The 56,939-nt window shown below is 59.6% G+C and carries 50 protein-coding genes (1 of these 50 cut by a window edge); 31 read left to right on the top strand and 19 right to left on the bottom strand.

Annotation, left to right across the window (positions count from 1 at the left end; all coding sequences use genetic code 11):
• Positions 1–352 precede the first annotated feature (352 nt).
• Positions 353–715, top strand: coding sequence for a DUF6124 family protein (locus tag ACYZT6_RS14050; RefSeq protein ID WP_462027412.1), 363 nt, complete (start codon positions 353–355; stop codon positions 713–715).
• 132 nt (positions 716–847) lie between these two features.
• Here the strand turns inward: ACYZT6_RS14050 and ACYZT6_RS14045 are convergent, their stop codons facing one another.
• A complete protein-coding gene (locus ACYZT6_RS14045; protein WP_462027411.1) occupies positions 848–1,744 on the bottom strand; it encodes a DMT family transporter in 897 nt (298 codons plus the stop codon).
• A 90-nt stretch (positions 1,745–1,834) separates the two neighbouring features.
• Here ACYZT6_RS14045 and ACYZT6_RS14040 point away from each other — a divergent pair, with 90 nt between their 5' ends.
• From ACYZT6_RS14040 to ACYZT6_RS14015, 6 genes are all read left to right on the top strand, one after another.
• The gene (locus ACYZT6_RS14040) at positions 1,835–3,166 is read left to right on the top strand and encodes an aminotransferase-like domain-containing protein (RefSeq protein WP_462027410.1); all 1,332 of its coding nucleotides are present in this window, start codon (positions 1,835–1,837) and stop codon (positions 3,164–3,166) included.
• A gap of 204 nt (positions 3,167–3,370) precedes the next feature.
• Positions 3,371–4,441 carry a sterol desaturase family protein gene (locus tag ACYZT6_RS14035; RefSeq protein ID WP_462027409.1) on the top strand — a complete coding sequence of 357 codons (1,071 nt, stop codon included), beginning with the start codon at positions 3,371–3,373 and terminating at the stop codon, positions 4,439–4,441.
• 124 nt (positions 4,442–4,565) lie between these two features.
• A complete protein-coding gene (locus ACYZT6_RS14030) occupies positions 4,566–5,534 on the top strand; it encodes a Bug family tripartite tricarboxylate transporter substrate binding protein (RefSeq protein ID WP_462027408.1) in 969 nt (322 codons plus the stop codon).
• Positions 5,531–6,025 (top strand): tripartite tricarboxylate transporter TctB family protein, encoded by a 495-nt coding sequence (locus ACYZT6_RS14025; RefSeq protein WP_462027407.1) that lies wholly within the window; start codon positions 5,531–5,533, stop codon positions 6,023–6,025. The genes ACYZT6_RS14030 and ACYZT6_RS14025 overlap by 4 nt, the downstream gene beginning before the upstream one ends.
• 24 nt (positions 6,026–6,049) lie before the next feature.
• Positions 6,050–7,558 carry a tripartite tricarboxylate transporter permease gene (locus ACYZT6_RS14020; RefSeq protein WP_462027406.1) on the top strand — a complete coding sequence of 503 codons (1,509 nt, stop codon included), beginning with the start codon at positions 6,050–6,052 and terminating at the stop codon, positions 7,556–7,558.
• A 250-nt stretch (positions 7,559–7,808) separates the two neighbouring features.
• Complete coding sequence (locus ACYZT6_RS14015; RefSeq protein WP_462027405.1) at positions 7,809–8,396, top strand: LysE family translocator; 588 nt, start codon at positions 7,809–7,811, stop codon at positions 8,394–8,396.
• Between the two features lie 20 nt (positions 8,397–8,416).
• Here the strand turns inward: ACYZT6_RS14015 and ACYZT6_RS14010 are convergent, their stop codons facing one another.
• The 3 genes from ACYZT6_RS14010 to ACYZT6_RS14000 form a co-directional block, all read right to left on the bottom strand.
• Positions 8,417–12,064 carry a hypothetical protein gene (locus tag ACYZT6_RS14010; RefSeq protein WP_462027404.1) on the bottom strand — a complete coding sequence of 1,216 codons (3,648 nt, stop codon included), beginning with the start codon at positions 12,062–12,064 and terminating at the stop codon, positions 8,417–8,419.
• A gap of 166 nt (positions 12,065–12,230) precedes the next feature.
• Positions 12,231–13,064, bottom strand: a complete 834-nt coding sequence (locus tag ACYZT6_RS14005; protein WP_462027403.1) for an AraC family transcriptional regulator — start codon at positions 13,062–13,064, stop codon at positions 12,231–12,233.
• Between the two features lie 35 nt (positions 13,065–13,099).
• Complete coding sequence (locus ACYZT6_RS14000; protein ID WP_462027402.1) at positions 13,100–13,597, bottom strand: VOC family protein; 498 nt, start codon at positions 13,595–13,597, stop codon at positions 13,100–13,102.
• A gap of 264 nt (positions 13,598–13,861) precedes the next feature.
• Here ACYZT6_RS14000 and ACYZT6_RS13995 point away from each other — a divergent pair, with 264 nt between their 5' ends.
• Together ACYZT6_RS13995 and ACYZT6_RS13990 are read left to right on the top strand one after the other, a co-directional pair.
• On the top strand, positions 13,862–14,110 hold the full coding sequence (locus ACYZT6_RS13995) for a transmembrane sensor/regulator PpyR (RefSeq protein WP_462027401.1): 249 nt from the start codon (positions 13,862–13,864) through the stop codon (positions 14,108–14,110).
• Positions 14,110–15,264 carry an NnrS family protein gene (locus tag ACYZT6_RS13990; protein ID WP_462027400.1) on the top strand — a complete coding sequence of 385 codons (1,155 nt, stop codon included), beginning with the start codon at positions 14,110–14,112 and terminating at the stop codon, positions 15,262–15,264. The genes ACYZT6_RS13995 and ACYZT6_RS13990 overlap by 1 nt, the downstream gene beginning before the upstream one ends.
• Here ACYZT6_RS13990 and ACYZT6_RS13985 read toward each other — a convergent pair.
• Positions 15,261–16,178: a LysR family transcriptional regulator gene (locus ACYZT6_RS13985; RefSeq protein ID WP_462027399.1), complete on the bottom strand. Its 918-nt coding sequence runs from the start codon at positions 16,176–16,178 to the stop codon at positions 15,261–15,263. The two genes, ACYZT6_RS13990 and ACYZT6_RS13985, sit on opposite strands and share 4 nt — an antisense overlap.
• 112 nt (positions 16,179–16,290) lie before the next feature.
• On the opposite strand from ACYZT6_RS13985, the gene ACYZT6_RS13980 reads away from it, so the two are divergent.
• From ACYZT6_RS13980 to ACYZT6_RS13960, 5 genes are all read left to right on the top strand, one after another.
• On the top strand, positions 16,291–17,136 hold the full coding sequence (locus ACYZT6_RS13980) for an oxidoreductase (RefSeq protein ID WP_462027398.1): 846 nt from the start codon (positions 16,291–16,293) through the stop codon (positions 17,134–17,136).
• A 570-nt stretch (positions 17,137–17,706) separates the two neighbouring features.
• The gene (locus ACYZT6_RS13975; protein WP_462027397.1) at positions 17,707–18,162 is read left to right on the top strand and encodes a (2Fe-2S)-binding protein; all 456 of its coding nucleotides are present in this window, start codon (positions 17,707–17,709) and stop codon (positions 18,160–18,162) included.
• Between the two features lie 25 nt (positions 18,163–18,187).
• Positions 18,188–20,356: a xanthine dehydrogenase family protein molybdopterin-binding subunit gene (locus ACYZT6_RS13970; protein ID WP_462027396.1), complete on the top strand. Its 2,169-nt coding sequence runs from the start codon at positions 18,188–18,190 to the stop codon at positions 20,354–20,356.
• A gap of 1 nt (position 20,357) precedes the next feature.
• Positions 20,358–20,936, top strand: a complete 579-nt coding sequence (locus ACYZT6_RS13965) for a hypothetical protein (protein WP_462027395.1) — start codon at positions 20,358–20,360, stop codon at positions 20,934–20,936.
• A 74-nt stretch (positions 20,937–21,010) separates the two neighbouring features.
• Positions 21,011–21,604, top strand: a complete 594-nt coding sequence (locus ACYZT6_RS13960; protein ID WP_462027394.1) for a GGDEF domain-containing protein — start codon at positions 21,011–21,013, stop codon at positions 21,602–21,604.
• Here the strand turns inward: ACYZT6_RS13960 and ACYZT6_RS13955 are convergent.
• Positions 21,595–22,872 carry an amidase gene (locus ACYZT6_RS13955; RefSeq protein ID WP_462027393.1) on the bottom strand — a complete coding sequence of 426 codons (1,278 nt, stop codon included), beginning with the start codon at positions 22,870–22,872 and terminating at the stop codon, positions 21,595–21,597. The two genes, ACYZT6_RS13960 and ACYZT6_RS13955, sit on opposite strands and share 10 nt — an antisense overlap.
• On the bottom strand, positions 22,869–23,294 hold the full coding sequence (locus ACYZT6_RS13950; protein WP_462027392.1) for a VOC family protein: 426 nt from the start codon (positions 23,292–23,294) through the stop codon (positions 22,869–22,871). The genes ACYZT6_RS13955 and ACYZT6_RS13950 overlap by 4 nt, the downstream gene beginning before the upstream one ends.
• 116 nt (positions 23,295–23,410) lie before the next feature.
• Here ACYZT6_RS13950 and ACYZT6_RS13945 point away from each other — a divergent pair, with 116 nt between their 5' ends.
• Positions 23,411–24,277: a LysR family transcriptional regulator gene (locus ACYZT6_RS13945; protein WP_462027391.1), complete on the top strand. Its 867-nt coding sequence runs from the start codon at positions 23,411–23,413 to the stop codon at positions 24,275–24,277.
• A 178-nt stretch (positions 24,278–24,455) separates the two neighbouring features.
• Here ACYZT6_RS13945 and fabI read toward each other — a convergent pair whose 3' ends face one another.
• From fabI to gloB, 8 genes are all read right to left on the bottom strand, one after another.
• The gene (gene fabI / locus ACYZT6_RS13940) at positions 24,456–25,250 is read right to left on the bottom strand and encodes an enoyl-ACP reductase FabI (protein WP_008152082.1); all 795 of its coding nucleotides are present in this window, start codon (positions 25,248–25,250) and stop codon (positions 24,456–24,458) included.
• 21 nt (positions 25,251–25,271) lie between these two features.
• Positions 25,272–26,882, bottom strand: coding sequence for an ABC transporter ATP-binding protein (locus ACYZT6_RS13935; protein WP_462027390.1), 1,611 nt, complete (start codon positions 26,880–26,882; stop codon positions 25,272–25,274).
• A gap of 1 nt (position 26,883) precedes the next feature.
• On the bottom strand, positions 26,884–27,903 hold the full coding sequence (locus tag ACYZT6_RS13930) for an ABC transporter permease (RefSeq protein ID WP_010459784.1): 1,020 nt from the start codon (positions 27,901–27,903) through the stop codon (positions 26,884–26,886).
• 1 nt (position 27,904) lies between these two features.
• Positions 27,905–28,978 carry a microcin C ABC transporter permease YejB gene (locus ACYZT6_RS13925; RefSeq protein WP_462027389.1) on the bottom strand — a complete coding sequence of 358 codons (1,074 nt, stop codon included), beginning with the start codon at positions 28,976–28,978 and terminating at the stop codon, positions 27,905–27,907.
• A gap of 4 nt (positions 28,979–28,982) precedes the next feature.
• A complete protein-coding gene (locus ACYZT6_RS13920; RefSeq protein ID WP_462027388.1) occupies positions 28,983–30,824 on the bottom strand; it encodes an extracellular solute-binding protein in 1,842 nt (613 codons plus the stop codon).
• Positions 30,821–32,653 (bottom strand): extracellular solute-binding protein, encoded by a 1,833-nt coding sequence (locus tag ACYZT6_RS13915; RefSeq protein WP_462027387.1) that lies wholly within the window; start codon positions 32,651–32,653, stop codon positions 30,821–30,823. Before ACYZT6_RS13915 ends, ACYZT6_RS13920 begins: the two co-directional genes overlap by 4 nt.
• Before the next feature lie 298 nt (positions 32,654–32,951).
• Complete coding sequence (locus ACYZT6_RS13910; RefSeq protein WP_462027386.1) at positions 32,952–34,409, bottom strand: transglycosylase SLT domain-containing protein; 1,458 nt, start codon at positions 34,407–34,409, stop codon at positions 32,952–32,954.
• 99 nt (positions 34,410–34,508) lie between these two features.
• A complete protein-coding gene (gloB, locus tag ACYZT6_RS13905) occupies positions 34,509–35,276 on the bottom strand; it encodes a hydroxyacylglutathione hydrolase (protein WP_462027385.1) in 768 nt (255 codons plus the stop codon).
• 65 nt (positions 35,277–35,341) lie between these two features.
• Here gloB and ACYZT6_RS13900 point away from each other — a divergent pair, with 65 nt between their 5' ends.
• Positions 35,342–36,100: a class I SAM-dependent methyltransferase gene (locus ACYZT6_RS13900; protein WP_131062911.1), complete on the top strand. Its 759-nt coding sequence runs from the start codon at positions 35,342–35,344 to the stop codon at positions 36,098–36,100.
• 90 nt (positions 36,101–36,190) lie between these two features.
• Entirely contained in the window at positions 36,191–36,643 is a 453-nt protein-coding gene (rnhA, locus tag ACYZT6_RS13895) for a ribonuclease HI (RefSeq protein ID WP_008028618.1), read from the top strand.
• A gap of 111 nt (positions 36,644–36,754) precedes the next feature.
• On the opposite strand, the gene ACYZT6_RS13890 is transcribed toward rnhA, so the two are convergent.
• Complete coding sequence (locus tag ACYZT6_RS13890; RefSeq protein WP_462027384.1) at positions 36,755–37,057, bottom strand: DUF2388 domain-containing protein; 303 nt, start codon at positions 37,055–37,057, stop codon at positions 36,755–36,757.
• A gap of 187 nt (positions 37,058–37,244) precedes the next feature.
• On the opposite strand from ACYZT6_RS13890, the gene dnaQ reads away from it, so the two are divergent.
• From dnaQ to ACYZT6_RS13875, 3 genes are all read left to right on the top strand, one after another.
• Positions 37,245–38,003: a DNA polymerase III subunit epsilon gene (gene dnaQ, locus ACYZT6_RS13885; protein WP_010459800.1), complete on the top strand. Its 759-nt coding sequence runs from the start codon at positions 37,245–37,247 to the stop codon at positions 38,001–38,003.
• 341 nt (positions 38,004–38,344) lie between these two features.
• Positions 38,345–40,600, top strand: a complete 2,256-nt coding sequence (locus ACYZT6_RS13880) for an Orn/Lys/Arg family decarboxylase (RefSeq protein ID WP_462027383.1) — start codon at positions 38,345–38,347, stop codon at positions 40,598–40,600.
• A gap of 14 nt (positions 40,601–40,614) precedes the next feature.
• The gene (locus ACYZT6_RS13875; RefSeq protein ID WP_462027382.1) at positions 40,615–41,229 is read left to right on the top strand and encodes a GNAT family N-acetyltransferase; all 615 of its coding nucleotides are present in this window, start codon (positions 40,615–40,617) and stop codon (positions 41,227–41,229) included.
• Here the strand turns inward: ACYZT6_RS13875 and ACYZT6_RS13870 are convergent.
• Positions 41,195–42,088 (bottom strand): LysR substrate-binding domain-containing protein, encoded by an 894-nt coding sequence (locus tag ACYZT6_RS13870; RefSeq protein ID WP_462027381.1) that lies wholly within the window; start codon positions 42,086–42,088, stop codon positions 41,195–41,197. The genes ACYZT6_RS13875 and ACYZT6_RS13870 overlap by 35 nt on opposite strands.
• Before the next feature lie 88 nt (positions 42,089–42,176).
• Positions 42,177–42,437: a hypothetical protein gene (locus tag ACYZT6_RS13865; protein ID WP_094467661.1), complete on the bottom strand. Its 261-nt coding sequence runs from the start codon at positions 42,435–42,437 to the stop codon at positions 42,177–42,179.
• A 174-nt stretch (positions 42,438–42,611) separates the two neighbouring features.
• Here ACYZT6_RS13865 and ACYZT6_RS13860 point away from each other — a divergent pair, with 174 nt between their 5' ends.
• From ACYZT6_RS13860 to ACYZT6_RS13850, 3 genes are all read left to right on the top strand, one after another.
• Positions 42,612–43,172 carry an NADPH-dependent FMN reductase gene (locus tag ACYZT6_RS13860; protein WP_462027380.1) on the top strand — a complete coding sequence of 187 codons (561 nt, stop codon included), beginning with the start codon at positions 42,612–42,614 and terminating at the stop codon, positions 43,170–43,172.
• A gap of 246 nt (positions 43,173–43,418) precedes the next feature.
• The gene (locus ACYZT6_RS13855; protein WP_462027379.1) at positions 43,419–43,766 is read left to right on the top strand and encodes a metalloregulator ArsR/SmtB family transcription factor; all 348 of its coding nucleotides are present in this window, start codon (positions 43,419–43,421) and stop codon (positions 43,764–43,766) included.
• Positions 43,767–43,797: 31 nt separating this feature from the next.
• Positions 43,798–45,081, top strand: a complete 1,284-nt coding sequence (locus ACYZT6_RS13850; RefSeq protein ID WP_462027378.1) for an arsenic transporter — start codon at positions 43,798–43,800, stop codon at positions 45,079–45,081.
• A 105-nt stretch (positions 45,082–45,186) separates the two neighbouring features.
• On the opposite strand, the gene ACYZT6_RS13845 is transcribed toward ACYZT6_RS13850, so the two are convergent.
• Positions 45,187–46,137: a DUF1853 family protein gene (locus ACYZT6_RS13845; protein ID WP_462027377.1), complete on the bottom strand. Its 951-nt coding sequence runs from the start codon at positions 46,135–46,137 to the stop codon at positions 45,187–45,189.
• 112 nt (positions 46,138–46,249) lie between these two features.
• Between ACYZT6_RS13845 and ACYZT6_RS13840 the strand changes: the two genes are divergently transcribed.
• The 8 genes from ACYZT6_RS13840 to ACYZT6_RS13805 form a co-directional block, all read left to right on the top strand.
• The gene (locus ACYZT6_RS13840) at positions 46,250–47,140 is read left to right on the top strand and encodes an NAD(+) kinase (protein ID WP_010459816.1); all 891 of its coding nucleotides are present in this window, start codon (positions 46,250–46,252) and stop codon (positions 47,138–47,140) included.
• The gene (locus ACYZT6_RS13835; RefSeq protein WP_462029950.1) at positions 47,137–48,111 is read left to right on the top strand and encodes a metallophosphoesterase; all 975 of its coding nucleotides are present in this window, start codon (positions 47,137–47,139) and stop codon (positions 48,109–48,111) included. Before ACYZT6_RS13840 ends, ACYZT6_RS13835 begins: the two co-directional genes overlap by 4 nt.
• Positions 48,108–48,977 (top strand): rhomboid family intramembrane serine protease, encoded by an 870-nt coding sequence (locus ACYZT6_RS13830; RefSeq protein ID WP_462027376.1) that lies wholly within the window; start codon positions 48,108–48,110, stop codon positions 48,975–48,977. The genes ACYZT6_RS13835 and ACYZT6_RS13830 overlap by 4 nt, the downstream gene beginning before the upstream one ends.
• Before the next feature lie 31 nt (positions 48,978–49,008).
• Entirely contained in the window at positions 49,009–49,269 is a 261-nt protein-coding gene (locus ACYZT6_RS13825) for a YeaC family protein (RefSeq protein WP_090183249.1), read from the top strand.
• Positions 49,266–50,096 carry a DUF2797 domain-containing protein gene (locus ACYZT6_RS13820; RefSeq protein WP_462027375.1) on the top strand — a complete coding sequence of 277 codons (831 nt, stop codon included), beginning with the start codon at positions 49,266–49,268 and terminating at the stop codon, positions 50,094–50,096. Before ACYZT6_RS13825 ends, ACYZT6_RS13820 begins: the two co-directional genes overlap by 4 nt.
• A gap of 10 nt (positions 50,097–50,106) precedes the next feature.
• Positions 50,107–52,764, top strand: a complete 2,658-nt coding sequence (gene pepN / locus ACYZT6_RS13815; RefSeq protein WP_462027374.1) for an aminopeptidase N — start codon at positions 50,107–50,109, stop codon at positions 52,762–52,764.
• Positions 52,765–53,985: 1,221 nt separating this feature from the next.
• Positions 53,986–55,059, top strand: coding sequence for a WD40/YVTN/BNR-like repeat-containing protein (locus ACYZT6_RS13810; protein ID WP_462027373.1), 1,074 nt, complete (start codon positions 53,986–53,988; stop codon positions 55,057–55,059).
• A gap of 28 nt (positions 55,060–55,087) precedes the next feature.
• A protein-coding gene (locus ACYZT6_RS13805; RefSeq protein WP_131062059.1) for an efflux RND transporter permease subunit crosses the window boundary here: on the top strand, positions 55,088–56,939 show its 5' portion. 533 nt of this gene lie beyond the right edge of the window; 1,852 of the gene's 2,385 nt are visible here — the first part of the coding sequence; it begins with the start codon at positions 55,088–55,090; its stop codon lies off the right edge, out of view.

Genomic DNA, 56,939 nt, shown 5'->3' with positions numbered 1-56,939 from the left:
TCAACATGATTTGAGGGGCGTGTTTAATCGCCGTCAAGTTTACGTCCTGAAAGCTACAAATCCTTGCGCCGTTGCCTACGGCTGCGCCAGAATCCGCCGGCTTGTACGCCTTGGGCCTGGGCTCTATCGTTTCCGGGTCGCTGCCAATTCAGCGTCCGGATTTGACCGTCCGGCTCAATCAAGGCGTACCAGTGCCCAAGAAAAGCTTCCGGCTTTTTTGCGGTGGCTGTGCGTGGGACATCTTCGGGTGTGCCGGATTCCTTGATTTCCGGTCGGTCAACCCGCGTACAGCTGCCACCTCTATTCGTTTGACCGCGAACGGTGGCGGCTCCACTAATCAAGGAGCATCACCATGTTCAAAGCCATGCCCAATCCCCCGGAAACGGTCGACGTTTCCCCCTACGAATCCACCGACTCCAAAAAACTCAACGAGGCCGCCGAGCGGGCGCTCGACTTCCACTTCCCCTCGAATGCCGACATCAAGTCCACCCCGGGAACACGCAGCACCCTGTTTTCCGTCGACCCTGATGCCACGGCTGAAACCCTGGCGGTTTATCTGGTCGAGACACTGGCCTCGGTCGATGTGATGGTGCATCAGTTGGTGGACCATCTGGAAGGTGAATCGCGTTATGCGCTGCTGGGCATTTCCAACAGCATCATGGTGGCGGAGATCACCGCGAACCGGGTGTTGGATAAAATTGATTTACCCAAATAGGTGCGGTCTGGCGTGGTGAGCGGGTAGCGACTCGCAGCGTTGCAAGCGCAAAGAAAACCCCCAGTGGTCTACCGATCACTGGGGGTTTTTGTTTGGCCTCTAGACCGACTGGCCTCGCCGAGGACCGACGCGTTATCTCGCAAATCTCCTCGCACCCACCACACACAGAATCACCGCAACAGTAACCCCAAACATGCCAATGCTGACCTGCTCATGAAGCAACGTAGCCGCCAGCGCCAACCCAAAGAAAGGCTGAAGCAGCTGAAGCTGTCCAACGGCCGCAATCCCTCCCTGAGCCAGCCCGCGATACCAGAATACAAAGCCGATCAGCATGCTGAAGAGCGACACGTACGCCAGGCTCAACCAGGCCGGCGCACTGATCCCGGAGAACGAAGAGGGCGTCAACCACCAGGTCAGTGGTGCCACGATCGGCAGCGACAGCACCAACGCCCAGGAAATCACCTGCCAGCCGCCCAGGGTTTTGGACAGCTTCGCGCCTTCGGCGTATCCGAGACCGCAGGCAAGGATGGCCAGCAGCATCAGGATGTCGCCTGTCGGCGAGGCGGTCAGCCCTTGGGAGATGGCGAACCCGACCACCAGCAGGCTGCCCAGGACCGAGAAGCACCAGAACGCCGGACGAGGACGCTCGCCACCGCGCAACACACCGAACGCGGCGGTCGCGAGCGGCAACATACCGACGAAGACAATGGAATGCGCGGAGGTCACGTACTGAAGCGCCAGCGCGGTCAGCAGCGGAAACCCGATCACAACGCCTATCGCGACGATGACCAAGGGCAGGAACTGGTTTCGCGCAGGACGCTTTTCCTTGAACAGCCACAGGATGCACAGCGCCAGTACACCGGCGATGGTGGCTCGGGCCACGGTCAGAAAGACCGGCTCGAATTCCAGGACCGCCACCCGTGTCGCGGGCAGCGAACCGCTGAAGATCACTACGCCGATCAGCCCATTGATCAACCCGCTGGTGTTCTTTTCCAACGTCTGGTTTTGCAGCTTCGATGTCCGTTCCATTTAGCGTCCACTCAGGTGTCGGGTTGCATTCAGCGCATCGTATGACTGACTATCGATACAATCAAAAAATTGTCATGGATACATTTCCCTATGCCTCGCTCCCGGTACAAGTCGCTGGTGGACGCCTTTGCAGCCGATATCCGTTCCGGGCGTTTGCCGCCAGGTACGCGCTTGCCGACCCATCGATTGCTTGCCGCTACCCACGGATTGGCCTTGGTTACTGCAAGCAGGGTCTATGGGGAGCTGGAGGCGATGGGCCTGGTCAGTGGCGAAACGGGACGCGGCACTTTCGTGCGGGAGACTTCGCTGCCACCCAGCCTGGGCATTCACCAGCCCAGCGTTGTGGCGGGGATGATCGACCTCAACTTCAACTATCCCTCCGTGCCGGGGCAGGCCGATCTGCTGCGCACTGCCTTGCGCCAACTCGCGTTGTCCGGCGACCTGGAATCCCATCTGCGCTACCAGCCGCATGCGGGGCGTCCGCATGAGCGGGCATCGGTCGCGCGCCATCTGGAGGCGCGCGGGCTGACGGTCCAGGCCGAGCAAGTGTTGCTGGTCAGTGGCGCGCAGCATGGATTGACGGTGGTGCTGATGACGCTGCTGCAACCCGGTGATGTGATCGCCGCAGATGCGTTGACCTACCCGGGGTTCAAGGTGCTTGCCGAAACGCTGCATCTTGAAGTCGTGCCCATTCCTGGCACGGACACCGGGCCGGATCTCGATGCACTGGAAAAACTCTGCCGGAGCCGATCGGTACGTGCCCTCTACACCATGCCGACGCTGCACAATCCGCTGGGATGGGTGATGGCTGCGGATCAACGCGATCGTCTCGTGGCGATTGCACGCAAGCACGACCTGCACATCATCGAGGACGCGGCTTACGCTTTTCTGGCGGAAGACTCGCTGCCACCGATTGCGCAACTGGCACCTGAAAGAACGGTGTACGTTTCAGGATTTTCCAAGAGTGTCGCCACGGGGTTACGTGTCGGATTCGTCGCAGCGCCCGTGCAAACGGTGGCCGCACTGGAGCGCACGATCAGGGCGACCACCTGGAACACGCCCGGGGTGCTGACGGCGATTGCTTGCGCGTGGATTGATGACGGAACTGTCAGCCTGCTGGAAGCGCAAAAGCGCGCCGATGCACAAGCCCGGCAGGCCCTGGCCGACAAGCACCTGGCCGGCCTGCATTTCGTGCGTCATCCATCCTCCTATTTTATCTGGCTGCCCTTGTCGGAGGACGCAAGAGCCGACCAGATTGCAATGGCGTTGATGCGCGAGCAGGTGGCGGTATCGACCGCCGAACCGTTTGCGACTTCTGTCCATGTGCCGCACGCGATCCGCCTGGCGCTGGGGTCGGTGGACATGGACGCACTCGCCGTGGCGCTGGAGAAGGTGAAGCGGGTGGTGGGGGCTTATACGTAGCGGAGCCATGGCTGGCCAAAACCGAATGACTGGCAGGTATACCGCGTTATCGTTCATCGCGAGCAAGCTCGCTCCCACAGGGGAACGCATTTCAAATATGGGCGCGAGCCGGCTGCGGGCGGCGTTCCAACGAAGGGGGCGGGGCATTCACCGCTCTGGCGATCTGATTTACACTTTCTTCTCGTTGACGGAGGCTGGCCGCTCGTGGATGTTCTTGCGCTTTTCTATGACTACCTGTCTCTGTGGGTGATTACACCGGTCACCGACCAGTTTCTTGGTATCTTCGATTTGAACGGCCGTCTTGGCCTGGTGTTTCTGTTGTCCTCCTACAGCGTTGCCTACGGCCTGTTCCGCTTCAGGAAATCCCGCGGGCTGACCGACGCGCGTTCTTTCGGGCAATTCATCGGCGGCACCTGGGTACATTTGCATCGCTCGGCGTTGCTGGATTACCGCTATTACTTCGTTCGCGCCATCCTGAAAGTCGCGCTGGTAGTGCCCATCGTCGGTCTCGTCGATCCGTACATTTTGCGCTCCGGGGACTACGTCCTTTTCATGACCAACCTTTGGGGCGTACGGGCACAAGTGGGGGACCACCTCTTACTCTCGCTGCTGTTTGGATTGGGGGTGTTTCTGGTCAGGGATTTTGCCAACTATTGGGTGCACCGAGCGTTTCATTCCCGATGGCTGTGGGATTTCCACAAGGTCCATCATTCGGCACCCGTTCTGGTCCCCGCCACTGCAAGCCGGGTTCACTTCGTGGAAAAAATTGTTGAAAAGCTGACGAATACCGTCTGCATCGCTGCCTTTGCCGGCATCTTCTGGTACGCCTGCGGTGGCGAGATCAGCCGTTACACTTTGTTTGGCGTGACCTGGCTGGTACTGATCTTCAACGGTTTTGCCGCAAACCTGCGTCACACCCATGTCTGGCTGTCGTTCGGGCCAGTGTTCGAGCATGTGTTGAACAGTCCGGCCCAGCACCAGATTCACCACAGTGACGCGGCCCGACACTTCAACAAGAACTTCGGAGTCAACCTGTCACTCTGGGACTGGATGTTCGGCACGCTCTACGTCACCACCTCGAAGCCGGAAACCCTCCGCTTCGGCACCGGTGAGCAGGACCACGAGCGTTACCTGACGGTCTACAGCCTGATCGTCACGCCTTTTGTGGACATCGCCCGCAAGACCCGTCGGGCGAAACGCCCGCAGGCACCTGCGCCCGCCGCGTTACACCCACCGACATTGCCCGCCGAAGGATCTCGTAAAGCATTCAGCTGAGCGAAGGACGTCACCAAACAAAACCATGACCTACGCTTGTTCACAAACGCATGTTCAGTGAGCAGGGTTTGCTCCTGAGCGAGATTCAATCGGCACCCACAAAAATAATATCGGGAGACTCCACATGCTCGCCTTGTTCCGTCGATTCAGCCGCTCCATTGCAGTTGCCATTACCGCTGCCGCGCTCACTACGCCGGCGTTTGCGCTGGACACCGTCAAGTTCATGGCCCCCGGTTCGGTCGGCGGTGGCTACGACCAGACCGCACGGGACCTGGGCAAAGCTCTGGTCGAAGCCAAAGCCGCAAAATCAGTCACCTTCGAGAACAAGGGCGGGGCAGGCGGCACGTTAGGGCTGGCGCAATTTGCCAACAGCACCAAGGGCGATCCGAATGCGCTGCTGGTGGTCGGCGCGATCATGGTCGCGGGTATCGAGCAGAACAAGCCGCAAATCACCCTGAAGGACGTGACACCGATCGCCCGGCTGTTTACCGAATACAACGTGATTGCCGTGCGCAAGGAGTCCGAGTTCAAAACCCTGGACGACTTGCTCAAAGCGTTCAAGGAAAAACCCTCCAGCATCACCTGGGGCGGTGGCTCCAAGGGCTCGATCGATCACATCGGTATCGCCGATCTGGCCAGCAAAATGGGGATCCCGGTCAATAAGGTCAACTACGTCGCCTTCGCCGGCGGGGGTGAAGTCGTGGCTCAGGTACTGGGCGGCCAGATCAAGGTGATCACGGGTGGTTATGCCGAACTGGGCCAATACATCAGGAACGGCCAGTTCCGGGTGCTTGCCATCGGCGCGCCAGAGCGTGTTGCCGGGATCGATGCGCCGACGCTCAAAGAGAGTGGCTACGACGTGATTATCGGCAACTGGCGCGGAGTTTACGGTGCGGCGGGCCTCACGCCCGAGCAGCGCAAGGAGGTGACCGACGCCGTCCTGGCTGCCGCCGAAAGCCAAGGCTGGAAAGCCAATGTCGAGACCAATAAATGGGCCCCCAACGTCCTGGCCGGCGATGAGTTCGGCAAATTCGTCGACGCAGAGCACGTGCGGCTGCATGGGATGCTGGTCGAGGTCGGGCTGATCAAATGAACCCGTCTCGTGGAATCGTGCCGGTACAACTGGCGATCGGCTTGGGAGTGGTCGCCATCAGTGCCGTGCTGGCCCTCGGCGCCTACCGTTTTCCCGAGGAGATGGGCTTCGTCATCCTCGGCGCTCACGTCTATCCCTACGCATTAGCGGTGTTCCTCGGTGTTGTCGGCCTGTTGCTGTGTTATCAGGCCGTCACCGGTGGTTTCCGCGAATTGGCCGACCACGATGACGAGTCTGCCAAAGCGCTGCCCGGCGGCAAACTCGGGGCCGCCTGGGTCACCGCAGGACTGGTGGCCGTGGCCGTGCTGATTAACCTCATCGGGTTCGTCCTGGCGGCCGGGTTGCTGTTTGCCTGTTCGGCCCGGGGGTTTGGCAGTCGCCGTCCGGTGCGGGACCTGGCCATCGGCATTGCCCTGACGCTGCCGATTTACTGGCTGTTCAACGCCGGGCTCGGGGTTTCCCTGCCGCCCCTGATCAACGCCTGGCTCTGACCCCGGCCCAAGGAGATCAACACGGTGGAAATTCTCTCAAGCCTGGCTGTCGGTTTTGCCGCCGCCCTGACGCCGATCAATTTGATGTGGGGATTTATCGGCTGTTTGCTCGGCACCGCGATCGGTGTCTTGCCGGGGATTGGACCAGCACTGACGGTTGCGCTGCTGTTGCCGATCACCGCCAAGGTCGATCCCACCGGGGCGCTGATCATGTTCGCCGGCATCTACTACGGCGCGCAATTTGGCGGCTCAACCACCTCCATTCTGCTTAATACGCCCGGGGAATCGTCGTCCATGGTCACGGCCCTGGAAGGCAACCTCATGGCCCGGAACGGACGGGCAGGGCCGGCCCTGGCGACGGCGGCTATCGGTTCGTTTGTCGCTGGCACCATCGCGACGGTTCTGCTCACCCTGTTTGCCCCCATCGTTGCCACGCTGGCGCTCAATTTTGGCCCTGCGGAGTATTTTGCGATTCTGGTGCTGTCCTTCACCACCGTGTCGGCAGTGCTCGGCGCCTCGATGCTGCGAGGTTTTGCGTCGCTCGGGATTGGCCTGACCATCGGCTTGATCGGCCTCGACTCGACCTCTGGCATTGCCCGCTACACCCTGGGCGTGCCGGAGTTGGTGGATGGCATCGAAGTCGTGCTCGTGGCGGTCGGCTTGTTTGCCGTGGGCGAGGCGTTGTACAGCCTGCTGTATCAAAAAGAAGAAGCGTCGGGTCGGCACCGGCTGACGTCTTTGTGGATGACGCGCGCCGACTGGAAACGCTCCATTCCTGCCTGGTTGCGGGGCACGCTGATCGGTTTCCCTTTCGGCTCGATTCCGGCCGGTGGCGCTGAGATTCCGACCTTTTTGTCTTATTCCGCCGAACGCAAACTGAGCAAGTTTCCTAAAGAGTTCGCGGGGAACAAAGGTGAGGGTGCCATCGAGGGGGTTGCCGGGCCCGAGGCCGCCAACAATGCCAGCGCGACCGGGTCTCTGGTGCCGCTGCTGACGCTGGGTATTCCGACGTCCGCCACGGCGGCGATTCTGTTGGCGGCGTTCCAGAACTACAACCTGCAGCCGGGGCCGATGCTGTTCCAGACGTCGGGCGATCTGGTCTGGACCCTTGTCGCCTCGCTCTACATCGGTAACGTCATCCTGCTGGTGTTGAACCTGCCGCTGGTGGGGTTGTGGGTCAAGCTGCTGCAGATTCCCCGACCGTACCTGAACGCCGGCATTCTGGTGTTCGCCACCATCGGCGTGTACGGCATGCGCCACTCTTCGTTCGACCTGCTGCTGATGCTCGCGATCGGTTGGGGCGGGGTGCTGATGCGGCGCTTCGATTTCCCTGTCGCGCCGGTGATCGTGGGCATGCTGCTGGGGCCGATGGCTGAAAAGCAGCTGCGCAACGCGCTGTCCATCAGCGAAGGCGACTGGATGATCTTTCTGACGCAACCCATCGCCGCGTCGTTCCTGGCGCTGACGCTGCTGGTGTTGATCGTGCCTCATCTGCTGCACGCTCGGGGTATCAAGTTGCACGAAGATGATTGATCACCTAAAGCACACCGCGCCCCGTGTAGCAGCTGGCGAAGCCTGCGTTCGGCGGCGAAGCCGTCGTAAAACCTGAATACGCGGTCTTCCAGAAATACCGCGCCGTCTGATCTCACGACTGCTGCGCAGCCGAACGCAGGCTTCGCCAGCTGCTACAGGGACCTTAGGCATTGGGCAGTTTTCTTCAATACGCAGGGCAGGGCGCTCAGTACCTTGAGCGCTGATTTCCCTGAATTGAAGAAGGTGTGCGATGAGTCTGATTATTTCCATGGCGACATTTGCCCTGGTGGCGTCGATAACGCCGGGGCCGGTGAACATTGTTGCGTTGAGTTCGGGGGCGCAGTTCGGTTTTCGCGCCAGTCAGCGGCATGTGGCCGGGGCCACGCTGGGGTTCGTTTTGTTGCTGGTGTTGATGGGTTTGGGCTTGCATGAGGTGTTGCGCCTTTGGCCGGCGCTGACGCGGGTGGTGCAACTGGCGGGCGTGGCGTTTCTGTTGTTCATGGCCTGGAAACTGGCGGTGGACGATGGTCGCATCGATGCAAAGGAGTCGCGCCGGGCACCGTCGATGCTGTACGGCGCGGTGATGCAATGGCTCAACCCGAAAGCCTGGCTGGCGTGTGTGGCGGGGATGGGCGCCTTCGTCGCGGACGGCGAGGCGCGGTTGGTATGGCAGTTTGCAGCGGTGTACCTGGTGATTTGCTACGTATCCGTCGGTTGCTGGGCGTATGCCGGCACCTTTTTGCGCGGCTACCTGGGCAATCCGGCCGGGATGCGTTTGTTCAATCGGATCATGGCGTCAATGCTGGGGGCGAGTGCGGCGTATCTGCTGTTTACCTAAGCTCCCCCCAGACAATCACCTCAATCGAGGCCGTGCAGCAGACTGAACTCTTTTTTTGTCAGCGGCGTGAACCGGTTGTTTCGAAGTTGGCCGATAGCATACAGCGCACGACCGGTGCGACCGTTACCGTCGCCCAAGCCGTGGAAACCGACGACGGTCGCCAGCAGATGTTTGTCGAAATGCTCATGCACGGTGTCCAGTGTTTTCAGATGCTGCTCCATCGCCGCGAAACCGCTGATGTTGCTGGCGTATTTTTTGTCATTGACGCCGATGCGCACGATGTCCGAGGTGGCAGGTGCAATCCGTGCATGCACCTCTTTGATGACGGCCGGATCGGTCAGCGATTTTTTGTTGCCCGCATACTCGCGCAGCACCTGAACGATGCTGTCCACGTCATTACCTGGAGAAGTTGAACCGTTTACTATCCAGGCGCCGGCCCGCTGCGAATTATCGGTCAAGCCGTTGGGGTTGAACGTTGATTCCGGCATGACCTGGTTGAATGGCGCCTTACCCAGATCCTGCTTCAGTACATTTTGCTGGTAGCCCTTCATGTAATTGACGTTCTTTGCTTCTACCTGGGCAAAGGTTACCAGCGTATCGGCATAACCTTCGGCGCCCGATGCGGAACGTGCGGTGGAGTAGCCATAGTGCGATTTGTCCAGGACTGCCTTGAACAGATCATCGACAGCCGTTCGGCCAATCAATGCTTCCAGGTCTTGCGCTTGATTTAATCGGGTTGCCGCTTCGACGACCGCATTATTAAACAGATGCTCCAGTTCGATGTGGGTTGCACCATCGGGTATCCGAATGTTTTTGTCCCCCAGACGGGTCACAATCTGTTCGACGGTCTGAATGCTGTCGTCCTTGAACAGCGCACGGCCATGGGCAACCGTGTCCAGCGACATGCGGATCCGGGGAGCCGCGCCGGTATGGTCGATAGCCTTGATCAGGTTGTAGCCGTTTGCACCGGTGAGGAAACGCAGTTGCTGCCTGGCAGCGTGTGAAGCGGAGAGGGCGCTGCCGCTCAATTTCATTACGCTCCGGCCAAGCAGCTTCGCGCCACCCTTGAGCAATTGCGGTAGACCGCTGATGGGGTTGATAAGACTGACGGCTGTACTGGCAACAACTTTGGATGCAGACAGCAGTTTCGAAACCAGGGTCGTGGCTTTTGCGCTGATCGAAACCACTTTTACACCGATGATTGCGAAGGACATGACCAGAGCCGCGGCGTCGATGACGCAACCTAGAATGGCGCTCCTTTGTCTGGACGGAACACCCGAAGACAGATCCTCGATGCACCCTTTGAACGGAATGATCAGGTTCAAAATTACATTGAAAACAGCATCGGTACTTGCAATTGCTTTTTCGCGTTCCGTCTCGTCAAGGCTCAATGTTTTCAGTGCGCCTTTGTTGAAATACGGGTTTTCTTTGGCAATAAAATCACTGATTTCTTCTTTCCGTTGGGAGCGGAAGTAGCGGTTCGGCGAAGTGGTGTCCGTATGGGCGGAGGGTAAATTGAACTCGCCAAGTTTGTAGAAGATCACCTGAGAACGTTGATCGCTGCGGGGTGCCTGGTTTTTATAATAAGCACTGTCGTCTATGGGTGCCTCGCTGAACACTCTTTTTTCTGGATAATTTTGTTCGAAGCTACTGTCGATGCCTTTTAACCAATAGTCTTCGGTCAGTTGCTTGTTTTCTACGCACTCCATTCGCAGTGGAAAAACTTCATAACAGCGTATTTGGGAGTCCTTTCGCGCATAGATAATAGTTCCGTAAGGACCTTTTTCGCCTAGCGGGACTATGCCATCAAGCCCCCCAGGGCCCCAGGAATAAATTTGGTAGATCGCCAGATGACCCTCTTCGATAAACTGCCTGTCCAGCGGTCGAAGTTGCGAAAAAGCAATTTTGATCGAGGCGGATAACGCGCTGGTCATCGCCTCTATATAGGTGTCAAAGACAGGATCGAATAATTCAGTGACTGCCTGCATGCGGACTAAGTGAGGAAAAGACTTATAAATGCTTTCTCCTGTAATACGGTCCCATTCCTCGGAATGAAGTTCATCGCCCATGTAAAGATCTATTACCGATACCTTTCTTCCCGCTCCACCACCGGTACCGCGATGTTTGACCAATAGCTCCTCAGGGTCGCAGTCAGACTCCCAGGACTTCAGCTCCTTCAAGGCAAGCGCCTTGCGATGAGGCAATGGTTTGCCCAGTTGATTGACGGCGTTGTTTATCATATCGACGTGCTGCTGATATTCATCCAGGGCCAGGGTCACCGCTTCCTTGCTCAGGTTCCCATCGGCGTCCCGGGAGACAAGCCTGTTCATCAATGCCCAAGTGATTACCGGATCGGCCGATACTGTCTCCGACAGGTTTTTGATTGATGGGCCCAATTCCGATATTCGGCCAAACCCGAGTAAGTGCTGATACGTCATGCTTCGGGAAACGCCGGGAACAATCGATTCGGCAAAATGGACCGCTTGGGTGAACACGACCCAGCCTGGCGTACCAAGTCGCAATTCGGACGGCACATCACGGACAAGGTATTCCGGAGCCATGCCACCCAGAACCAGTTCTGCCACCAGTGGCGCAAAGAGTTCATGGAGTTTGCATGCAGAAACCAGGTGCCGTTCAAGTTGCGTGCGAACTTCTGTCGGACTGACAAGCAAGTAACGTTTCGCATAGAGGTCGAAGCCGGCAAACGTGGTACTGGTTCGATCAGCATCGGGGTCCAGGTCAAGCAGCATCGCAGCAATGATCAGTTGCTCGATAAACTGTTCAGTTGGTTTTGCTCCAGCCTCATCGGCGTACCATCCCAGGGCGTCGAGGTACTCTTGCCCGTTGGCGGAGGCCCACACGGCGATTTCAATCAGCCTTGTGATTCGGTAGCCCTGGCTGGTGGGCAATCCATCGCCGGAGCCGCTTTCGAGTCGGAGCGAGTCACCCAGCAAGGACACCAGAGGGACTTCCCCTGCCGTTTGAACCTCGGACACACGACGAATGATTGCGCGATTTTCTTCCGTGAGATTGAACGGCGAGTCGTCAGGGGAATCCAGCAGTTGCCAGTAATCTTCATACCGCGGGCTGTCTGGGAGTGTCGAGTTATTGATCAAGTCGATCAACTCGTTGGCGCTTTCTATCGTAGTCGGAAGTGGCAAGCCGTAAACGCGCAACCACTGACTGATCGCCATTTTGCCAGTGGACGTTACCCATCCACCGGTTAACTTAGCCATGCTTGCCAACAATTGAAGATCTTCTTCGATAGGTTCCAGGCCAGCGAGTAAATGAGTGATATCTGTGCGGGCAGAGAAGTAGCGAACAGTGACATCCTCGGAATCGACGGTACGGCTACTAACGTTCTCATGAGTGTAAAAGAGATGGCCCCGCTCATTAACTTGAAAAGAACTTGTCGGGGGGATGCTGTGTTCGGACCGGATCTTTAAAAAGTCAGGATGACGAATTAGCCTCGACAGGCACATGGCGGCTGGACGATGCAGGTTGTCAAAGTGGGAATCGGTAATACGAGTGACCGATAAGCGGTCCCAGGACCACCCGATGGCTTCCATGACATATTCATCACCAAGGAAGTTGGTAATGGCGTCAATAACGGATTGCTTCTCGCGTTGCTCGTTGGAATGAAACAGGATGTTGTCTGGATAGTTCAAGTTAGAAGCTCCGTCTTCTGGTGTTGAGTTGGGTTGTAAAGTGGGAAGGAGCTTAGATAAGAGGGTGGTGTGTTGTCATTTTAGTTGTATGTCTTGGTATGACTTCCAGTGGCAGTTTGTTTGTTGTAATACGAATAACCAGGTTCTTAATGTGTTTGAAATTAACTTAGCCGCGATACTGCCCCGGCGTCGCTGCCAAGTGTTGTTTGAATACCCGCTGGAAGTGCGCCTGATCGGCAAATCCTGCTTCCAGCGCTACATCAGCAATCAACTTTCCGCTACGCAATTGATCACGGGCGAACTGGATACGCCGGTTGACCAGAAAGGCGTGGGGCGTCATGCCGTAACGGTGTTTGAAGGCGCGAATCAGATAGGACGGCGACAGTTGAGCCGCCTCGCAAATGTCCTCCAGCTTGAGCTGGCGTGTGCAGTGGTCGCGGATGTAGTCGGCGGCCCGTTCCAGCTTGAAATTGGGCTCGCGCAGCGGTTGATCGATCGGGTTGAGCCGCTGTTGCACCTCGGTAAAAAACTCCACCGCCGCACTGTGTTTGCACAACACGTCCTGCACGGGATCCACCAGGATTTCGTACAGACCGTTGAGGCCGGCGAACAGGTTGCCATCGCGGGTGTGGGCGATGGAAAACCGCCGGAACGCCGAGTCCTGGCTGAAGCCGAGCTGATGTTGCAAATCGGTCAGCCAAGGCGTCTCGACATACAGCATCAGGTACGACCAAGGCTGATCGTCGATCGGATTACAGGCATGCACATCATCAGGGTTCATCAACACCACGGTGCCGGCGCTGACCTGGAACTGTGCTTGCTCATGAAGGTAAGTGCTGCGCCCGGCGGTGATCGCACCGATGGAAAAGTGCTCGTGGGCATGCCGGGTGTAGCAGACCTCGCGGCCGTCGGCGATGGATCGGGCTTCGATGAAGGGCAGGGCATCGTCGCGCCAGAAGCGGGGGGCTTTGTCAGCGTCTTTGGCAACGGTGTGCTTCATCGTCAGTGTCCTCGGCAGGCCAGTAACGGAGTGTATTAGCTCTCGCCGTCAAAGGCTCGCTGCAAGGCGGCGATGTCGAGCTTTTTCATCTGCATCATGGCTTGCATGGCGCGTTGCGATTTCTTCGTGTCGGGGTCTTTGAGCATGTCCATCATGACGACCGGCACGATCTGCCACGACAGGCCGAACTTGTCCTTGACCCATCCGCACTGCTCATTCTCTGGATGGGCGGAAAGGGCGCCCCAGAAATGGTCGACTTCGTCCTGAGTCTGGCAATTGACCTGAAATGAAACCGCTTCGCTGAAGGTGAAAATCGGGCCGCCATTGAGCCCTGTCATAGGCTGTCCATCGAGCTCGAAGCTGACCGTCAGCACCGAGCCTTCAGGCATGCCATGAACCTCCTGGCCGGCCTTGCCGTAGTGGGTGAGGGCGGTGATTTTCGAATGATCGAAGATCGAACAGTAAAACTTCGCCGCCTCTTCGGCCTGATTGTCGAACCAGAGGCAGGGAGTCAGTTTTTGCACGCGTTGCATGGTGATGCTCCTCTACGGGTTACTCATGCTGGATTATCAGCGTAGCCAGCTTGTAGTCGATTGGCTGGACCGTAGATCGACATGTGCCCTTACGTATCTGTGTGGCTGAGTCAAAATGACAAACAGTCGAGTCATAACGACCATTACGGAACATGGTCGTTATGACTCGTATCGCTTCAGGCTCTTGATTTATAAGGACCGAAGAACTGGCACGAGACTTGATAAGTAAAACGTACAACTGAACTGATTCGGGAGTACGGAAAAATGTTCGATTTCTTCAGCAATCCTCAGAACGTTCTGCACCTGTCGAGTCGCGTGCTCGGCGCTGGTCTGGCGCTGCTTTTGGCGGGCATCTACGGCGCTTATCTCCACGACGGCCACCTGCCCATCGTGGTGCTGGTGTCGATGCATGCGATGACCATCATCGGCCCGACCTTGCTCAAGATCGGCTATGTCATGCGCCTGCTGGCCCAGCATCGCTTGGGCAAAGGCCTGGTCGGAGCGGTGGCCTGATGCGCCGACTCGCCGCTGCGCCAGTCTTCAGTCTCGGCTTTCGACCATTTTTTCTGGCGGGGGCCGGGTTCGCTGCAATTGCGGTGGCAATCTGGGCACTGTGGCTGTACGGACGATTGCCCGGCGCGCAGCCTGTTGGCGGGATGTTGGCCTGGCACCGGCATGAAATGCCGTTTGGTTTTGCCACGGCAATCATCGCTGGATTCTTGCTCACCGCCGTGCCGAACTGGACCGGACGCCCGGGCATCAACGGCTGGCCGTTGATGGGGTTGGTACTGGTATGGCTGCTGGCGCGACTGGCCTGGATGCTGCCCGTTTCCGATAGCGTGCTACTGGTGTTGCAAGTGCCGTTTCTACCGCTTCTGGCCTGGGCGATCGGACAAGATCTGGTGGCCGCCGGCAAGCGCGACAACTACCCGATTCTGTTGGTGATTGCGCTGATGGCCGGGTGTCAGGGCATGACGTTGTGGGGCATCGCGGTTGACGATGCAGGTCTGCAACGGCGTGGCGTGTTGGCTGCCTTGTGGCTAGTGGCCGCGCTGATGACCGTGATCGGTGGCCGGGTCATTCCGTTCTTCATCCAGCGCGGTTTGAACCGTGCCGCTGCACCCGCCGCTCACCCGTTGCCAACCAAAGTGTTGTTGCTGAGCAGCCTGCTCGCGGCCGTGTCCTTTGCCGGTGGGTTGAACGATGCTCCCAGACCTTGGTTGGCCGCGTTATTTCTGCTGATAGGCGCGTTGCATCTGCTGCGCTTGTGGCGCTGGCATGACCGGGGTATCTGGCACGTGCCGCTGCTCTGGTCGCTGTACCTCGCTTACGCCTGGCTGGTGGTGGCCGCGTTGGCGATGGCGTTGTGGCACGCAGGCTTGATGCCGCAACAGAGTCTGGCCACGCACTCATTGGCCGTCGGTGGTATCGGCGGGCTGATTCTGGCAATGATTGCGCGGGTCAGCCTCGGTCATACCGGGCGACTGTTGCAGCCGTCGAACGCCGTGGTGCTGGGGTTTGCCTTGCTAGTGATCGCTGCGGTGAGCCGGGTGTTTCTGGTGCCGTTTTCCGGGTTCGGGCTAGGCCTTTCGGCGCTGCTTTGGAGCAGTGCTTTCGGCCTTTTTCTCTTGCACTACACCGGCATCTTGCTCAAGCCGAGGCTCTAACGCCCCAGAACTCCCTTATCAGCAATCCACTGCGTGGCCATATCGATAAAGGCGCGCAGTTTCGGTTGTGTCTGGGTACGGCTGGGGAAGTACAGGTACAACGCCGAACTCAACGGCACAAACGGCTGCAGCACCTGCTCCAGCTGACCGTTCGCCAGCTCGTCGATGATCTCCAGGTTGCAGGCGTAAGCTAGTCCGAGCCCGTTTCGGGCGGCAGAGACCAGTAGCTTGCGATCATTGACAATCACGCCACTCTCAACGCCCACCGTGAAGTCTCGCCCGTCGCGGCGAAACTCCCAGCGATGCGCGCTGCCGGAGTTGGCGAAGCGAAAGCCGATGCACTCATGCCAGGTCAGCGCTTCCGGGCTGAGCGGTTTGCCGGCCTTGGCGAAGTAAGACGGCGAGCCCACCACCGACCATTGCAGGTCCGGTGTGAGGCGCACGGCGATCATGTCTTTCTCGATGGACTCTCCCAGCCGGATCCCGGCATCGAAACCGCTTTCCATCAGGTCGACCGTGGCATCGTCCAGCGAGATGTCGAGGTTGACCTGCGGGTAAGCCTGGCGGAACAGCGGCATCAGCGGCTCGATCAACAAGGCGCCGGACAGGCGCGGCGCGGTGATGCGCAGCGTGCCCATCGGTTGGTCGCGAAAACCGCTGAGCACCGCAAGGGCTTCATCGATTTCACTGGCCGCCGGGCGCAAACGGGCGAACAGGCTGGCACCGGCCTCAGTCAACGCCACCCGGCGTGTGGTGCGCTGGAACAGCAACACGCCGGTGCGCCGCTCCAGCAGTTTGATCGCGTGGCTGACTGCCGTGGGCGTCACCGCCAACCGGGTGGCGGCGAGGGTGAAGCTTTTGTGCTCGGCCACCGCCAGAAACTCGGTCAAGCCGTCGAATGGGTCGTGATTCATATCGGCGCCATTATGAAAGACAGTTTCATAGTGCTTGTAACACGAGGGCATTTTTCCGACCAATCTTCCTGCGTACCTTGTGCTCACCCCAACCCAAACAAGGAACTCGATCATGACCACTTCCCACACCTTCAAACGTGTCTGGCTCATCACTGGCGCGTCCCGTGGCATCGGCGCCAAGATCGCCGCCGCTGCACTGGCCAACGGCGATGCGGTGGTGGCCACCGCCCGTGATGCGAGCAGCGTCACCCAACGTTTTGGCACTCAATCCGCGTTGCTCGCCATGTCCCTGGATGTCACCAATGAAGCCCAAGGCGTTGCGGTCGCCAAGGCTGCCATCGACCACTTCGGGCGCATCGATGTGCTGGTCAACAACGCGGGCTTCGGTTTGCTGGGCGCGGTGGAAGAAGCCAGCGCCGATGAAGTGCGCCGGGTGTACGAAACCAACGTCTTCGGCTTGCTGAACATCACTCGCGCCGTCCTGCCGTACATGCGTGCCGCCCGCAGTGGGCATGTGATCAACCTGTCATCGGTGGGCGGTTACGCGTCGGGGCCGGGCTTCGGCGTCTATTGCTCGACCAAGTTTGCCGTCGAAGGCTTGAGCGAAGCGCTGCACGCCGAATTGGCGCCGGTGGGGGTCAAAGTCACTGTTGTCGAGCCTGGTTACTTCCGGACCGAATTCCTCGAAGGCAATTCCCTGGTCGAATCCCCATCCACGATTGCCGATTACGACAGCACCGCGGGCGAGGTGCGTAAAATCGCCAAGGCCGTGACCCTGAATCAACCGGGCGATCCGGACAAGCTCGCCGAGACCATGATCACCCTGGTAGAAGCGAAAAAAGCTCCGCTACGCTTGCCACTGGGCAGTGACTGCGTCGCGGCGATCGAAGCCAAGAACGCCTTCGTTGCCGATGAATTGCAGGCGTGGCGCGAGGTGTCGGTCTCCACCGATTTCTAAGCCCCAACCCGGTCGGTAGCAGCTGCCGAGCCTGCGAGGCTGCGTTCGGCGACGCAGTCGTCGTGAAATCAGCCCCCGCGGTGCGTCAGGAAAATCGCGATCGCAGGGTTTACGACGACTTCGTCGCCGAACGCAGCCTCGCAGGCTCGACAGCTGCTACAGAACGTGCCATTTCAGTCTTCTTCATGTGACCGGTGGTCTCCCCGGTTATTGATGAGTTGCAGACATGGCGGATTTCCAAGTTTCCAAGCTTTAACACCGTCCGTAGCAGCTGCCGAGCTGCGCGAGGCTGCGTCCGGCGACGCAGTCGTCGTGAAATCAGACCCCGCGGTGTTTCAGGAGAACCGCATTCGCAGGGTTTACGACGACTGCGTCGCCGGACGCAGCCTCGCAGGCTCGACAGCTGCTACAGAGCGCGCCATTTCAGTCTTCTTCATGTGACCGGTGGTCGATGAACCGTTCTCCCCCGGCAATTTGCGCTTAGCTGTAGTGATAACCCGAGGCGCGCGTAGGCACTCCGTTGTCACAGCGACGCCCCTTCAGAACACCGTGAGTCTGAGGAAATTCGCAATGCTGACCCTGAACATCAATGGCAAGGATCAGGAGCTGGATGTCCCCGCGGACATGCCGCTGCTCTGGGTCTTGCGCGATGTCGCGCACCTGACGGGCACCAAATTCGGTTGCGGCATGGCCCAGTGCGGGGCCTGCACCGTGCACGTCGACGGCGCGCCGCTGCGTTCCTGCATCACGCCCGCCACCGCAGTGGCCCACGGGCAAAAAATCCTCACCATCGAAGGCTTGTCCACCGACGGCTCGCACCCGGTGCAGCAAGCCTGGGCCGAGCTCGACGTGGTGCAGTGCGGTTACTGCCAGTCCGGGCAAATCATGTCCGCCGCCGCATTGCTGGCGAAGATCCCCAAGCCCACCGACAGCGACATCGATCAGGCGCTCTCCGGCAATATCTGCCGCTGCGGCACCTACCCAAGGATCCGCGCCGCGGTAAAACGCGCCGCCGAGCTCGGTTGATGCCACGTTGACGGGAGTCTGAACCATGAACAGCACCAACCCTGTGTCACGCCGCGGTTTTCTCAAGGGCAGCGCACTGTTGGGCGGTGGTCTGGTGGTGGCGTTCGTCATCCCCGGCGCTCATCGCTTTGCCTTGGGGGCGGAGAATGAAGGCAATATTTTCGCGCCCAATGCGTTTTTGCGGATCGGCAACGACAACGTCGTCACTGTGCTGCTTGGCCACTCGGAAATGGGCCAGGGCATCTGGACCGGCCTGACCATGTTGATTGCCGAAGAGCTGGACGCCGATTGGTCGAAAATCCGCGTCGAACATTCACCCGCGTCGGCGGCGGATTACGGCATGGCGGGGTTCGGCGGGATGCAGATCACCGGCGGTTCGACCTCGACCTGGATGGAGTTCGATCGCTACCGCCAGGCTGGCGCGGCAGCGCGCTTGATGCTGATCGATGCGGCGGCCAAGCGCTTCAACGTCGCGCCCTCGGCGATTCACACCGAGTCAGGCGTGGTCATTGCCGGCGACAAACGCGCGACCTTCGGTGAGCTGGCGGACGACGCCGGCAAGCTGCCGGTTCCGGATCCGGCCTCGATCAAGTTCAAGGAGGCCAAGGACTGGAAGCTCATCGGCAAACCCACCAAGCGCCTGGACACCCCGGAGAAAATCACCGGCCGGGCCAAGTTCGGCATGGACGTGCAGTTCGATGGCTTGATGACCGCCATGGTTGCCCGCTCGCCGGTCTTCGGCGGCAGCGTCAAATCCTTTGAAGGCGCTGAGGCTCTGGCCGTGCCGGGCGTGCACAAAGTGGTGCAGGTGCCTACTGGCGTGGCGGTGATTGCCGATCATTACTGGGCGGCGAAGCTTGGGCGCGATGCGTTGAAGGTCGAGTGGGACCTGGGGCCGAACGCCGGCCTCGACAGTCAAAAACTGCTGGAGAGTTTCCGCACACTCGCGGCCACCCCCGGCACCTCGGCGAGTAAGGCCGGCGATACCAGCGCAGCGCTGGGCAAAGCTGCCAGGACCATCGACGTCGAATACAGCGTGCCGTACCTGGCCCACGCGCCGATGGAACCGCTCAATTGCACGGTGAAAATTTCCAAGGATAAGTGCGAGATCTGGACCGGCACGCAGTTCCAGACCCTGGATCAAATGATCGCGGGCAAGATCACCGGGCTCAAGCCGGAACAGGTTGAAATCCACACTGAATTTCTCGGCGGCGGCTTCGGTCGTCGGGCCAATCCGACCTCGGACTTTGTCGCAGAAGCCGTGCAGGTGGCCAAGGCCGCAGGAGGGCCAGTGAAAACCGTCTGGTCGCGGGAGGACGACGTCCGCGGCGGCTATTACCGCTCGGCGTTCCTGCATCAGGCCCGCATCGGCCTGGACGCCGGCGGCATGCCCATGGCCTGGAAGCACGTGATGGTCGGTCAGTCGATCATGGCCGGCACCATGCTCGAGGCGACCATGGTCAAGGACGGAGTCGACAAGACGTCGGTCGAAGGCGTTGCCGACAGCCCTTACCTGGTAGGCATGGCCAATCACCAAGTGGAACTGCACTCACCGACAACCGGCATCAGCGTGTTGTGGCTGCGTTCGGTGGGGCATAGCCACACGGCGTTTGTGATGGAATCGTTGATCGACGAACTGGCGGAGGCGGCCGGCAAGGACCCGGTGGAATACCGACGGACCCTGCTCAAGGCGCATCCGCGGCATCTGGGCGTGCTGAATCTTGCCGTCGAGAAAGCCAACTGGAAGGCGCCGTTGCCGGACGGCCACGCGCTGGGTGTGGCGGTGCATGAATCCTTCGGCAGCTACGTCGCCCAGGTCGCTGAAGTGTCTCAGGACAATCTGGCGATTCGGGTGCACCGGGTGGTGTGCGCGGTGGACTGCGGGATTGCGGTCAACCCGATGAGCATCGCTGCGCAAATGGAGTCCTGCATCACCTTCGGCCTCGGCTTCACCTTGCACAGCAAACTGACGTTCAAGGACGGCCAGGTGGTGCAATCCAATTACCACGACTATCGGGTGCTGCGGCTGAACGAAATGCCAGTAGTTGAAGTGCATATCGTGCCGAGCACCGAAAGGTCCGGCGGAATCGGCGAGGCCGGTGTCCCACCCACGGCGCCGGCGGTGGCCAACGCGGTGTTCGCCCTGACCGGGCAGCGCTTGCGGGAACTGCCGTTGCAACTGTCGGGGGTGTGAGATGAAACGACATCTGATTCTTGGCACGGTGGTGTTGATCGGCCTGGCTGTCTACGCCGAGCACGTGTTTGCTGACGACAAGGAAGCCATCAAGGCGTTTGATACCGTGCAGAAGGTTTTCCAGAGCCCGCGTTGCCAGAACTGTCATATCCCGGGCGATTCGCCGTTGCAGTTCGACGCCGGGATTCCCCATGCGATGAGCGTGGTGCGCGGGATGGACGGCAAGGGCGCTGCCGGTTTGCCCTGCGCGACCTGTCACGCCGAGACCAATCCGCCCGCCAGTTACGGGCCGCATATGCCACCGGGAGCGCCGCATTGGAGCTTGCCGCCCGCCGCACACAAGATGGCCTGGATCGGTCTGCCGGCCGATAAGTTGTGCGCGATGATCAAGGATCGTTCCAGTAATGGCGACCGTGATTTCGCGGCATTGATCAAGCACGTCAGCGAAGACAAGCTAGTGCTCTGGGGCTGGAATCCGGGCGAGGGAAGGGCGCCGGTGCCGGTGCCCCACGACATTTTCGTCAGCCAATTCAAGTTGTGGGCTGACGCCGGTGGGCCGTGTCCGGTGGAGGGCAGTTGACCGGCGGTCCGTTAACAGGGAGTCAATCCGGGTACGCACGACTCTAAAGTGCATATCCGCCAATGGAGTGAGTAATGCTGATCCCAGGCAAACCGGTCAAGCGAGGTGCTTGCACAGACCCGATGCGTTCGCCACTTAAGGAACGTGAATTGCTTCGCGATCTGGCCCGTACGGCCGAGCAAGAACTGACGGGCGTGCAGATGGCGAGCATGGACGAGTTGACGCTGCTGCCCAACCGTCACGGTTTCACAGCGCTGGCCCAACAAGGGCTGGACGCCTGCCAGCAGTTGGAAATACCGGCGACGCTGCTTTTTTTCGACCTCGATAACTTCAAGCGAATCAACTACCTGTACGGTCGTGCCGAGGGCGACAACGCCCTGAAAACCTTTGCTGACGTGCTGCGTATCGCCTTTCGCGAAAGCGATGTGATTGGCCGACTCGGCAACGACGAGTTTGTCGCCCTGCTGACGGGGGCAAGCGTTGTAGAGCTGTCTGCGATCATGGCACGCCTCGAAGAAATACTCGCCGAGCGCAATGCCACGGCGAATCGCAGTTTCATCATTCAGTTCAGCATTGGCCAGATCGAATTTGATGCGCGGCTAAACCAGACAGCCGAAGACGTGCTGGCCCTGGCCGACAAGGCGATGCACGACACTCGTCATTCTTGAGTGGCACGGTGCAAAACCGCTGTAACGTGCCCGGCGGTCCGCAACAACCGGCCGTCGTCCCTGAACTTACCGATCAGCTGTAATCCGATCGGTAGACTGCCTTCCGCGCGCTTCAGCGGGATATTGACCTGCGGCCAGCCAAACGCCCCCCAGAACTTGATGAAATCCGACGGTCCGGTGCTTTCCAGGCCCATCGGCGCAACCATCCCGCAAGAGGCGCCGAGCATGGCGTCGAAGGGGTGGCAAAGCTCATTCAAGCGTGGGGCAAGCGCGGCCAGGCGCACTTTGGCAGCGGATTCCTGTTCCCAGGTTGTCGCCGCCGCTCGCTCGAACATGGCCAGTGTCGAGGGGCTCAATTGGGTCCGGTGTCGTTGAAATTCCTTGGCCAGCGAGCGGGCACCTTCGCAATCGTTAATCAGCTGATGGTCGTCGAATACACCGGCAAACTCGTCGGGCAGTTGCAGTTCGCTCACGTGATGGCCGGCGCTGCGCAACTGATCCGCTGCCTGCTCCAGAGCGTGGGCCACCTCGGGGTCCACCTGATCCCAGCGCGACGTGCGGCAGAAACCCAGTCGCAGAGGACGCCGCTCGACATCAGGTACAACGAAACCGGGAATCAACACGCGCGCCACGAGGTGCAGATCGCGTACCGATCTTCCATACCAACCCACGGTGTCGAAGCTCGGCGCCAGCGGTTTTACACCTTCCAGCGACACCAGTCCCAGCGACGGTTTGTAAGCGAAGAGTCCGCAATAGGAGGCCGGCTTGAGCAATGAGCCAGCGGTCTGCGTGCCCAGCGCCAAGGCAAAGAAACCCGCCGCCATCCCGGCCGCCGAACCCGCGCTGGAGCTGCCGGGCGTGCGAGCGAGGTCGTGGGGATTGCGGGTCGGGCCGGTGTGCATGTAGGCAAACTCGGTGGTGTGGGTCTTGCCCATGATCAGCGCGCCGGCCTGGCGCAACAGCGTCACCACGTGGGCGTCCCGGGACGGTTGATGGCCGTTGTAAATGGGCGAGTTGAATTGCGTGGGGTAGGCAGCGGTGTCGAAGATGTCCTTGATGCCCACGGGTATGCCGGCCAGAAGTCCACGGCCGTTGTTCTGCGCAGCATCGGCGCGTACCTGCCCGGCGTCGAACGAGACGAAGGCCTGGATATCCGGTTCCTGCGCCTGAATGCGCTCAAGAAAGGCTTCGGCGATGACGGCAGCGGTCGTATCGCCATCGACCACCGCTTCACTGAGGGTGGTGGCGTCAAAGTCCGGGCGGATCATTTGGCGAACAACTGATTGATGTTCTTGAATGCTTTGAATTCCAAAGCGTTGCCACAGGGGTCGAAGAGAAACATCGTGGCTTGTTCACCCACCAAACCCTGAAAGCGGATACCCGGCTCGATCACGAAGCGAGTACCCAGGTCTTTCAAGCGCTCGGCCAGCGCCTCCCATTCCGCCAACCCCAATACCACACCGAAATGCGGCACCGGCACGTTATGACCGTCCACGGCATTGGTGTGCGCGGCTTCTTGAGAAGCGTTTTTCGGTGCCAGGTGAATCACCAGTTGATGGCCGAAAAAGTTGAAATCGACCCAATGGTCACTGGAACGTCCTTCTTCCAGGCCGAACACTTCACCATAGAAACGCCGGGCAGCGGCCAAATCGTAAACCGGGATAGCCAGGTGAAAAGGGGAGAGTTGCATGGGGTTCGCCTTCTTGTTGTTAGGGGACGAGGCTAAGTTTAGCGCTATGCTTTTTGATTGAAAGACGATAGTTTTTGCGTCGAGCTCAAATTATTTCGATCAATCGAGAACGCCTTATGCTGCGCGAATTGAAAACCTTCATCGCCGTGACACGCTATGGCACGTTCGCGGCCGCCGGGATGCACATCGGCCTGACGCAGTCGGCGGTCAGCGCCCAGATACGCAATCTGGAACAGGCGCTGGGCATTCGCCTGTTCGATCGCACCGGACGTCAGGCGATTCTTAATGCCGCAGGGCAACGGGCGTTGCCGATGGCGCAGGAGATCCTCGAGACGTTCAGCCGCATGGCCGTCAGTGATGATGTCAGCGAGTATCGCGGCGAGCTGAAAATTGGCGCGGTGTCCACGGTCCAGACCGGGTTGTTGCCCCAAGCATTTTTGCGGTTGAGGGAGCGGGCACCCCTGCTGGAGCCGAAATTGGTGCCGGGCGTGTCGTTGAGCTTGCTCAGTCAGGTCGATACCGGTGAGGTGGATCTGGCGATTCTGATCAAGCCGCCGTACGAGCTGCCCAAAGAGCTGTCCGTGCAGGTTATTCGCCGGGAGCCGTTTCTATTGATTGTGCCGATGGGCCTTGAAGGCGATGACCCGTTGCAAATCCTTGCCAGCCACGGGCACGTGCGTTACGACCGCAATTCATTTGGGGGGCGCCTGGTGACGCGGTTTTTGCGTGAACAGCAGATTGATGTGCACGTGGCGATGGAGCTGGATGAGCTGGAAGCCATCGTCAAGATGGTTGAATGCGGGTTCGGCGTTTCACTGCTGCCCGAGGCGGGGTTATGGCTTGAGCATGGGGCGAAGGTCAGGACTATCCCGTTGGGCGAGTTGACGTTTTACCGGGAGATTGTGCTGTTGCAGCGCTACAGCCAGCGGATGCAGCCGATTCAGCAGCTGTTTGCGAGGTGTCTGACCCAAATTTCCGACTAACCACAGATCCCTGTGGGAGCGGGCTTGCCCGCGATAGCGGACTGACATTCAAAATAGATGGCGGCTGATCCACCGCCATCGCGGGCAAGCCCGCTCCCACAGGAACTGAATGGACTTGGAATTGCGCGCACAAAAAACCCGCCTGAAGAGGCGGGTTTTTTTATGGGCTAGCGAAAGATCACTCTTCCAGGCTACCCATCGCAGTGGTGTTGAAGCCACCGTCTACGTACATGATTTCGCCGCTGATGCCGGACGCCAGGTCCGAGCACAGGAAGGCGCCGGCGTTGCCGACTTCGTCGATGGTGACGTTGCGACGCAGCGGGGTTTGCGCTTCGTTGGCGGCCAGCATCTTGCGGAAGTTCTTGATGCCGGAAGCGGCGAGGGTGCGGATCGGGCCAGCCGATACGCAGTTGACGCGGGTGCCGTCCGGGCCCAGGGAGCCGGCCAGGTAACGCACGCCTGCTTCCAGCGAAGCCTTGGCCATGCCCATCACGTTGTAGTTCGGCATGGTGCGCTCGGCGCCCAGGTACGACAGGGTCAGCAGGCTGCCGTTGCGGCCTTTCATCATTTCGCGGCCAGCCTTGGCCAGGGCCACGAAGCTGTAGGCGCTGATGTCGTGAGCAATGCGGAAACCTTCACGGGTGGTGGCTTCGGTGAAGTCGCCGTCCAGTTGGTCGCCCGGGGCGAAGCCGACGGAGTGCACGATGCAGTCCAGGCCGTCCCACTTCTTGCCCAGCTCAACGAAGACCTTGGCGATTTCTTCATCGCTGGCCACGTCGCACGGGAAGCACAGGTCAGGGTTGGAACCCCAGCTTTGTGCGAACTCTTCGACGCGACCCTTGAGTTTGTCGTTCTGATAAGTGAAGGCAAGCTCAGCGCCCTCGCGATGCATGGCGGCAGCGATGCCGGATGCGATGGACAGCTTGCTGGCGACACCGACGATCAGTACGCGCTTACCGGCGAGAAAACCCATGTGTTGCTCCTCTCTTTCAGGTTATTGCGCAGTGGCCGGAGCCAGGAAAGCGGCTTCCAGCAACTGCTGTGTATACGGATGTTGGGGGGCGGCAAAGATACTTTGCGCGTCTCCCTGTTCGACCACTTGGCCTTGCTTGACCACCATCAGCTGGTGGCTCAGCGCCTTGACGACAGCCAGGTCATGGCTGATAAACAGATACGTCAGGTTGTACTTGGTTTGCAGTGAACGCAAAAGCTCCACCACTTGGCGTTGTACGGTGCGGTCGAGGGCCGAAGTCGGCTCGTCCAGCAAAATCAACGCCGGTTTTAGCACTAATGCCCGGGCAATGGCGATTCTCTGCCGCTGCCCGCCGGAAAATTCGTGGGGGTAGCGGTTCCGGGTTTCCGGGTCCAGGCCTACCTCCTTCAATGCCGCAATAATCGCCTGTTCCTGTTCTGCCTCGGTGCCCATCTTGTGGATCCGCAGGCCTTCGCCGACGATCTGGCTCACGCACATCCGTGGGCTCAGGCTGCCGAACGGGTCCTGGAACACCACCTGCATCTCCCGGCGCAACGGCCGAACCTCGGCCTGCGTCAGGCAGTCTAGCTGCTTGCCTTCAAAACGGATGGCGCCTTTGCTGCCGATCAGCCGCAAAATCGCCAGACCGAGCGTCGACTTGCCCGAACCGCTTTCTCCCACAATCCCCAGGGTCTGGCCCTGAGGCAGGCTGAAATTGATCCCGTCCACCGCTTTGATGTGGTCGACGGTCTTTTTCAGAAAGCCTTTCTTGATCGGGAACCAGACTTTCAGGTCCTCGACCTGCAGCAGCGGCGGGCCAATCACGTTGGTCGCCGGCTTGCCACTGGGCTCCGCTGCCAGCAGTTCCCGAGTGTACGGATGCTGCGGCGCGCGGAACAACTCTTCGCACGATGCCTGTTCGACGATGCAACCGCGCTGCATGACACATACGCGATGCGCAATTCTTCGCACAAGGTTCAAATCGTGACTGATCAGTAGCAGTGCCATGCCCAGACGGGCCTGCAATTCCTTGAGCAATTCGAGGATTTTCAGCTGAACGGTCACGTCCAGCGCGGTGGTCGGTTCGTCGGCGATCAGCAGCTCGGGCTCGTTGGCCAGGGCCATGGCGATCATTACTCGCTGACGCTGGCCGCCTGACAATTCGTGGGGCAGGGCCTTGAGGCGCTTGTGCGGCTCAGGAATGCCGACCATCTCCAGCAGCTCCAGCGTACGCTTGGTCGCGACTTTGCCGATCAAACCTTTGTGAATGCCCAACACTTCGTTGATCTGTTTCTCGATCGAGTGCAACGGGTTGAGCGAGGTCATCGGTTCCTGAAAAATCATCGCGATCCGGTTACCGCGGATGTGGCGGATGGTTTTCTCTTTCAGGCTCAGCAGGTTTTGCCCGGAATACTCGATGGTCCCGGACGGATGCCGGGCGAGCGGGTAAGGCAGCAGTCGCAGGATCGAGTGTGCGGTCACCGATTTGCCGGAGCCGCTTTCGCCGACCAGTGCCAGGGTTTCGCCACGCTTGATGTCGAAACTGACGCCTTCCACCACCCGCTGACAGTGATCGCCGACGACGAATTCGACGGCCAGGTCGCGCACTTCGATCAGATTGTCCTGATTCATTTCACTTCCTCGGGTCGAAGGCATCGCGAGCGGACTCGCCGATGAACACCAGCAAACTCAACATCAATGCCAGCACGGCAAACGCGCTCATGCCGAGCCACGGCGCTTGCAGGTTGGATTTGCCCTGGGCCACCAGTTCTCCCAGGGACGGCGCGCCCGGCGGCAAACCGAAGCCCAGGAAGTCGAGGGCGGTCAGGGTGCCGATGGCGCCGGTCAAAATGAACGGCATGAAGGTCATGGTCGAGACCATGGCGTTGGGCAAAATGTGACGGAACATGATCGCGCCATTTTGCATCCCCAGCGCCCGGGCCGCGCGCACGTATTCGAGGTTACGCCCACGCAGGAACTCGGCGCGCACCACGTCCACCAGGCTCATCCACGAGAACAGCAGCATGATCCCCAGCAGCCACCAGAAGTTCGGCTGCACAAAGCTGGCGAGGATGATCAGCAAATACAGCACCGGCAGCCCGGACCAGATCTCCAGGAAACGTTGCCCGGCCAGGTCCACCCAGCCGCCATAGAACCCCTGCAAGGCCCCGGCAATCACCCCGATGATCGAGCTGAGAATGGTCAGCGTCAGGGCAAATAGCACCGAAATCCGGAAGCCGTAAATCACCCGTGCCAACACATCGCGGCCCTGATCGTCGGTGCCTAAAAGGTTGTCGGCTGAAGGTGGCGCGGGCGCCGGGACTTTCAAGTCGTAGTTGATGCTTTGGTAGCTGTAGGGAATCGGCGCCCACAGCACCCAGGCATCTTTGGCCTTGAGCAATTCGCGGATGTACGGGCTCTTGTAGTTCGCTTCCAGCGGGAATTCGCCGCCGAACGCGGTTTCCGGGTAGCGCTTGAGTGCCGGGAAGTACCAGCCGTTGTCGTAATGCACCACCAGCGGTTTGTCGTTGGCAATCAGCTCGGCGCCGAGGCTCAGGCCGAACAGCACCAGAAACAGCCACAGCGACCACCAGCCGCGCTTGTTGGCCTTGAACAGTTCGAAACGTCGGCGATTGAGAGGGGACAGGTTCATCTCAATGCTCCCGGCTTTCGAAGTCGATGCGCGGATCGACAAAGGTGTACGTGAGGTCACCGATCAATTTCACCACCAGACCGAGCAAGGTGAAGATAAACAGCGTGCCGAACACCACCGGGTAATCGCGGTTGATCGCCGCTTCGAAACTCATCAAGCCGAGGCCATCCAGGGAGAAGATCACTTCAACCAGCAGCGAGCCGGTGAAGAAGATCCCGATAAACGCCGACGGGAAACCGGCGATCACCAACAGCATCGCGTTGCGGAACACGTGGCCGTAAAGCACGCGGTGATTGGTCAGGCCCTTGGCCTTGGCGGTGACCACGTACTGCTTATTGATTTCGTCGAGGAAGCTGTTTTTGGTGAGCAGGGTCATGGTCGCGAAGTTGCCGATCACCAGCGCGGTCACTGGCAATGCCAGGTGCCAGAAGTAATCGAGGATCTTGCCTGCGGTGCTCAATTCATCGAAGTTGTTCGAGGTCAGCCCCCTGAGCGGGAACCAGTCAAAATAGCTGCCGCCGGCGAATACCACGATCAGCAGGATTGCGAACAGGAACGCCGGGATCGCGTAGCCGACGATGATCAACGAACTGGTCCAGACGTCGAAGTGACTGCCGTGTCGCGTCGCCTTGGCGATCCCCAGCGGGATCGACACCAGGTACATGATCAGCGTGCTCCACAGCCCGAGCGAGATCGACACCGGCATCTTTTCCTTGATCAGGTCGATGACCTTGGCGTCGCGGAAGAAGCTGTCGCCGAAATCCAGGGTGGCGTAGTTCTTGATCATGATCCACAAGCGTTCCGGCGCCGATTTATCGAAGCCGTACATGTGTTCGATTTCCTTGACCAGCATCGGGTCCAGGCCCTGCGCGCCGCGATAGGCGGAGCCGGCCACCGACACTTCGGCACCGCCGCCGGAGATGCGGCTGGTGGCGCCTTCGAAGCCTTCGAGCTTGGCGATCATCTGCTCCACCGGCCCGCCTGGGGCAGCCTGGATGATCACGAAGTTGATCAGCAAAATGCCGAGCAAGGTCGGAATGATCAGCAGCAGTCGCCGAAAAATATACGCCAGCATCTGATTACTCCGTGCCCGCAGGGTCGGCTTGCAGTTTGGTTTCGACTTCTATTGCCGGTGTCGCGTCAGGTTTGACCCACCAGGTGTTCGTGCCGATGTCGTACTTGGGAGAGACTTTCGGGTGACCGATGTGGTTCCAGTACGCCACGCGCCAGGTTTTGATGTGCCAGTTGGGGATCACGTAATAGCCCCATTGCAGCACGCGGTCCAGTGCCCGGGCGTGGGCGACCAGGCTTTTGCGCGAATCGGCGTTGATCAGTTGCTCGACCAGTTGATCGACCACCGGATCCTTGAGGCCCATGGAGTTGCGACTACCGGGTTTGTCGGATGCGGCAGACATCCAGAATTCACGCTGTTCGTTCCCCGGCGAGTTGGACTGCGGGAAGCTGCCGACGATCATGTCGAAGTCCCGTGAACGCACGCGGTTGATGTATTGCGAGACATCGACCCGGCGGATCACAAGGTCAATGCCCAGGTCGCTGAGGTTGCGCTTGAACGGCAGCAGCACTCGTTCGAATTCGGTCTGGGCCAGCAGGAATTCGATATTCACCGGTTTGCCGGTGGCGTCGACCATCTTGTCGTCGACGATCCGCCAGCCGGCTTCCTGCAACAGCTGATAAGCCTTGCGCTGCTGCGTGCGGATCATGCCGCTGGCGTCGGTCACCGGGTTCTGGAAGGCCTCGGTGAACACCTGTTCGGGAATCTTGCCGCGGAATGGATCGAGGATCGCCAGTTGATCGGCGTCGGGCAGGCCGGTCGCGGCCATTTCCGAGTTTTCGAAGAAACTGCGGGTACGCACATAGGCGCCGTTGAACAGTTGCTTGTTGGTCCATTCAAAGTCCAGCAACAACGTCAGCGCCTGGCGCACGCGCACGTCCTGGAACACCGGGCGGCGCAGGTTGAACACAAAGCCCTGCATGCCGGTCGGGTTACCGTTGGGGATCTGTTCCTTGTTCAATCGGCCTTCGGTGACCGCCGGGATGTTGTAGGCGTTGGCCCAGTTCTTCGCGCTCATCTCCAGCCAGAAATCGAACTGACCGGCCTTGAGGGCTTCCAGCGCCACGGTGTTGTCGCGGTAGTAATCGGTGGTCATCACGTCGAAATTGTAGAAGCCACGGTTGGCCGGCAGGTCCTTGCCCCAGTAATCCTTGACACGCTCATAGCGGATCGAGCGCCCGGCCTTCACTTCGGTGACCTTGTAGGGGCCGCTGCCCAAGGGGATTTCAAGGTTGCCCTTGTTGAAATCGCGGTTCGCCCACCAATGCTTCGGCAACACCGGCAACTGGCCGAGGATCAGCGGCAGTTCGCGGTTGTTGGTGTGCTTGAACTTGAACAGCACGGTGAGAGGGTTTTCGGCGACCGCTTCCTCGACATCGCTGTAGTAACCACGATAGAGCGGGGCGCCGTCCGTGGTCAGCATCTGGAAGCTGAACACCACGTCTTCGGCGCGGATCGGATGACCGTCGTGGAAGCGCGCTTCAGGACGCAGGTAGAAACGCACCCAACTGTTGTCCGGGGCTTTCTCGATCTTGCCGGCGACCAGCCCGTATTCGGTGAAGGGTTCGTCCAGACCCTGTTTGGCCAGGGTGTCGTAGATCATGCCGATGTCGTCGGCCGGCACGCCTTTGCTGATGAACGGATTGAGGCTGTCGAAGCCGCCGAACCCGGCCTGGCGAAAGATCCCTCCCTTGGGCGCGTCAGGGTTCACGTAGTCGAAATGTTTGAAGTCGGCCGGGTATTTCGGCGGCTCGTTGTACAGGGTCACGGCATGTTGCGGGGCGGCGCAGGCCAGCCCGGCGAACAGCAGACCGCTGGCCTGCGACAGCAGGGCGCGTACAGGTTTCATCGATCTTTCTCCGAAGACTTCAGCCACCACGCGGAGAGGCCCAGGGTGTAGGGCGGCGTAGTAACAAAGGCGAACCGGTTGCGGTAGGCCAGGCGGTGATAATTGAGGTACCAGTTGGGAATGATGTAGTGCTGCCACAGCAATACCCGATCCAGGGCTTTGCCGGCGGCGACTTGCTCATCGCGGGTTTGCGCGGCGAGTAGTTGTTCGAGCAAGTGATCGACCACCGGGTTGGTGATGCCGGCGTAGTTTTTACTGCCTTTGACCCCGACCTGGCTGGAATGAAAATACTGCCATTGCTCCAGACCCGGGCTGAGGGTCTGGTTTTGAGTCATCAGGATCATGTCGAAATCGAACTGATCGAGGCGCTGTTTGTACTGGGCGCGGTCGACGGTGCGCAGCCGCGCGTCGATGCCAATGCTGGCGAGGTTCTCGACGTAAGGCTGAAGTATGCGCTCCAGGTTCGGGTTGACCAGCAGGATCTCGAGCTTGAGTGGCTGGCCTTTGGCGTTCTCGAGCCGTTGACCATTGAGCTTCCAGCCGGCCTCGGCGAGTAGCGCCAGAGCTTTTCGCATGGTTTCCCGGGGAATGCCGCGTCCATCGGTCTTGGGCAGGCTGAACGGTTCGGTGAAGAGCTTGGCGGGCAACTGCTCGCGATACGGCTTGAGCATCAGCCATTCGTGCCCGACCGGTAGGCCCGTCGCGGAGAACTCGCTGTTGGGGTAGTAACTCATGGCGCGTTTGTAAGCGCCGCTGAACAGGGTGCGGTTGGTCCACTCGAAGTCGAACATCAGCCCCAGCGCTTCACGGACTTTGGTCTCGGAGAAGGTCGGGCGCCGGCTGTTCATGAACAGGCCTTGGGTCTGGGTCGGGATCTGGTGCGCAATCTGTGCCTTGATCACGTCGCCGCGGCGCACTGCCGGGAAGTTGTAGCCGTTGTCCCAGTTCTTCGCCTGGTGTTCGATGTAGATGTCGAATTCGCCGGCCTTGAAGGCTTCGAAGGCCACATCGCTGTCGCGGTAGAACTCGACTTCCATGCGGTCGACGTTGTATTTGCCGCGATTGACTGGCAGGTCCTTGCCCCAGTAATCCTTGACCCGTTCGAAAATGATCTGACGTCCAGGCGTTACCGACGTGATGCGGTACGGCCCGCTGCCCAGGGGCGGTTCAAAAGTGGTGGCCTTGAAATCACGACCTTTCCAGTAATGCTGCGGCAGCACCGGCAACTCGCCCAGGCGCAGGATCTGCAACGGATTACCGGCGCGCTTGAAGACGAATCGAATGCGCTGCGGGTTGAGGATGTCCACACGCAACACTTCCTGAAGGTTGGTGCGGTATTGCGGATGACCTTCCTTGAGCAGCAAACGGTAGGAAAACGCCACGTCGTAGGCGGTGATCGGCGTGCCATCGTGGAACCGTGCTTCAGGGCGCAGGTTGAACACGACCCAGCTGCGGTCTTCGCTGTATTCCACCGATTGGGCGATCAGGCCATAACTGGAGGTCGGCTCATCGCCGGACGGCGCGTATTGGCCGGTGCCGACCATTAACGGTTCGTTGAGCTCGTTGATCCCGTACTGCAGGAAATTGGGGGTGGAAACCGGGCTTGAACCCTTGAACGTGTACGGATTGAGCGTATCGAAGGTGCCAAACGCCATCACCCGCAAGGTACCGCCCTTGGGCGCTTGCGGGTTGACCCAGTCGAAGTGGGTAAATCTGGCCGGGTACTTGAGCGTGCCGAACTGCGCATAACCGTGGCTTTCGCTGATCGTCGCGCTTGCGGGGGAGCTCAAGGCCAGGCTGATCAGCAGTAGGAGGAGGGGACGCTTCAAGTCAGAGATCCGATCCAGGCGGCTTGGGCTTTGTGGACCGTACAGTAACAGCTTGTATCGACAGGAAAAAGACACTGGCTTAATGCGTTGTTAATTACACATGCGGCCCCTGTAGCAGCTGGCGAAGCCTGCGTTCGGCTGCGCAGCAGTCGTGAATTCAGACGGCGCGGTGTTTCAGTAAAACCGCATTCTCTGGTTTTACGACTGCTGCGCAGCCGAACGCAGGCTTCGCCAGCTGCTACAGGGATTTGAGCAAGACTTTTGGGCAAAAAAAACCCCTGAAATCAGGGGCTCGTTTTTAGCGTGGCGAAGACACCGTCAGCATCTGCCCAGGCTTCAACGCCTGACCGACACGCGGGTTCCAGCGCTTGAGGTGTTGCATCTCGACATTGAAGCGCTTGGCAACCATGTACAACGAGTCACCTTGCTTGACCTTGTATTGGGTCTGCGGCTTTTCCTTGGACGCCTTGCTGTTTGCCTTGCTGTTCGCCGCCACGACGGTGTTGACGCGACCGCCGCTGCTGCGCTTGTTGGTGTCCTGCATCACCAGGGTCTGGCCGACCTTGAGGTTCTTGCCGGTCATCTTGTTCCAGCGCTGCAGGTCCTTGACGTCGACCTTGTTGGCCTTGGCGATGGCGGCCAGGTTGTCGCCGCGTTTCACGCGGTAGGCACGTTTGAGGCTGGCGATTTCGGATTCATCAGCACCTTCGAAGACCGGCTTGAGCGACTTCTTGCTGATCAACTCTTCAGGACGCATGGTCGAGAGGCTGGCGGTCAGCAATTGCGCCTTGGACGTTGGCACCAGCAAATGCTGGGGGCCGTCGATGGTTGTGCGCTGTTTGAAGGCCGGGTTCAGCTGGAACAGTTCGTCTTCGTCGATGTTGGCCACCGCGGCAACCTTGGACAGGTCCATGCGCTGGTTGATTTCGACGACCTGGAAGTACGGTTCGTTGGCGATCGGGTTGAGATTCACGCCGTAGGCTTCGGGGGCCAGCACGACCTGGGACAAGGCCAGCAACTTCGGCACGTAGGCCTGGGTTTCGGCGGGCAGCGGCAGGTTCCAGTAGTCGGTCGGGAGTCCAAGCTTTTCGTTGCGTTCGATGGCGCGGCTAACCGTGCCTTCGCCCGCGTTGTAGGCCGCCAGGGCCAGCAACCAGTCACCGTTGAACATGTCGTGCAGGCGGGTCAGGTAATCCATGGCTGCGGTGGTCGAGGCGGTGATGTCGCGACGGCCATCATAAAAACGGGTCTGACGCAGGTTGAAGTAACGCCCGGTGGAGGGGATGAATTGCCACAAGCCAACCGCGTTGGCCCGGGAATAGGCCATCGGGTTGTAGGCGCTTTCAATCACCGGCAACAGCGCCAGTTCCAGCGGCATGTTACGTTCTTCAAGGCGTTCGACGATGTAATGAATGTAGAGGCTGCCGCGTTCGCCGGCGTTTTCGAGGAAGGACGGGTTACTGGCGAACCACAGGCGCTGTTGCTCGATGCGCGGGTTGACGCCCAGGCTGTCCTGCAACTGGAAACCCTGGCGCATGCGCTCCCAGACATCTTGTGGAATTTGCGGCGTCGGCTTTTCGCTGAGCCAGATAGGTTTCTGCTTGGCGCGAGCGGCGATATTCGGCGTGTGTGTCGCTTCGGTCTGCGGCACATGGCTGGAACAGCCCGCCAGAGTGGCGGACACAGCCACCGCTATGGCTTGAGCCAAGCGGGTCAATGCGTCTGAATTGATGACTTTACGAATAGATGACGACATTGGCTGGAAGTAAGTTCCGGGCAAAAATGTCGGGCGATTCTAGAAAGCGTACCCCTTGCGGTCAACCATTCAGAATTTTTGTACCAATGGGCCGGCTACTTAGAACTTATCTTTCCAAGCCCGAAGAGCAGCAACGACCGCACTCGGAGCCCGGTTTTGGGTTCCATTCCGTTCGTCCACTTTTTCTTTAACGGATGTTTCGTCGACACGCAAAAACGGGTTGGTCTGCTTTTCAAGCGCCAGAGTAGAGGGCAGCGTCATGATTCCGGCTGCACGTTGCGCGGTGACTTTTTCCAGACGTGCGGCAGTGTCCGGGTTGCCCGGCTCGACCGCCGCGGCGAACTTCAGGTTGCTCAGGGTGTATTCGTGGGTGCAGTAGACCAGCGTATCTTCAGGCAGGGCAGCGAGGCGGCTCAGCGAGGTGTGCATCTGCTCTGGCGTGCCTTCGAACAAGCGCCCGCAACCGGCGGCGAAGAGGGTATCGCCGCAGAACAGCAGGCCGTGATGGTAATAGGCAATATGTCCCAGGGTATGTCCGGGAACGGCGAAGACATCGAAGTCCCAGCCCAGCACGCTGACGCGGTCGTTGTCCTTGAGCGCCATATCCCGCATCGGGATGGTTTCGCTGGCCGGGCCGTAGACTTTCGCGTCCGTCGCTTTTTTCAGCTGCACGACGCCGCCGACATGATCATGATGGTGATGAGTGATCAGGATATCGCTCAATACCCAACCCGGATGCGCTGCCAGCCAGGCTTGCACGGGCGCAGCATCACCCGGATCGACCACGGCGCAGCGCTGGGTGTTGTGGTCTTGTAACAACCAGATGTAGTTGTCGGTGAAGGCGGGCAGGGCACTGATCTGTATCATCGTCGGATTCGCCAAGCGGAAAACAATGGCGCATCTTAGAACTTCCTGGCGCGTTGGAGAATGCAATGACCGATAAAGCGTTCGCTCAGGCCGATCCTGACTGGCTGGCATTGATCAGCGCAGCCCGTGAATGGCTGTCCGGCCCCATCGGGCAATTTCTGCTGGACGAAGAACGACGCATGCTCGAAGACGAGCTGGGCCGCTTCTTCGGTGGCTACCTGGTGCATTACGGTCCGTCGGCCCAGACACCGCCGTCGGCCCCACAAGTGCAGCGCAATGTGCGGCTCGGTGCGCCATTGCCGGGTGTCGAGATCGTCTGCGAAGAGCAGGCCTGGCCGTTGAGCGAGCACGCCGCTGATGTGGTGGTGATGCAGCACGGCCTCGATTTCTGCCTGTCGCCCCACGGTTTGCTGCGTGAAGCCGCGAGCAGCGTGCGGCCCGGCGGGCACTTGCTGATCATCGGGATCAATCCCTGGAGCAGCTGGGGTTTGCGCCATGTGTTCGCCCACGACGGCTTGCGCAAGGCGCGCTGCATCTCGCCGTCGCGGGTCGGCGACTGGCTGAATCTACTGGGCTTTGCGCTGGAGAAACGCCGCTTCGGGTGCTATCGTCCGCCGCTTGCGTCACCCGCCTGGCAGGCTCGTTTGGCCGGCTGGGAGCGCAAGGCCGGTGACTGGCAACTGTCGGGTGGTGGCTTCTATTTATTAGTGGCGCGCAAGATCGTTGTTGGCTTGCGGCCGGTTCGTCAGGAACGTCGCGAACCGATGGGCAAGCTGATTCCGCTGCCGATGGCCAAGGTCAATCGTCGCAATATCGAGCCGTAACACATTCTTTATTTCCCGGCCGGGTCGCCCCGGCCTCGGGCATCGTCGGTCACTGATCGGCGAGCCACCGCATTTTCTGGATAGATTGGCATGAGCGATAGCGTAGAACTCTTCACTGACGGCGCCTGCAAAGGCAACCCTGGCCCTGGCGGCTGGGGCGCGTTGCTGGTGTGCAAAGGCGTGGAAAAGGAGCTGTGGGGCGGCGAAGCCAATACCACCAACAACCGCATGGAGCTGATGGGCGCGATCCGTGGCCTGGAAGAACTCAAGCGTTCCTGCGACGTGCTGCTGGTGACCGACTCCCAGTACGTGATGAAGGGCATCAACGAGTGGATGGATAACTGGAAGAAGCGCGGCTGGAAAACGGCAGCGAAGGAACCGGTGAAGAACGCTGATTTGTGGAAGCTGCTGGACGAGCAGGTCAACCGCCACAACGTCACCTGGAAATGGGTGCGCGGGCACATCGGCCACCACGGCAACGAACGGGCCGACCAACTGGCCAACCGTGGCGTGGATGAAGTGCGCGGGTACAAGCAGGCTTGATGATTCCACCGATCCCTGTGGGAGCGAGGCTTGCCCGCGAAGAAGGCGCCGCGGTGTGACAGAGTGACCGCGTTATCGTTCTTCGCGAGCAAGCTTCGCTCCTACAGGGCGTCACAGCATCAAGATTGCGGTGGCCAGTTGCTGGTCGGAATACTGATCATTGACCACCCCGCGAATCCGCATAAACGCCGCCTCGATCCGTGCCCCGCGAATCGCCCCCTCGCTCGCCACAAACGCTGCCGCATCATCCTTCGCCGCCAGCACAATCTTGTCGTCGCTGAATGACCCGCTCGTGCCTTTGCTCGAGCTCAGCGTCAAACTAACCGTCACGTCAGTACTGATCACCAAACTGGTGGCATGGGCGCCCGTACCCCACAAACAGGTACTTAATAATAGAAATCGTGCGGTCTTCATGGCGGATGCTATCCCTTGGAAACAAGCGCCGCACGCTAACAACCCGTTCTGTTCCAGACTTTATGAACATTGCTAATGATTGTTAAAAACTGCATGAGCGTCGGTCACCTGGCTGCGCGCGCCGGATCCCGCGAGCGTGTTAACATCGCCGCTTTTGCACGATTGACCCGTTGAGAGCTGAGCACTGATGGCCACCAGATCCGTTGTACTCGATACCGAAACCACCGGCATGCCGGTGACCGACGGCCACCGGATTATCGAAATCGGTTGTGTCGAGTTGATCGGTCGGCGCCTGACGGGCCGGCATTTCCATGTTTACCTGCAACCGGATCGCGAGAGTGACGAAGGCGCCATCGGCGTCCACGGCATCACCAACGAATTCCTCGTGGGCAAACCGCGTTTCACTGAAGTGGCCGATGAGTTTTTCGAATTCATCAAGGGCGCGCAGCTGATCATCCATAACGCGGCGTTCGACGTTGGCTTCATCAACAACGAATTCGCCCTGATGGGCCAGCACGATCGTGCGGACATCACGCAACACTGCTCGATCCTCGACACCCTGATGATGGCCCGGGAACGTCACCCGGGTCAGCGCAACAGCCTCGATGCGTTGTGCAAACGTTATGGCGTCGACAACTCGGGCCGTGAACTCCACGGCGCCTTGCTCGACTCCGAGATCCTCGCCGACGTTTACCTGACCATGACCGGCGGCCAGACCAGCCTGTCGCTGGCCGGTAATGCGTCGGATGGCAACGGTTCCGGCGAAGGCGCGGACAACTCCGCCACCGAAATCCGCCGCTTGCCAGCCGATCGCCAGCCGACCCGGATCATCCCCGCCAGCGAAGATGACCTGGCCCGGCACGTGGCGCGCCTGGAAGCCATCGCCAAGTCTGCCGGCGCTCCATCACTGTGGCAGCAACTGGTCGAGGCCAAGGCGCAGGCCTGATCTGTCATGGCCTGAACCGGCACACGTGGCCTGTTGTAGCAGCTGCCGAGCTGCGCGAGGCTGCGTTCGGCGACGAAGTCGTCGTGAAATCAGCCCCCGCGATATGCCAGGAAAACCGCGTTAGCAGGGTTCACGACGACTTCGTCGCCGGACGCAGCCTCGCGGAGCTCGGCAGCTGCTACAAAGTGTCCAATGTCTCTGTTTCGGATCAAGTTTGATGGCCACATGATGGTGCACTCATTGACCCGCTTCGGGGCATCGACGCTCGCCACATCCGCTTCAACCCTCTACCCTGAGCATATTGGCAGGCCTCGGTCTGCAGCCTCAGGACACTGAGCCTCATGTATAAAGATTTGAAATTCCCGGTCCTGATCGTCCACCGCGACATCAAGGCCGACACCGTCGCCGGCGATCGCGTGCGTGGCATCGCCCGGGAGCTGGAGCAGGAAGGCTTCAGCATTGTTTCGGCGGTGGATTACACCGAAGGGCGGCTGGTTGCTTCGACCCATCACGGCCTCTCCTGCATGTTGATTGCCGCTGAAGACGCCAGCGCCCATTCGCACTTGTTACACAATATGGCTGAGCTGATCGGCCTGGCGCGGGTGCGTGCGCCGGACTTGCCGATCTTCGCGCTGGGCGAACAAGTAACGCTGGAAAACGCTCCGGCCGATGCCATGGCCGAGCTCAATCAGCTGCGCGGCATTCTCTATCTGTTCGAAGACACCGTGCCCTTCCTCGCCCGGCAAGTGGCCCGGGCGGCCCGCAAATACCTTGATGGTTTGCTCCCGCCCTTTTTCAAGGCGCTGGTGCAACACACCGCCGACTCCAATTATTCCTGGCACACCCCCGGACATGGCGGCGGCGTGGCGTATCACAAGAGTCCGGTCGGCCAGGCCTTTCACCAGTTTTTTGGGGAAAACACACTGCGTTCGGACCTGTCAGTATCGGTGCCGGAATTGGGCTCCTTGCTCGATCACACAGGCCCGCTGGCCGAGGCGGAAGCCAGGGCGGCGCGCAATTTCGGCGCCGACCACACCTTTTTCGTGATCAATGGCACCTCGACCGCCAACAAAATCGTCTGGCATTCGATGGTCGCTCGCGACGACCTGGTGCTGGTGGACCGCAACTGCCACAAGTCGGTGCTGCACTCGATCATCATGACCGGTGCGATTCCGCTGTACCTGTGCCCGGAGCGTAATGAACTGGGGATAATCGGTCCGATTCCGCTGAGCGAATTCAGCCGCGAGTCGATTCAGGCCAAGATCGACGCCAGCCCGCTGACCCAGGGCCGTGAGCCCAAGGTCAAGTTGGCCGTGGTGACCAATTCGACCTACGACGGCCTGTGCTACAACGCCGAACTGATCAAGCAGAACCTGGGCAACAGCGTCGAGGTCCTGCATTTCGACGAGGCCTGGTATGCCTATGCGGCGTTCCACGAGTTTTTCGCCGGCCGTTACGGCATGGGCACGTCCCGTACTGAAGACAGCCCGCTGGTGTTCACCACGCATTCCACGCACAAACTGTTGGCCGCATTCAGCCAGGCCTCGATGATTCACGTCCAGGATGGCGGTGCACGACAACTGGACCGCGACCGCTTCAATGAAGCGTTCATGATGCACATCTCGACATCGCCGCAGTACAGCATCATCGCGTCGCTGGACGTCGCATCGGCGATGATGGAAGGCCCGGCCGGGCGATCGCTGTTGCAGGAGATGTTCGACGAGGCGCTGAGCTTTCGCCGGGCCCTGGCCAATTTGCGTCAGCACATCGCTGCGGATGACTGGTGGTTTTCCATCTGGCAGCCGCCCTCGGTGGAAGGCATCGACCGTGTTGTCACCGAAGACTGGCTGCTGCAGCCCGACGCCGACTGGCATGGTTTTGGTGGTGTGACCGACGATTACGTGTTGCTCGACCCGATCAAGGTCACCCTGGTCATGCCCGGCCTGACGGCGGGTGGTGCACTGAGCGAGCGCGGGATTCCGGCGGCGGTGGTCAGCAAGTTTCTGTGGGAGCGAGGGCTGGTGGTCGAGAAGACCGGCCTGTATTCATTCCTGGTGCTGTTCTCGATGGGCATCACCAAGGGCAAGTGGAGCACGCTGCTGACCGAGTTGCTGGAGTTCAAGCGCAGTTACGACGCCAATGTCAGTCTGGCTACGTGCCTGCCGTGCGTGGCGCAACAGAACGTCGCGCGTTATCAAGGCATGGGGTTGCGGGATTTGTGCGATCAGTTGCACGCCTGTTATCGCAGCAATGCCACGGCCAAACACCTCAAGCGCATGTACACCGTGCTGCCGGAAATCGCCATGAAACCGGCTGACGCCTATGATCATTTGGTGCGTGGTGAAGTAGAGGCGGTGTCGATCGATGCCCTGGAGGGGCGAATTGCCGCGGTGATGCTGGTGCCGTATCCGCCAGGCATCCCGTTGATCATGCCGGGTGAGCGGTTCACCGAGTCGACCCGGTCGATCATCGATTACCTGTCATTTGCTCGCACGTTCGACAGCAGTTTCCCCGGGTTTGTCGCTGATGTGCACGGACTGCAAAACGAAGACGAGGGCAATGGACGGCTTTACACCGTTGATTGCATCAAGGAATGAGGACCTTTCCGAGTATGCAACCGATCATGAATCCCAAATACCCAGGCCTCTCGGTGCGTGTCGCCGACGAGGGTTTCGCGCCTTATATCTGGGGTAGCGACTTCAGTTTTGAAGTCGCGGCCTATGGCGCAGCCGAAATCGGCAAACCGGTGGAGCAGTGGCCGGTAACGCCGATCACCCCTTATCGAAAGTGCTACGGCATTGATCCCGAAGAGTTCAGCAGTTTCCGCGATGCCGCCGACAGTGCGGTGTTCATGGCGTATCTCGATGACGAACCTGTCGGCCATCTGGTGGTCAGCACCAATTGGAACGGCTTTGCCCATATCGACGAGTTGGCCGTGCATGCGCCGGCGCGCCGGCACGGTGTGGCAAAGGCGTTGCTGGACGTGGCCCAGTTCTGGAGTCGCAAGAAGAAACTGCCGGGCATCATGCTCGAAACCCAGAACAACAATCTGGGTGCCTGTCGACTGTATGAGCGCTGTGGTTTCGTGATTGGCGGGATCGATCATCTGCGTTATCGCGGCATCGACCCGAACACCGCCGAAGTGGCGCTGTTCTGGTATCGCTTGTTCGATAATCCGCTGGAAAACCCGCTCAGCTCGACAACATCGCCGCGGCTTGTTCCGTGATGATCTCCAGCAGCACCTGAACGGCTGGCATTGGCTCGCCGGTCTTCAGGGTCAGGGCATACAGGCTGATCGGCACCGCAGGCGCCAACGGGCAAGCATCCAGACCGCTCGACTTGGCACCGAGAGCGGTAAACGGGTCGACGATCGCCAGGCCTTCGCCGGCCTCGACCATGCTGCGCATCATCTGATGAGTCTGCACCCGGGTTTGGATGACCGGGGCAGGGCGCAAGGCATGCAGTTTGTTGTCGAGCGCCGGGCTCAATGGGTCATGACCTTCCAGGCCAACCATCGATTGGCCGGCCAGATCCTGCAACGATATGTACTTCTGTTTGGGTTGAAGCCAGCCATGGGGCGCCAATAGCTGGAGTTTGCCTTGGGCAATCACCTGGCAATCAATGTCGGCATGGTCGGGATCATGCAGGCTCAGTCCCAGATCGCTTTCACGCAGCAGCAGGCTTCTGACGATCTCGCGGGTGGGTTGGCTCAGCAGGGTGCAAGGCGCATCGGGAAGGCGTCGGCGCAGGGCCGCGATGCTGTGGGGCAACAACTGTTGGGCCAGCGGCGGGGTGCAGATGATGCGTAGCGGGTGTGCCTGATATTGCTTGAGGCTGCTGGCCATTCGCTGGACCGGCTCAAGTGCGTCATAGACGTGGGCGATTTCAACCTGTAGTTCCCGCGCCTCGCGTGTTGCCTGCAGACGTCCACGCACGCTGGAAAACAGCATGAATCCCAACTGATCCTCGGCGTCGCGCAAAATGCCTTCGACCTCGGCCACCGGCAACTGCAGCCATTCGGCGGCGGTGCCCAGGTGACCGGTCTGCAAGAGCGCGTGGATCACTTCGATATGACGTAAACGCATGCGTGAAGTCCATGTTCAGCAGGTGAGGGAGTCAGTGACTGAATCCTAACTCAAGTGCGCGCATATGACTTCTGCTCATAACGCGGGGTTATGAGGCTGTGGTGATTTCCGGCCGGCTGCCGACGTAGGTGTCGGGCTCGCGCACGATGGTGATGTTCGATTGCACCAGCAGAAACTGGTTGTCGTCGAGCTTGTTGACGCGATCGCCAATGGCCAGTTTGTAGGTGGTCACAGGCGCCGAGCCAGTGAGGCCGTCATGCGAGGGGGTGGATTCCTGGAACTCATGCACGGAATAAACGCGGCCTTCCGCGTCTCTTGCATGAAACTGACCGACGAGTACTGCTGCCATCTGCTTAGAACCTCTGGAGATAAATCACTCAATTTGCGGTTCTGTAGACCGTGCTTGGGCGAGGTAAGTTTTCTTACAGGAAAAAAATAGTCAGGGGCGGCGAATTCTGCAGCCCACTGGGTGATTCGTCATCTATAACTACAAGTCTTTCCATCGAACAGTCGAGAATCTTCCATGAGCAACGTCTACACGATCGCCGTACTGGTCGGCAGCTTGAGAAAGGAATCGATCAACCGCAAGGTGGCGCTTGCCCTGGCCGACCTGGCGCCTGCCAATCTCAAGCTCACTATCGTCGAAATTGGCGATCTGCCGCTGTACAACGAAGACATCGATGGAACTTCACCGCCGGCAGCCTACAGCACTTTCCGACAACAAGTGAGCTCATCCGACGCAGTGCTGTTCGTCACCCCTGAATACAACCGCTCGGTGCCGGCGCCGCTGAAGAATGCGATCGACGTGGGATCGCGCCCGTATGGCAAGAGCGCATGGAGCGGCAAGCCAGGAGCGGTGATCAGCGTTTCACCGGGCGCTGTCGGCGGGTTTGGGGCCAACCATCATTTGCGCCAGTCCATGGTGTTTCTGGATGTGCCGTGCATGCAGCAACCGGAAGCCTATCTGAGTGGTGCCGGTTCGGCGTTCGATGAGGCGGGCAAATTGTCCGAGTCGGTGAGGCCGTTCTTGCAAAAGTTTATCGATGCTTATGGCAAGTGGGTCGAACAGCACAAAAAGGAGTGACTGGAAATCTCCTGTAGCAGCTGTCGAGCAGCGCGAGGCAGCGTTCGGCGACGAAGTCGTCGTAAACCCTGCGAGCGCGGTTTTCCTGACGCACCGCAGGGTCTGATTTCACGACGACTACGTCGCCGAACGCAGCCTCGCGCTGCTCGGCAGCTGCTACAGAAGCGGGGCAACCAAGTCTTTGCTTTACTGCATATTCGAAATTCCATATATTCACGCCTCGTTTGTCCAGAGGCGTGTCCCTTCATGTCCAGCTCTCGCAGTCCCGTCGATATTTTCAAGGCCCTGGCCGATGACACTCGCAGTCGTATCGCCCTGTTGATCGCCCGGGAAGGCGAGTTGTGCGTGTGTGAGTTGACGGCCGGGCTGGACCTCAGCCAGCCAAAGATCTCCCGCCATCTGGCGCAGTTGCGCAGCAATGGCCTGCTGGCGGACCGCCGTCAGGGGCAGTGGGTTTTTTATCGCCTGCACCCGCAATTGTCGCCGTGGGTCATCACGCTGTTGCAGGGCGCACTGGCCGATCACGCTGAGTGGCTGGCTACGGATGTCGACCGTTTGCAGGCAATGGCTGATCGCCCGGTACGCTGCTGCTAATCCCCCGATTTTTCTTTGAAGGCTGCTCTGCATGCTCATCGCGTCGCTGATTTTTCTGTTGACTATCACCCTGGTGATCTGGCAACCCAAAGGCCTGGGAGTGGGCTGGAGTGCGGTATTCGGCGCCGTGCTGGCGCTGATTTTCGGGGTGGTGCACCTGGGTGACATCCCGATTGTGTGGCAGATCATCTGGAACGCCACCGGCACCTTTGTGGCGTTGATCATCATCAGTCTGCTGCTGGACGAGGCGGGGTTCTTTGCCTGGGCGGCCTTGCACGTGGCCCGTTGGGGGCGGGGCAGCGGGCGCAAACTCTTTGCTTATATGGTGCTGCTCGGCGCGCTGGTGTCGGCACTGTTCGCCAATGACGGCGCGGCGCTGATTCTGACGCCGATAGTGATTTCCATGCTGCTGGCGTTGCGCTTTTCCCCGGCCGCCACCCTGGCGTTCGTGATGGGCGCCGGTTTCATCGCCGACACCGCTAGCCTGCCGTTGGTGGTGTCGAACCTGGTGAACATCGTTTCGGCGGACTTCTTCAATATCACCTTCAACCGTTATGCGGCGGTGATGATTCCGGTCAACTTCGTCAGTGTCGCCGCCACGCTGGCGATGCTGATGTGGTTTTTCCGTCGTGACATTCCCAAGGATTACGACCCCGAACAACTGGAACTTCCGTCGACCGCGATCCATGACAAGACCACGTTTTATGCCGGTTGGGTGGTGCTGGTGATTCTTCTGCTCGGCTGCTTTGCCCTTGAACCGCTGGGCATTCCGATCAGCGCCATTTCCGCCGTGTGCGCGGCGTTGCTGCTGGCCATCGCCGCCCGTGGCCACAAGATTTCCACGCGCAAGGTGATTAAAGAAGCACCGTGGCAGATCGTGATTTTCTCGCTGGGCATGTATCTGGTGGTGTATGGCCTGCGCAATGCCGGGCTTACCGGGTATCTAGCCGGTTGGCTGGACGGGTTTGCGAATTACGGCGTTTGGGGCGCGGCCATGGGCACGGGCGTGCTGACGGCGCTGTTGTCGTCGATGATGAACAACATGCCGACAGTGTTGATTGGTTTGCTGTCGATCGATGCAAGCCAGGCCACAGGGGCAGTGAAGGAGGCGATGATTTATGCCAACGTTATTGGCAGCGATCTGGGGCCGAAAATTACCCCGATCGGTAGCCTGGCGACGTTGCTGTGGTTGCATGTGCTGCAGCGCAAGAATATTCAGATTGGCTGGGGGTATTACTTCAAGGTCGGGATTGTGTTGACGGTGCCGGTTTTGTTGGTGACTTTGGCGGCTTTGGCGTTGCGGTTGTCCATTTAGACGGAGGTGGCCCTTTCGCGGGCAAGCCTCGCTCCTACAGGGTGTAGGGTGCTTTTGTAGGAGCGAGGCTTGCCCGCGAAGGGGCCAGTCCAGACACTACAAATCTCAACCGCTACCCGGCACATTCGGCCAAAGATCCGCCACCAGAAACAACCGCTCCGCTTCCTCCCAATCCCCCTCCGCATTCTCGATCAGCCTCACCATCAGCTGCGCCGGGGCCAATGGCTCCAGGTCACTGAGCCATGCCTCCAGCTGCTCGGTATTCCAGGTCTGCTCCCCCGGATAATGCGCCGGCGCTAGCCAGGCATGGCGGGGCAGGGGTTGCCAGCGGCCGAGCGGGCGCTGCAGGACAAAATCCGCCCAGTCCTTCTGATGCAGCCAGCTGCCGCGCAAATGCTGCGGGTGCGCGCCGTTGGGGGGTTCGGCTTGTCCTGGCCATGGATACAACAGATAACCGCCCAGCCACAGATGCGCGCTGAACTGTTGGATATCCAGCGCCGCCAGCACCTCGCGGCTTTCTGGTCGGGCGGAAATCGGTAACTGATGTTGCGTCAGGTGCGCCAGTTTGCGGTCCAGTCGATCGTGGCAACCCGGCCCGAGCCACTGCGCCGTGTCGTGCCCGTCACCCTTCTGCGGGCCCAGATAAAGTTTGATTGCCAGTTCCAGGTGATGCACGCCATCGCGGTCGCGCAGCAACATGTCGAGCTCACCCAGCGTGTGGCCTTCGCGGCGAATCGGCATGTTGGCGGCAATCAACTCGATACCCGGGGCATGGCGCACGGCATATTGCCACAGCCGTTCGTAATACAAACCCAATCGCCGGGTCCTGGCCTGTGCCAGCCAGTGCAGCAAGTCATAACTGTCATGATCGAGTTGCCTCAGCCACTGTTCCAGCTGCTCCGGTGCCTGCACCCAGTCGCTGCCGGCCAGCGGATGGCGTTGCGGCCACGGGGTGATGTCGAGCATCGGCGGCGCGAGGATGACCCAAGCCAAGTCGCGCACTTCGGGGTGGCGCAACTGGTGGGGTAACTGGAGCAAATCGGGAAATAGGATCATCTTGCGAGCATAGCCCTAAACATGAGTACACCCTTGTGGCTGAAAGGATTTTGTCTATCCCGCGCTTTCGACCATAATCGTGTTTTTCGCCGTCACAGACCTCAGGGGCCCCATGGAGCAATTTCGTAATATCGGCATCATCGGTCGCCTGGGCAGTTCGCAGGTGCTGGATACCGTCCGCCGACTGAAACGGTTTCTGCTCGATCGTCACCTGCACGTGATCCTCGAAGACACCATCGCCGAAGTCCTGCCGGGTCATGGCCTGCAAACCTCGTCACGCAAGATGCTCGGTGAAGTATGTGACATGGTGATTGTGGTCGGCGGTGACGGCAGCCTGCTGGGCGCCGCGCGTGCCTTGGCCCGACACAATATCCCGGTGCTCGGCATCAACCGGGGCAGCCTCGGTTTCCTGACCGATATTCGCCCCGATGAACTGGAAGTCAAAGTCGCCGAAGTGCTCGACGGCCACTATCTGGTGGAAAACCGCTTCCTGCTGCAAGCCGAAGTACGCCGCCACGCCGAGGCCATTGGCCAGGGCGACGCGCTGAACGATGTGGTGCTGCACCCTGGCAAATCGACGCGGATGATCGAGTTCGAGCTGTACATCGACGGCCAGTTCGTCTGCAGCCAGAAGGCCGACGGCCTGATCGTCGCCACGCCCACCGGTTCGACCGCCTATGCGCTGTCGGCGGGCGGGCCGATCATGCATCCCAAGCTCGACGCTATTGTGATTGTGCCGATGTACCCCCATACCTTGTCGGGCAGGCCGATCGTGGTCGATGGCAACAGTGAGCTGAAAATCGTCGTGTCCAAAGATATGCAGATTTACCCGCAAGTCTCCTGTGACGGGCAGAACCATTTCACCTGCGCGCCGGGTGACACCATCACCATCAGCAAAAAAGCCCAGAAGCTGCGGCTGATTCACCCGCTCGACCACAACTACTATGAGGTCTGCCGGACCAAACTTGGCTGGGGCAGCCGGTTGGGTGGTGGAGGCGACTGATGCTCGATCCCGCGCGTAGCTACGACCTGATCGGTGACGTGCACGGTTGCGCTCTGACCCTTGAGCACTTGCTCGACCGGCTCGGTTATCACAAACAAGGTGGCGTCTGGCGGCATCCATCGCGCATGGCGGTGTTCGTCGGTGACATCATCGACCGCGGCCCGCGGATTCGCGAGGCGCTGCACATCGTCCACGACATGGTCGAGGCCGGTCAGGCGCTGTGCATCATGGGCAACCATGAATTCAACGCCCTCGGCTGGGCTACGCCGGCGCCGCCGGGCAGCGGCAAGCAGTTCGTGCGCGAACACACGCCACGCCATGCGCGCCTGCTCGGTGAAACCCTGACTCAATTTGAAGATCATCCCGGCGACTGGCATGACTTCCAGCAATGGTTCTACGAATTGCCATTGTTTGTGGATGCCGGACGTTTCCGCGTGGTGCACGCCTGCTGGGATTCCGGCCTGATCGAACCACTGCGCGCGCTGTTCCCCAATGGCTGCATCGACGAACATTTCCTCCAGGCCTCCGCCGTGCCGGGCAGTTTCGCCTGCACCGTGTTCGATCGCTTGCTGCGTGGCACCGACATGCGTTTGCCGCACGGCTTGACCATGACCAGCGGTGATGGCCTGACGCGTTCGTTCTTCCGCACCAAATTCTGGGAAGACGACCCGCAAACCTACGGAGACATTGTGTTCCAGCCTGATGCCTTGCCCGAACCCGTGGCCCAGACGCCACTGTCGTCCACCGAAAAAAACACTTTGCTGCGTTACGGCGTCGATGAACCGCTGTTGTTCGTCGGCCATTACTGGCGCAGCGGCAAACCGGCACCGATCCGTCCAAACCTGGCCTGCCTGGATTACAGCGCGGTGCTCTACGGCAAACTGGTCGCCTATCGCCTGGATCAGGAAACCCGTCTCGACCCGCACAAATTTGTCTGGGTCGATGTCGAGCGGCCGGAGGTGCTGCAATGAGTACCGTTGCCGTTTTACGTCTGCCGCTGGCGGTGGATTTGAGTGGGTTCGTCAAATTGTTGCAACGCATGCAGGTGCCGCATCGGGTCAGCGAAGAGGCGGGCGAGCAGGTGCTGTGGGTACCGGCCAATATCAGCGAAGACGTCCGCTCCTTATATGAACGTTTCCCGGCGGGCGACCCGGATCAGCAGCTGGACATTCCGGTCGCGCAAACCACAAAACGGCCCGGTTTCGTCGAGCAGCTGCGTCATGCCAAGGCGACCGGGTTGGTGTTGCTGCTGAGCCTGATTGTCGGTGCGGTGACGCTGCTGGGCGAGAACCTCGACACGCTGCGCTGGCTGACCTTCCTCGATTTTCGCATCGTCGGCGAGTACATCCATTTTGTGCCCTTGGCTGACAGCCTGGCAGCGGGGCAGTGGTGGCGTCTGGTGACGCCGATGCTGATCCATTTCGGCATCCTGCACCTGGCCATGAACGGCATGTGGTACTGGGAGCTGGGGCGGCGCATCGAGTCGCGTCAGGGCAGCATCAACCTGATTGGCCTGACCTTGCTCTTCAGCCTGGTTTCCAACTACGCCCAGTTTGTTTTCAGCGGCCCGACCTTGTTTGGCGGGTTGTCCGGTGTGCTGTACGGCTTGCTCGGGCATTGCTGGATTTTCCAGTTGTTGTCGCCGAACCCGGCTTATCGCCTGCCGCGCGGCGTGCTGGTGATGATGCTGGTGTGGCTGGTGTTGTGCCTGTCGGGGCTGGTCTCGATGATCGGCTTCGGTGAAATAGCCAACGCGGCCCACGTCAGCGGGTTGCTCGTCGGATGCTTGACCGGCTTGTTGGGTGGTTTGTACAACCGCCGTAAACTGGCCGTCTAAATCAGTTATGTATTAAAGAGCGGAGCCCTTGATGTCCTCTTTTAACGAAATGATTCAAAACATCACCCCCGATATCTACCAGAGCCTGAAACTGGCGGTGGAAATCGGCAAATGGTCCGACGGAGGCAAACTCACCGCCGAGCAACGCGAACTGTCGTTGCAAGCGATGATCGCCTGGGAAATCCAGAACCTGCCCGAGGAAGAGCGTACTGGCTACATGGGCCCGCAGGAATGCAGTTCGAAGTCGATCAGCGTGCCGAACATCCTGTTCAAGTCGGATGCCGTCCATTGATTGAGATTGGCCGCGGTGCAATCAGCAAAATGTCGGCGCGCCTTGACGGGCCGAACGTGCAGTACGCGTTTCGCCTGGATGACGTCGAGGTGCCGGTCAATCCATTGATCGGCTCCACGGTGCGTCTGGAGTATTTGGGGGCGATCCATTGCTCCCATTGCGGGCGCAAGACCAAAACCAGTTTCAGCCAGGGTTATTGCTACCCGTGCATGACGAAACTGGCGCAGTGCGATCTCTGCATCATGAGCCCGGAGCGTTGCCACTACGACGCTGGCACCTGCCGCGAGCCGGAGTGGGGCGAGAAGTTCTGCATGACCGATCACATTGTGTATCTGTCGAATTCATCCGGGGTGAAAGTGGGGATTACCCGCGCCACCCAGCTGCCGACTCGCTGGATCGACCAGGGCGCCCGTCAGGCGTTGCCGATCATGCGTGTCTCGACCCGCCAGCAATCGGGGTTTGTCGAAGACCTGTTTCGCAGTCAGGTGGCGGACAAGACCAATTGGCGTGCTTTACTCAAGGGCGACGCGGTGTCGGTGGACCTGGCCGAGGTTCGCGATCAGTTGTTCGACAGTTGCGCCGAAGGCTTGCAAGGTTTGCAGGAACGATTCGGCCTACAAGCAATCCAGACGATTGCCGATGTAGACGTCCTCGAAATCCGCTATCCGGTCGAGCAATACCCGGCCAAGATCGTCAGCTTCAACCTGGACAAGAATCCGATTGCCGAAGGCACGCTGTTGGGGATCAAGGGTCAGTACCTGATTTTCGACACCGGCGTGATCAATATTCGTAAATACACGGCTTATCAGCTCGCCGTGCATCAGTAAGGACTCCAGCATGCGCACCGAACAACCGAAGATGATTTACCTGAAGGACTATCAGGCGCCCGAGTACCTGATCGACGAGACGCACCTGACCTTCGAGTTGTTCGAGGACCACAGCCTGGTCCATGCGCAACTGGTGATGCGCCGCAATCCTGAACGTGGCCCGGGCCTGCCGCCGCTAGTGCTGGATGGCCAGCAACTCGAACTGCTGTCGGTAACCCTGGCCGACAACGAGTTGAGCGACGCTGATTATCAGCTGACTGAAAACCACCTGACCCTGCACCCGACCAGCACCACGTTCACGGTCGATACCAGCGTCAAGATCCACCCGGAAACCAACACTGCGCTGGAAGGCCTGTACAAATCCGGCACGATGTTCTGCACCCAGTGCGAGGCCGAAGGCTTCCGCAAGATCACCTATTACCTCGACCGCCCGGACGTGATGAGCACCTTCACCACCACGGTCGTCGCCGAGCAGCACAGCTATCCGGTGTTGCTGTCCAACGGCAACCCGATTGCCTCAGGTCCTGGCGAAGAGGGCCGGCACTGGGCGACCTGGGAAGACCCGTTCAAGAAACCTGCCTACCTGTTCGCGCTGGTGGCCGGTGACTTGTGGTGCGTCGAAGACACTTTCACCACCATGAGCGAGCGCTCCGTCGCGCTGCGCATTTACGTCGAGCCGGAAAACATCGACAAATGCCAGCACGCGATGAATAGCCTGAAGAAGTCTATGCGCTGGGACGAAGAGGTCTACGGTCGCGAGTACGATCTGGACATCTTCATGATCGTCGCGGTCAACGACTTCAACATGGGCGCCATGGAGAACAAGGGCCTCAACATCTTCAACTCCAGCGCCGTGCTGGCCCGCGCCGAAACCGCGACCGACGCCGCGCACCAGCGTGTCGAAGCGATCGTCGCTCACGAGTACTTCCACAACTGGTCGGGCAACCGCGTGACCTGCCGCGACTGGTTCCAGTTGTCGCTCAAGGAAGGCTTCACCGTGTTCCGCGATTCTGGTTTCTCCGCCGACATGAACTCGGCGACCGTGAAGCGCATCCAGGACGTGGCGTACCTGCGTACCCATCAGTTCGCCGAAGACGCAGGTCCCATGGCTCACGCCGTGCGCCCGGACAGCTTCATCGAGATTTCCAACTTCTATACCCTGACCGTGTACGAAAAGGGTTCGGAAGTGGTCGGCATGATCCACACCCTGCTCGGCGCCGAAGGCTTCCGCAAAGGCAGCGACTTGTACTTCGAACGCCATGACGGCCAGGCCGTGACGTGCGATGACTTCATCAAAGCCATGGAAGATGCCAACGGTGTCGACCTGACCCAGTTCAAACGCTGGTACAGCCAGGCCGGTACGCCGCGTCTGGCGGTGAGCGAGTCTTATGACGCGGCAGCGAAAACCTACAGCCTGACCTTCCGCCAGAGCTGCCCGGCGACCCCGGACAAGGTGGAAAAACTGCCGTTTGTGATTCCTGTGGAATTGGGTTTGCTGGACTCGAAGGGGGCGGCGATCGCGTTGCGTCTTTCCGGTGAAGACCGTGATCAGGGCACCTCGCGGGTTATCTCGGTGACCGAAGCCGAGCAGACCTTTACCTTCGTCGACATCGCAGAACAGCCGCTGCCTTCGTTGCTGCGCGGCTTCTCGGCACCGGTGAAGCTGAGCTTCCCGTACAGCCGCGATCAACTGATGTTCCTGATGCAGCACGACAGCGACGGTTTCAACCGTTGGGATGCCGGTCAGCAATTGTCGGTTCAGGTGCTGCAAGAGCTGATCGCTCAGCAGCAGAAGGGCGAGAAACTGGTGCTGGATCAGCGCCTGATTTCTGCCTTGCGCACCGTGCTGTCCGACGAAACGCTGGACCAGGCGATGGTTGCGGAAATGCTTTCGCTGCCGGGTGAGGCGTATCTGACAGAAATCAGCGAAGTGGCCGACGTTGATGCCATCCATATCGCTCGCGAGTTTGCTCGCAAGCAATTGGCTGAAGGTTTGTTCGAAGCGTTATGGCTGCGTTATCAGGCCAACCGCGATCTGTCGAAGAAAACCCCGTATGTGGCCGAGGCGGAGCATTTTGCGCGTCGTGCGTTGCAGAACATTGCGCTGTCGTACCTGATGCTCAGCGGCAAGCCGGAAGTATTGGCGGCGACGCTTGAACAGTTCGAGACCAGCGACAACATGACCGAACGCCTGACGGGGTTGGCGGTGTTGGTCAACTCGCCCTATGAAGAAGACAAAGCCCGGGCGCTGGCGAGTTTTGCCGAGCACTTCAAGGACAATCCGCTGGTCATGGATCAGTGGTTCAGTGTCCAGGCGGGCAGCACGTTGCCAGGTGGTCTGGAGCGTGTTCGGCAGTTGATGGAGCATCCGGCGTTCAATATCAAGAACCCGAACAAGGTGCGGGCGCTGGTCGGCGCGTTTGCCGGGCAGAACCTGATCAACTTCCATGCGGCTGATGGTTCCGGGTATCGCTTCCTGGCGGACCTGGTGATCGAGTTGAACGGGTTTAATCCGCAGATTGCTTCTCGCCAACTGGCACCGCTGACTCGCTGGCGCAAGTATGACGACGCTCGTCAGGCGTTGATGAAAGGGGAGCTGGAGCGGATTCGTGCTTCGGGTCAGTTGTCCAGTGATGTGTTTGAAGTGGTCAGCAAGAGCCTGGCCTGAGTTTGGCTTTACTCCCTCAGGGTTCACTTGGGCCCTGTGGGAGCTGGCTTGGCTGTAATGGCGGCCTTCGGGCCGACCATGCTGTTGTTGATTGAGTACATATCCATTTCTGCGGTAACGGCGGCTTATGGTTTCGCCCTTACGGCGACTCACTTTTTTTACAAACGCCTAAAAAAAGTAAGCAAAAAAACGCTCGCCCCAAGCGTCCGGCCCCTCGCTAAGGCTCGGCGTACCTTCGCTCCGGTATCCATCCGGGGACACTGCCCTCCGGTTGGCTTCGCTGCACCTACATGCAGCGTGTTCGACTGCGTCGAACGGCGCTACGCGCCACTCCCCGGATGAACACCTCCACTCAGCCTCCCGAAAGGGGCGGGCAGATCAAAAGCTGAAGGCGAGCTAACGCTCGGCCTGATGAGTGGTGAAGAGCAAAAGCCGTACGCTGCTCTGCTTGCTTTTTGTAGGAGAGAGGCTTGCCCGCGAAGGCGGCCTGACAGCCGACCGATTTCTTGCATGTGTACATCAATCCACTGTGGGAGTGAGCCTGCTCGCGATGGCGGTGCGTCAGGCAAAGCAATGTTGATCGAATACCGCCATCGCGAGCAGGCTCGCTCCTACAGGTGTGAGGATGTTTGGGCTGTGGCTTTTGACGTTGATCTTGATCTTGATCTCTCGCCCCTTCGGCAGGCCGAGCGTAGGTGTTCATCAGGGGGTTAGGCGCGCAGCGCCGTGCGGCGAAGCCGCACACATCGAGAGGAGGTCGTCGCGAAGCAGACCGTAGGCGATGCCCCCTGATGGACACCGTAGCGAGGGAACGCGGAGCCTTAGCGAGGCGCCGTACGCCGGGGCGAAGACTTTTTGGTTACTTTTGAGGCGTTTGTCAAAAGTGACTCGCTGTAAGAGCGAAACCATAAGTAGCCGTTACCGAAGAAACGGATATGTACACCAACCACCAACCACCAACCACCAACCATAACCCAGAAACCCCAATCACCCCACCTGATACCCAATCATTCACCCAAACCGCATTCCGCCCCAGTTAACAAAACATAACGTGGCGTCGATTGTCAGACCTTTCCAAACCCCGATAGGATAAGCCAGCTTCCGAAGGGGCTCTAGATTGCGCATTTCAGGACTATGCTCCAGAACAGGCAATCCCGATGAGCACCCCTTACGGCGCCCAGAAAGGTTGAACGACCTAACAATAATAATGGGGGAAGGTCTATGAGTGAGCCTGTCATGGGTGTGGGTATTTGCCGCCCGCCGGCATTACGCAAGTTCGCGTTGCTGGCTACAGCGCTCTCGCTGTTGGGTTGTGCGGTGCTGTCGGCACCTGCGTTGGCCGCTACGGCGCCAGCGTCCGACATTGTGTATTCCGTTGAATCTGCCAAAGCCACCAAGAGCCTGATGCTCGACGTCGCGCATGCCGGCAAGCGCCTGGTGGCCGTTGGTGATCGCGGGCACATTCTGTATTCCGATGACCAGGGTGCCACCTGGACCCAGGCCAAGGTGCCTACCCGGCAATTGTTGACGTCGGTGTTTTTTGCCGATGACAAACACGGCTGGGCCGTCGGCCACGACGCACAGATCCTCACCAGCGAGGACGGTGGCGCTACCTGGACCAAGCAATTCGAAGATTTGAAACGCGAATCGCCGCTGCTCGACGTCTGGTTCCAGGACGTCAACAGCGGCTTTGCCGTGGGTGCTTATGGCGCGTTGCTGGCAACCACCGACGGTGGCAAGCACTGGGAAGACGCCAGCGATCGCCTCGACAACGAAGACCAGTACCACCTCAACGGCATTGCGGCGGTCAAGGATGCCGGGCTGTTCATCGTCGGCGAGCAGGGCAGCATGTTCCGCTCCGCCGACTGGGGCCAGACCTGGGAAAAGCTTGAAGGCCCATACGAAGGTTCGCTGTTCGGCGTGATAGGCACCGCTCAGGCCAACACGCTGCTGGCCTACGGGTTGCGCGGCAATCTGTTTCGCTCCACCGATTTCGGCACCACCTGGGAGCCGGTTGAGCTCAAGGCTGCCCGTGGTGCGCTGGAGTTCGGTTTGTCCGGCGCAACGTTGCTTGACGACGGCTCCATCGTGATCGTCGGCAACGGTGGCTCGGTGATCCGCAGCAACGACAACGGCGAAACCTTCAGCGTGTTCAACCGCCCCGATCGTATTTCCGTTTCGGCAGTGACTGCCGCAGGCAACGGCAATCTGATTCTGGCAGGACAGGGCGGCGTTCGCGTCACCTCGCCAACCGGCGCCGGCGCAGAGAATGGCAAAAACGGGTCGTCCAAATGAGCCGGGCAAATAACAAGAAGGCGGGTCTATGACATCCTTGAGCAGTCATCACCAAGACAAGGCGACGTTTCTTGAGCGTCTGATTTTCAACAACCGCCCGGCAGTGATCGTCATCTGCCTGCTGGTCAGCATCTTCCTGTTCTGGCAGGCGACGCTGATCCGGCCGTCCACCAGCTTCGAAAAAATGATCCCCCTGGAGCATCCATTCATTCAGAAGATGATGGAGCACCGTAACGATCTGGCGAATCTGGGCAACACGGTGCGCATTTCGGTGGAAGCCACCGATGGCGACATCTTCTCCAAGGAATACATGGAGACCCTGCGTCAGATCAACGACGAGGTGTTCTACATCTCCGGTGTCGACCGTTCCGGCCTCAAGTCGTTGTGGAGCCCGAGCGTACGCTGGACCGAGGTGACAGAGGAGGGTTTCGCCGGTGGCGAAGTGATCCCGCAGAGCTATAACGGCTCCCAGCAAAGCCTCGACCTTTTGCGCAACAACGTGCTCAAGTCCGGTCAGGTCGGGCGTCTGGTGGCCAACGACTTCAAGTCGAGCATCGTCGATATCCCGCTGCTGGAGTCCTACCCGGACCCGCAGGACCAGGGCAAGCTGCTGGCGCTGGACTACCGCAAGTTCTCCCACGAGCTGGAAGAAAAGATCCGCGACAAGTTTGAAGCGCAGAACCCTAACGTGCAGATCCACATCGTCGGTTTCGCCAAGAAAGTCGGCGACCTGATCGATGGCCTGGTCATGGTGGTGATGTTCTTCGGCGTCGCCTTCATCATCACGCTGATCCTGCTGTACTGGTTCACCAACTGCATGCGCAGCACCGTGGCGGTGTTGAGCACCACGTTGGTGGCGGTGGTCTGGCAGTTGGGTCTGATGCACTTCTTTGGTTTCGGACTCGATCCTTATTCGATGCTGGTGCCGTTCCTGATCTTCGCCATCGGTATCTCCCACGGCGTGCAGAAGATCAACGGTATCGCCTTGCAGTCGAGCGAGGCGGACAACGCCTTGACCGCCGCGCGGCGGACGTTCCGCCAACTGTTCCTGCCGGGGATGATCGCGATTCTTGCGGATGCGGTGGGCTTCATCACGCTGCTGATCATCGACATCGGTGTGATTCGTGAACTGGCCATCGGCGCCTCCATCGGTGTGGCGGTGATTGTGTTCACCAACCTGATCCTGCTGCCGGTGGCGATTTCCTACGTCGGCATCAGCAAACGCGCCGTCGAACGCAGCAAGAAAGACGCACACCGCGAACACCCGTTCTGGCGCCTGCTGTCGAGCTTCGCCAGCCCGAAAGTCGCACCGGTGTCGATCATTTTGGCCCTGTTGGCCTTCGGTGGCGGTCTCTGGTACAGCCAGAACCTGAAGATCGGTGACCTCGATCAGGGTGCCCCGGAACTGCGTCCGGACTCCCGTTACAACAAGGACAACAACTTCATCATCAGCAATTACTCCACCAGTTCCGACGTGTTGGTGGTGATGGTCAAGACCAAGTCCGAAGGTTGCTCGCGCTACGAAGCCATGGCGCCGATCGACGAGCTGATGTGGAAGATGCAGAACACCGAGGGCGTGCAGTCGGCGATTTCCCTGGTGACCGTGTCCAAGCAGATGATCAAGGGCATGAACGAGGGCAACCTGAAATGGGAAACCCTGTCGCGCAACCCTGACGTGCTGAACAACTCCATCGCCCGTGCCGATGGCCTGTACAACAACAGTTGCTCCCTGGCACCGGTGCTGGTGTTCCTCAACGACCACAAGGCTGCAACGCTGGATCGCGCGGTGCATGCGGTGCAGGACTTCGCCAAGGAAAACAACAAGGACGGCCTGGAATTCATCCTCGCGGCGGGTAACGCTGGCATCGAGGCGGCCACCA

The organism is Pseudomonas sp. RT6P73 (genome assembly GCF_054897715.1).
The sequence above is the reverse complement of the archived record's forward strand: the minus strand, read 5'-3'. Positions and strand labels throughout refer to the sequence as shown.

What these genes read in the sequence shown, in the direction of transcription:
- ACYZT6_RS14050 (WP_462027412.1), top strand. Translation starts at nt 353, where the DNA reads ATGTTCAAAGCCATGCCCAATCCCCCGGAAACGGTCGACGTTTCCCCC.
- ACYZT6_RS14045 (WP_462027411.1), bottom strand. Translation starts at nt 1,744, where the DNA reads ATGGAACGGACATCGAAGCTGCAAAACCAGACGTTGGAAAAGAACACC.
- ACYZT6_RS14040 (WP_462027410.1), top strand. Translation starts at nt 1,835, where the DNA reads ATGCCTCGCTCCCGGTACAAGTCGCTGGTGGACGCCTTTGCAGCCGAT.
- ACYZT6_RS14030 (WP_462027408.1), top strand. Translation starts at nt 4,566, where the DNA reads ATGCTCGCCTTGTTCCGTCGATTCAGCCGCTCCATTGCAGTTGCCATT.
- ACYZT6_RS14025 (WP_462027407.1), top strand. Translation starts at nt 5,531, where the DNA reads ATGAACCCGTCTCGTGGAATCGTGCCGGTACAACTGGCGATCGGCTTG.
- ACYZT6_RS14015 (WP_462027405.1), top strand. Translation starts at nt 7,809, where the DNA reads ATGAGTCTGATTATTTCCATGGCGACATTTGCCCTGGTGGCGTCGATA.
- ACYZT6_RS14005 (WP_462027403.1), bottom strand. Translation starts at nt 13,064, where the DNA reads ATGAAGCACACCGTTGCCAAAGACGCTGACAAAGCCCCCCGCTTCTGG.
- ACYZT6_RS14000 (WP_462027402.1), bottom strand. Translation starts at nt 13,597, where the DNA reads ATGCAACGCGTGCAAAAACTGACTCCCTGCCTCTGGTTCGACAATCAG.
- ACYZT6_RS13995 (WP_462027401.1), top strand. Translation starts at nt 13,862, where the DNA reads ATGTTCGATTTCTTCAGCAATCCTCAGAACGTTCTGCACCTGTCGAGT.
- ACYZT6_RS13990 (WP_462027400.1), top strand. Translation starts at nt 14,110, where the DNA reads ATGCGCCGACTCGCCGCTGCGCCAGTCTTCAGTCTCGGCTTTCGACCA.
- ACYZT6_RS13985 (WP_462027399.1), bottom strand. Translation starts at nt 16,178, where the DNA reads ATGAATCACGACCCATTCGACGGCTTGACCGAGTTTCTGGCGGTGGCC.
- ACYZT6_RS13980 (WP_462027398.1), top strand. Translation starts at nt 16,291, where the DNA reads ATGACCACTTCCCACACCTTCAAACGTGTCTGGCTCATCACTGGCGCG.
- ACYZT6_RS13975 (WP_462027397.1), top strand. Translation starts at nt 17,707, where the DNA reads ATGCTGACCCTGAACATCAATGGCAAGGATCAGGAGCTGGATGTCCCC.
- ACYZT6_RS13970 (WP_462027396.1), top strand. Translation starts at nt 18,188, where the DNA reads ATGAACAGCACCAACCCTGTGTCACGCCGCGGTTTTCTCAAGGGCAGC.
- ACYZT6_RS13965 (WP_462027395.1), top strand. Translation starts at nt 20,358, where the DNA reads ATGAAACGACATCTGATTCTTGGCACGGTGGTGTTGATCGGCCTGGCT.
- ACYZT6_RS13960 (WP_462027394.1), top strand. Translation starts at nt 21,011, where the DNA reads ATGCTGATCCCAGGCAAACCGGTCAAGCGAGGTGCTTGCACAGACCCG.
- ACYZT6_RS13955 (WP_462027393.1), bottom strand. Translation starts at nt 22,872, where the DNA reads ATGATCCGCCCGGACTTTGACGCCACCACCCTCAGTGAAGCGGTGGTC.
- ACYZT6_RS13950 (WP_462027392.1), bottom strand. Translation starts at nt 23,294, where the DNA reads ATGCAACTCTCCCCTTTTCACCTGGCTATCCCGGTTTACGATTTGGCC.
- ACYZT6_RS13945 (WP_462027391.1), top strand. Translation starts at nt 23,411, where the DNA reads ATGCTGCGCGAATTGAAAACCTTCATCGCCGTGACACGCTATGGCACG.
- fabI (WP_008152082.1), bottom strand. Translation starts at nt 25,250, where the DNA reads ATGGGTTTTCTCGCCGGTAAGCGCGTACTGATCGTCGGTGTCGCCAGC.
- ACYZT6_RS13935 (WP_462027390.1), bottom strand. Translation starts at nt 26,882, where the DNA reads ATGAATCAGGACAATCTGATCGAAGTGCGCGACCTGGCCGTCGAATTC.
- ACYZT6_RS13930 (WP_010459784.1), bottom strand. Translation starts at nt 27,903, where the DNA reads ATGAACCTGTCCCCTCTCAATCGCCGACGTTTCGAACTGTTCAAGGCC.
- ACYZT6_RS13925 (WP_462027389.1), bottom strand. Translation starts at nt 28,978, where the DNA reads ATGCTGGCGTATATTTTTCGGCGACTGCTGCTGATCATTCCGACCTTG.
- ACYZT6_RS13920 (WP_462027388.1), bottom strand. Translation starts at nt 30,824, where the DNA reads ATGAAACCTGTACGCGCCCTGCTGTCGCAGGCCAGCGGTCTGCTGTTC.
- ACYZT6_RS13910 (WP_462027386.1), bottom strand. Translation starts at nt 34,409, where the DNA reads ATGTCGTCATCTATTCGTAAAGTCATCAATTCAGACGCATTGACCCGC.
- gloB (WP_462027385.1), bottom strand. Translation starts at nt 35,276, where the DNA reads ATGATACAGATCAGTGCCCTGCCCGCCTTCACCGACAACTACATCTGG.
- ACYZT6_RS13900 (WP_131062911.1), top strand. Translation starts at nt 35,342, where the DNA reads ATGACCGATAAAGCGTTCGCTCAGGCCGATCCTGACTGGCTGGCATTG.
- rnhA (WP_008028618.1), top strand. Translation starts at nt 36,191, where the DNA reads ATGAGCGATAGCGTAGAACTCTTCACTGACGGCGCCTGCAAAGGCAAC.
- ACYZT6_RS13890 (WP_462027384.1), bottom strand. Translation starts at nt 37,057, where the DNA reads ATGAAGACCGCACGATTTCTATTATTAAGTACCTGTTTGTGGGGTACG.
- dnaQ (WP_010459800.1), top strand. Translation starts at nt 37,245, where the DNA reads ATGGCCACCAGATCCGTTGTACTCGATACCGAAACCACCGGCATGCCG.
- ACYZT6_RS13880 (WP_462027383.1), top strand. Translation starts at nt 38,345, where the DNA reads ATGTATAAAGATTTGAAATTCCCGGTCCTGATCGTCCACCGCGACATC.
- ACYZT6_RS13875 (WP_462027382.1), top strand. Translation starts at nt 40,615, where the DNA reads ATGCAACCGATCATGAATCCCAAATACCCAGGCCTCTCGGTGCGTGTC.
- ACYZT6_RS13870 (WP_462027381.1), bottom strand. Translation starts at nt 42,088, where the DNA reads ATGCGTTTACGTCATATCGAAGTGATCCACGCGCTCTTGCAGACCGGT.
- ACYZT6_RS13865 (WP_094467661.1), bottom strand. Translation starts at nt 42,437, where the DNA reads ATGGCAGCAGTACTCGTCGGTCAGTTTCATGCAAGAGACGCGGAAGGC.
- ACYZT6_RS13860 (WP_462027380.1), top strand. Translation starts at nt 42,612, where the DNA reads ATGAGCAACGTCTACACGATCGCCGTACTGGTCGGCAGCTTGAGAAAG.
- ACYZT6_RS13855 (WP_462027379.1), top strand. Translation starts at nt 43,419, where the DNA reads ATGTCCAGCTCTCGCAGTCCCGTCGATATTTTCAAGGCCCTGGCCGAT.
- ACYZT6_RS13850 (WP_462027378.1), top strand. Translation starts at nt 43,798, where the DNA reads ATGCTCATCGCGTCGCTGATTTTTCTGTTGACTATCACCCTGGTGATC.
- ACYZT6_RS13845 (WP_462027377.1), bottom strand. Translation starts at nt 46,137, where the DNA reads ATGATCCTATTTCCCGATTTGCTCCAGTTACCCCACCAGTTGCGCCAC.
- ACYZT6_RS13840 (WP_010459816.1), top strand. Translation starts at nt 46,250, where the DNA reads ATGGAGCAATTTCGTAATATCGGCATCATCGGTCGCCTGGGCAGTTCG.
- ACYZT6_RS13830 (WP_462027376.1), top strand. Translation starts at nt 48,108, where the DNA reads ATGAGTACCGTTGCCGTTTTACGTCTGCCGCTGGCGGTGGATTTGAGT.
- ACYZT6_RS13825 (WP_090183249.1), top strand. Translation starts at nt 49,009, where the DNA reads ATGTCCTCTTTTAACGAAATGATTCAAAACATCACCCCCGATATCTAC.
- pepN (WP_462027374.1), top strand. Translation starts at nt 50,107, where the DNA reads ATGCGCACCGAACAACCGAAGATGATTTACCTGAAGGACTATCAGGCG.
- ACYZT6_RS13810 (WP_462027373.1), top strand. Translation starts at nt 53,986, where the DNA reads ATGAGTGAGCCTGTCATGGGTGTGGGTATTTGCCGCCCGCCGGCATTA.